The following is a 57,671-nucleotide window of genomic DNA, read 5'->3' as shown; positions in this document are numbered from 1 at the left end:
GAACTTGCAAAACCAGAAAAGGTTCAGGAATTATTGCCTGGTCTGGATGAAGAGGAAATGGTGCTGGAGATTTCTGTAACCGATACAGGAATCGGAATCGCTCAGGAGAAACAGCAGATTATCTTCGACGCGTTTCAGCAGGTTGATGGTACCACCAACCGGCAATATGGCGGAACCGGTTTAGGATTATCGATATGCCGTGAATTTACCCGTTTACTTGGCGGAGCGATTACGGTTGAAAGCGAGCCGGATAAAGGAAGTACGTTTACTCTGTATGTCCCTGGCAGGCAGGAGGCTGCGGAATATCATCTGCTTGAGCAACTGGCATTAAATGAGGCAGCGGTAAGCATCAGCACGGAGGAACAGGAATCGGCTATCGAAGAAACAGAAATAGAAGTTGTAGAAGCAGAAGCTTCAGATAACCAGTTGTTTAGAGGGAAGAAAGTGCTGTTAGTAGAGGATGATCGACGGAATGTATTCGCACTTGTAACAGCCTTGGAGAAAAAAGGCGTTAAGGTTCAAGTGGCGGAGAACGGCAGGCGGGCCATTGAGTTTTTACAGGAACAAGCCGATTTTGACCTGGTTTTCATGGATATTATGATGCCGGTGATGGGCGGTTATGAGGCGATGAAGGCTATCCGCCACGATTTGAAGATGGATAGACTGCCGATTATTGCGCTGACGGCCAAGGCGATGAAGGGTGAACGTGATAAGTGTATGGAGGCGGGGGCTTCTGATTATATTATGAAGCCATTGAATATTAATCAGTTATTCTCGTTAATGCGGGTGTGGCTGACCGAGCAGGTGAATGAAGATTGAACGAGGCAACGAATGAGATGGTAACAGACATCGAACTACAAGAGCCAAACGAGCTTCAAGAGATAGAAATCAAATTGCTGCTTGAGGGCTTGTATCAAATGTATGGATATGACTTCCGGAGCTATGTCCGGGGTTCAATCGGCAGGAGGATTTTAAATCGGATGAAGGCAGAGAGACTTCCGACCATTACTGCTTTATTGGAAAAAGTGTTTCACGAACCAGGAGTTCTGGAGCGTCTGTTGAATGATTTTTCCATCCGGATGACGGAAATGTACCGAGATCCCAGTTTTTTTGCCGCCTTTCGAAATGAAGTGGTGCCATTGCTTCGAGAGCTTCCGGAAATTCGGATTTGGCATGCCGGCTGCGCCACAGGTGAGGAAGTTTATTCCATGGCTATCTTGCTGCAGGAGGAGGGCTTAATGGAAAGGGCGAAAATCTACGCAACCGATATGAATGAAAAAGCCCTGAAGGCTGCGAAAAAGGGGGCATTTCCGTTAAAAAAGATGCAGCAGTATACGAAAAATTACTTGAAAGCGGGTGGAAAAAAGGCATTTTCCGAGTACTATAACACGGACCATCAATTTGCTTATTTTTCTCCCAGCTTGAACGAGAAGCTCACTTTTGCTCAGCACAATTTGGTGAGTGACAGCTCGTTTAATGAGTTTCATGTGATTTTATGCCGCAATGTCATGATCTATTTTGACAACGCCCTGCAGCAGCAGGTTCATAGCCTGTTCTATGACAGCCTGGCGGACGGTGGATTCATCGGACTAGGAAGCAAAGAATCGATGCTAGGGTTGCCGAAGGGCATGAAATACGCAGAATTTAATCCAAGTGAAAAGATTTATAGAAAGAAGTAGATGTCTGACCTGTGTCAGGCATTTTTTATGTTTGATAGGATTGATAAAAGGGTATTTCTTTTTAAAAAGACTGTGAGGGGAACAGGGTGAAAATAAGAATCGAGATATTCTTTGTCATTATGATGTTTTTCTTCTGCTGGGTGGTTCTTTTTACAAGATTCCCTTTTTGGTGGAAAGCAATAGGTATCAGTTTGTATGCAGGTATAATTTTATACAGTGTGGCGGAGTTATGGCTTCAAAACCGCCCTGTACCAAAAACGCTTTTATGGACATGCCTTTTAATTTTAGTACCGGTATTAGGCTATATTTTCTATATATATACAGGTCAATTACTTTTTAAAGGAGCACTTTTTAAAAGCAAGCGGTTAAGCGACCGTCAGCTGCTCGAGGCACTTCGTAAAAGTGAGCGGCCACTGGAGGTGCTGTCAATGCTCAATGACCAGCAGCGCTGTTTTGCCGGCTATCTTGACCGGGTGACCTTAACGGATCAAAACCAGAATACCAGAACGAAAATTCTAAAAAACGGCGAGGCAACCTTTCAGGAGATGAAACAGCGGTTGAAGGAAGCAAAGGACTTTATTCATTTAGAATATTATATATTTCGCTTTGACCGGCTGGGGCAGGAGCTGATGGAGATCCTGAGTGATAAAGTAAAGGAAGGGGTGGAAGTCAGGCTGATCTACGATGCGTTCGGAAGTTTCTCCATTTCCGAGCAGGATAGAAGGAAAATGGCAGAATCCGGGATTCAGCTTCACCCTTTTCTGCCGCTTAAAACGGCATGGTTTACGCAAAAGTTTAATTTCCGCAATCATCGAAAAATCATTGTCATTGATGGGAAAATTGGGTTTGTCGGCGGGATGAATGTGGGAGTGGAATATCTTGGTGAGGATAACAAGATTGGCTTTTGGTGTGATACGCATGTTTTGCTGGAAGGGGAAGCGGTCCAGACACTGCATGCTGTTTTTCTTTTAGATTGGAAATATGTCTGCGGAGAAAAACTGTTTGAAAATCACCGCTATCTACAGTCGGTGCCGGCAGACGGCGATGGTCTTGTCCACGTGGTTGCCACTGGACCCGAAACCCGCGACATGAGCGATCATTATTATGCGATGATTTCGTGTGCAACAGAATCCGTTTGGATTGCGACACCATATTTTATTCCGAATCAAGCCATTATGACAGCACTGCGGGTGGCTGCGAAAAAGGGCATTCAAGTCCGGCTAATGGTGCCTGTCGATGGGGACATGGCCTCGATTGGAACGGCAAATTTGGATCTGCGCAGCTTTCATTTGAATTTTGAGGTCAATTTGTTTTTAACAGCCACAGACAGCATTTACGATCTTGTTACTCATTTTGAGGAAGACCTGAAAGAATGCAGAAGGATTCGGCCGGTCGAATTTTACAAAAGGGGTCTGGATGTTAAATGGAAGGAATCTTTTGCCAGGCTGTTTTCGGGTGTACTATAACATGTTCAAAGGCGTCTGCATATAGCAGATGCCTTGTTTCCGTGCATGGGCTTTTATAGAAAAAGGCAGCAGATTTTTCGAATTCCAGTATGGAGTGACCGAAATGGAAAATGAAAAGGAGTTTGGGTCAATGCAGGTGGTCTGGAGTGACCGAAACGGAAAATGAAAAGGAGTTTGGGTCAATGCAGGGGTGTGGGAGCACGACCGACAATTAGGGAATTGGACAGGACAACCGGTGATTTTGAATGATGTCTGATTTCGTCAGAGCAGAACAAAAAAAGAAGACTGCAGGATTTGCAGTCTTCTCTTCGTTCTATATTATGCATTGCGTCTAATCATTCTTAGTACAAGGCTGAGGATGAGTACAAAAACAATGGCACCGAGAAAAGCTGGTAAAACGTAAAATCCGCCAATTACCGGTCCAAAGCCTCCTAAAAGTGAACCAATCCAAGCCCCGATGAACCCTGCAATGATATTTCCAATCACTCCTCCTGGAACATCACGCCCCAGAACCAATCCGGCCAACCAGCCGATAATTCCTCCTATAATTAATGTCCAAATAAATCCCATGAAAATCTCTCCTTTCAATATTTCACCTGCGTTATGGTTAGTAAATACCCGGTATTCCAGCAGCTAAACCTAATAATGAGAAAACTTATCACGATTTTGTTCCAAACGCTCCTTTACACCCGCCTCCGCGTAATTCATATGTGTTTCCAGGTAACGCTGGCAAACCTTTAATTCGAAAGTATATCGAATAAATGCTTCCTGATCCCGGTCATCTAGACACTGATCGATTTTTCGTTTTAACAAACTAATCTTTGTAATTAACTCTGCCTTTTTCCTCATCTTATACCTCCAAATAATCCTATTTTAAAGAACTAAAGGTTAAGTACCCCAATATTTGATGAGTAAAACCTAATAGAATTTTTAAAAAAGTAGGTTTCATTTATTTGGGAGCGGATATATAACTGTTACAAGCTGTGATTGGCAGCTGAATGATAACTTTTGAGGAGGAATAAAAATGGAAAATATTAAAATTGTAGAAAATGGAGTCGAGGCTAGACAGGAAATCGCTCAGTTCAGAATGCAGGGGTATACAAAGGATGAAATTTATTTATTAGCTCACGATCAAAACCGTTCGGAACATCTTACGGACGTACTGAATATTAACAAAGTTGGCTTAGGGGAGCAGGGAGTTTTTGAAGCTGTAGCAAACGTTTTTCGTTCCAGGGGGGATGAATTGCGGTCGAAATTAGAGTCACTGGGGCTATCAACTGCGGCAACGGAGCGTTGTGAAGAAAAAATGGATCAGGGAAAAGTCATTATCGTCGCTTCTAAATCGGCCTAAATTAAATAAAAAATGAGGTGAATAATCATGAAAAAGTCTAATCAAAGTATGGAGAAATTAAAAGGTATTCGTAAACGAGCAAGGCATAAAAGGAGCGATGGCCATTCACTCATGCATTATTTTAAAAAACCAATTGTTCATAGGGAGATACATGGGGACAGAGTTCATGTCCCGTTAAGAATCAGCAGGATTTGGAATGGTATCTAATTTCATTTTGTACTTATTAACTGCCTAAACACTGTTTATTTGAACAACCAGTGTTTAGGCAGTTAATGCGTTGAAAAATTTTCTATAATATAAACGAAACCTTTGGTCATTTCATCCGTCTGTATGATATGCACCTATTTTATGTATAATGGCAGTTTTTTGCATAAATGGTGACAGGCACCGAAGTGGCACCGAAATATCACCGAAATATGGTATACTGTTCTTTAGTCCTCTAAAGGAGGGGTTTGATGGAAAGTTTTGGACAAATGGCTTTGTTGAGTATTTTCTCGCATCTGGTGTTTATTGCGTTGGCTTGGTGGGCGCTGCAGTCGATTCGCTTAGATAAGCTGCTGAAACCGAACCATGTTTTCCAGGCGCGATTACTATACATATTATTGGCCATCATCATTGGATCTTCAGTTAGTAATTTTTTCCTAGATTACCTTCAATGGTCAAGGCAGCTGCCTTTGATTTTACAATAATAGACAACTGGTAAAAATTTAGGTCTTCGTACATGTATCTTTTTTAGCGAAAATTGAGTACAATTCTCTTTGTGTGAAAAAAAGTGCAATCTGAATGAAAAAGCTCACAGCTTAGAAAATAGATAAATAACGTTTAAGCAAATCAAAATGAATTCAATGAATGAAACTTTCATGCAAAACTGAACCAGTCTTAAAGCGGAAAATTAGGTGATTTTACAAAAATCTCAAAAAGCTTGTCAAAAAGTGACGACATTTCCCAAGTATGCTCTGCCTCTCCTTGGTAACAATGGTAGTAAGGGGGAGAGTAGAGATGAAGAGAAACAAAAAGATACTTTTTAGCATAAGCATGATGATGATAGTTGGTTTGATGGCGTTGCTGGGCAGCCGGTTAACGGAAGCGGGTGGCGATGTTGATTTGATGAAAATCGCCAGTGTTTTTCAAACAGAAGATATTTTGCTCGAAGAATGGTCGTTTTATGCAAGGGAGCATTTGGTTGACCTGAATACAGAGAAAGAAGTGCAGGAATATGTGAAGGAGCTTCAGCAAAAGTTTCCTGATTGGGATTGGTCGACAAGTGAGACCAGCGACAAATGGGAAGTAACAGCAGTATCTCCGACTTCTAAACACCACACAGAAATGCTTCAAGTTATGGCAACCCACACAAAACAACCTGTTAATGCGTATATAGTATATAAGGTCAGCGGTGACGAGTGGAATAAGGAGATGGAGTCCTTTTTCATTGAGGAACCAATTAAAACTAGGCTCTCCGACATATTTCGAGGAAATCCAACAATTTTCTCTAGTATGAAGGGCAGCATCAGTGATAAGATGGATATGGCTATACCTACTGTTGCAAGGGATTTATTGAAAAGTTTTAAGGCAAAAGAAATCGAAGCGTTAAAAGAGGATACGTTCATGTCTGTATCGGCGAACTCGGCAGTGTTTTCAGACTCCATCGCGCAGGACATGAATTTACAAATTGGCATACGCTCCGAAGGATTGGGCGCTAAGACTACCATAGTAGTTGGCACACCAATCATTACGATTGAATATTAATATAGAGAAAATGGACGCGGAGGGGAATACTCTTGGAAAAGATCATCGTCCGCGGCGGACAAAGGCTATACGGATCGGTTAAAGTAGAAGGTGCAAAAAATGCGGTCCTGCCTGTACTCGCTGCCACATTATTAGCAAGTGACGGAAAAAGTGTAATTCGTGAAGTACCTACACTCTCCGATGTATACACAATTAATGAAGTATTGCGCAACTTAAATGCGGAAGTTGCCTTTGACAATAATACAGTTGTCGTTGATGCATCTAGAGTGTTGAAAGAAGAAGCACCTTTCGAATACGTTCGTAAGATGCGCGCATCTGTCCTCGTGATGGGTTCACTACTAGCACGCAATGGTCGTGCACGTGTGGCTTTGCCAGGCGGATGTGCGATTGGTTCTAGACCGATTGATCAGCACCTTAAAGGTTTCGAAGCCATGGGTGCAAAGGTTAAAGTAGGAAATGGCTTTATCGAAGCGGAGGTTGATGGCCGCTTAAAGGGTGCTAAGATTTATTTGGATTTCCCAAGTGTTGGTGCCACTGAAAATATCATGATGGCGGCAACTCTTGCAAAAGGAACGACCATTCTTGAAAACGTAGCAAAGGAACCGGAAATCGTTGACCTTGCTAACTTTTTGAATAAAATGGGCGGAAATGTCCGAGGCGCAGGCACGGGCACTCTTCGTATTGAGGGTGTCGATGTATTGTTTGGCGCTGAACACAATATTATTCCTGACCGAATCGAAGCGGGAACCTTTATGGTTGCTGGTGCGATTACGGGCGGAAATGTATTGGTACAAGGTGCGGTTCCTGAACACCTATCTTCTTTAATTGCAAAAATGGAAGAGATGGGCGTTACGATTATTGAGGAAAGCGATGGCGTTCGTGTCATCGGTCCTGAAAAGCTTAAGGCTGTCGATATTAAAACCATGCCTCATCCAGGATTCCCAACAGATATGCAATCACAAATGATGGCGCTCCTGCTTCGTGCAGAAGGCACATCGATGATTACGGAAACGGTGTTCGAAAACCGCTTCATGCATGTGGAGGAATTCCGCCGGATGAATGCTGATATTAAAATTGAAGGACGTTCCGTGATTTTAAACGGGCCTTCTAACTTACAAGGTGCGGAAGTAACGTCTACAGACCTTCGTGCCGCAGCCGCTCTTATTTTAACAGGGCTGGTTTCTGAAGGAAATACGCGTGTAACAGAGTTAAAGCATTTAGACCGTGGTTATGTGAACTTCCATGGTAAATTAGCTGCTTTAGGTGCGGATATCGAACGTGTGAGTGAAGCAGAAGAAGTTTATACGGAAGTGGAAAGTTACATTACGGATTTGAATGCGTAATTTTTAAAAAATAAGGACCGAAGAGGGCGTCTATAGGATGCATTCTTCGGTTTTTATTTATATGCCATTTTTAGAAAATTCAGTATTGTTTTTTTAGTCATAAATGCTTGTCCTCCTCCATATGATGAATTGAGACTGTAGCCCAAGTATCGGGTGCACAAATTTCATAATTGGAGGCTCCTACATGAAAAAATTCAAACCACTCATCCTACTAACATCTTTCTTATTTGCCCTCACCTTAATTATTCCAGCGATTCTAGTGTTACCGTTCGGGGATGGGAAGGTTAGCGGCAAATTGGGTGAAGAGCTAACCAACAAGGCCCCAAATACCACGACAGCAAACACAGCAGACGCCGCAGTTGAAGTTGCGGTTTACCGCTCCTCTATAGGACAAATCGATAATGTTCCACTAGAAGAATACCTTGTCGGGGTTGTAGCAGCTGAAATGCCGGTTGAATTCAAGGAGGAAGCCTTGAAGGCACAAGCTTTGACAGCTAGAACGTATATCGTCAGAAAATTGCTTAGCAAAGACAATATCGGTGTTCCGGAAGGCGCACAGGTAACGGATACGCAAATTCATCAGGTTTACCTAAGCAAAGAGCAAATGAGAGAAAACTGGGAGATGGAGTTTGAATCGAACTATTCAAAAATTCTTTCTGCGGTTCGAGCTACGAGTGGACAGATTTTGACATATGAGGGGCAGGCTATCGACGCCTCCTTCTTCTCGACTTCTAATGGCTATACGGAAAACTCAGAGGACTACTGGTCCAATGAAATGCCTTACCTGCGAAGTGTATCAAGTCCATGGGATAAAAATTCTCCGAAATTTAATTCGGTTAAAGAGGTTAGTGTTAAACAATTTGAATCGGCGCTCGGTGTGAAGGTGGGCGCGAGCGGGACGATTGGAAAAATTGTTGAGCGAACCGCTGGGAAGCGGGTGGCAAAGGTCGACTTTAATGGGAAAGTTCTGAGCGGTAAGGAAATTCGTGAAAAATTGGATTTAAGGTCGTCGGACTTTGAGTGGGAGCGCAAAGGAAACAGCATTGTGATCACCACCCGCGGCTTCGGACATGGTGTGGGGATGAGTCAATACGGCGCGAATGGCATGGCTGCTGATGGGAAGGACTATCAAGAGATTGTGAAGCACTACTATCAGGGTGTCGAGGTTACGGCAGCGGATAGTATGCTGGCAACGATTACGGCGCAGAAATAAATTTGTGGGCCAAACCAATTGTGGTTTGGCTTTTTACTTCAAATTAAAATATATTACAAAAAAAACCACCGCGCAATATCGCAGTGGCTACATTCCTCTCACAAAACCAAGAACCTTCCCAAGCCTAACAAATTTCCCTTTAAATAGCGCACCCCGAATAAAATAAAAGCAAACGATGATTCCGGTGAAGTCTTTTACGAGGTCAAACCAGGACGCTGAGCGGTAGGGATAGAAGGATTGGTGTATTTCATCGGAGACACCGTAAAGTCCGGCTATGACGGCAGAGATGATGTTCAGAGACGCTGTGAACGGTCCCCTGCGTGTCAAAAATGCTAAAACTAGCAATACGTATAGAATCGCGAACTCTATTAAATGCAGGGATTCCTTAATCGTCCGGTCCAGCCCTGAATCCGGGAGTTCGACGAAGTGATTGGATGGCAGACTCGACATGATCCAAATCGCTGCCATATAGGCAATGGGAAGCAGTCGTAATACGTATTTCAAAAAATTTTCCTCCTTCGTGCATAAAAAAGTAAGGTTAATCAAAAAATAACTACAAAAAATTTTTTTCACTAGTGTATATAATTCTACTTATCTGTTCAGAATGATTGCTGAGGTGATGAAAATGAGAGAGGAAGAAAACAAACGATCTTCTCAAGGTTCCAGCGTTAAACGCTTTTTCAAAAAGCGTTGGGTATTTCCAGCCATTTATATTGCAAGTGCAGCAATCATTCTGACAGCCGTTCTTTGGTTCCAAGGCAGCGACAATGCAACTGACAAGTATGATTACGAGTCTTCGGACCTAACGGGTAAAAAGAACGACACTCCAGCGATTGAAGTTAACTCAGCATTAGAGAACTTAAAAATGCCAGTGAAGAATCCAATGGAGACAACTGTCAAAATGGAATTCTATGATTTCAACGCTAGTGAAGAAAAACAGGAAGCAGCATTAGTATTTTACAACAATACGTATGTTCCGCATACTGGAATTGACTTTACATCTAAAAATGGCGAAACGTTTGACGTAGTATCTGCTCTTAGCGGAGAAGTTACTAGAGTTGATGAAGATGCCACCCTTGGTAATGTCATTGAAATCGAACACGATAAAGGTATTGTAACACAATATCAATCGGTTAAAGATGTGAAGGTTAAGGTTGGCGATAAAGTAAAACAAGGACAAGTTATTGCCATGGCTGGACAAAGCTTGTTTGATGAAGAATCTGGAACGCATGTACATTTTGAAGTCCGTAAAGATGGTGTAGCTGTTAATCCGACTAACTATTTTAACAAACCAGTAAGCGAATTACAGGAAAAAGCATCAGCGGGTGAAAAAGCAGAAGATACAAAAAGTCCAAAACAACAAATGATTGAGGAACCTGCTACTGATGAAGAGAAAGCTCCATCAGAAGAAGAAGGTACTCCATCAGATGACGAATCTTCTGAGTCAACAGATAAAACTAACTCTTAATAGTGAACAAAGGGGAAAGGGGAATTAATCTACCTTCCTCTTTTTTTTGCGTTTTTAACCCGAGTTTTTACTTAGAAAAATATGGTAAACTAAATAGAAAGGGGGGATTTTTTTGAAAAAAATAATCGGCATGCTGGTGCTGCTGGTTCTTCTCGCGATGGTGGCAGCTGGCTGCAGCAAGGAACCTCAGCCACAGGATCAATTCGCTGCGTACATAAAGCTTTGGAATGAGCAAAAGTTCGATAAAATGTATGATTACCTTACAGAAGGTACGAAAGAGGTTATCTCCAAGGAGGATTTCACAACCCGCTATCAAAAAATCTACGACGATCTACAAATTACCGACCTCAAGATAACCTTCGAAAAACCGGGAGCGGATGAAGAACTGCCTAAGGACCGGGACAGTGTCACTTATGATTTTTCCGCGTCAATGAACAGCATCGCGGGACCAATCGAATTTACATATAAAGCTAAGATGAACAAAGAAGAACGTGATAAAAAGAATAACTGGTATGTGGACTGGAACACTACCTATATTTTTCCACAATTAAAGGATGGCGACAAAATCGGAGTCAGCACCACCAAACCGAAACGGGGACAAATCGTTGACCGGGCAGAAAATGGCTTAGCCATGAACGGGCAGGTTTACGAAGTGGGAGTTGTTCCAGGAAAGCTTGAAGGGCAGAAGGAACCGGTTATTCAGCAATTATCCAGCCTGTTAAAAATGACACCGGAGCAGATAGAGAAAGCGATAACGGCCAGCTGGGTGAAGCCGGACCTGTTTGTGCCACTGAAGAAGGTATCGATGGACGATACGGAGCGTATCGCTCAGTTAATCGCCCTAGAGCCAGTGCAAACGAAAAAGGTAGAAGCAAGAATATATCCATATAAGGAAGCAGCGGCACACCTAATCGGTTATGTCGGATCGATTACGGCAGAAGAACTAGAAAAATTGAAGGATAAAGGCTATACAAGCTCAGATGTCATTGGAAAAAGAGGACTCGAGCAAGTTTTTGATGAGCAGCTCAAGGGGAAAAATGGCGTGAAAATCACGATTAAAAAACCGGATGGCAGCACAGAATTGCTGGCTGAAAAAGCAGTTGAAGATGGACCGGATGTTAAGCTTACCATTGATATTAATATGCAGGCGAGCTTGTACGCAGAGCTAGTAGGTGAGGCGGGCGCAGGAGCGGCGATAGACCCAGTAACCGGTCAAACACTGGCACTTGTCAGCTCGCCATCATTTGACCCAAATCAAGCCTCTCTGGGCTTCTCAAGTGACGAGTGGAACCAGCTTCAGGAAAATCCACAAAAGCCCATGACAACCAGGTTCAATAAGTCATATTCACCAGGTTCTGTTTTCAAGCCGCTCACAGCTTCTATAGGACTGAAAAACAATACGATTACAACTGAGCAAACAATGAATGTTAACGGTTTGAAGTGGCAAAAGGGTGCTTCGTGGGGCGGCTATTTCGTGACGCGGGTTCATGAAGCCGATTCAGTGAATCTAGAAAAGGCAATGGTCTATTCTGATAATATTTATTTTGCACAGACGGCTTTGGGACTTGGGAAAGACCCATTCACCGCTGGGTTAAAGGGATTTGGTTTTGAAGAAGAGTCTGATTATCCATTCCCGCTTGAAACATCAACGATTGGAAAATTGGATAATGAGATTGCTTTGGCAGACTCCGGCTACGGTCAGGGACAAATTCAAATGAGTATTGTTCATTTACTGGAAACCTATACTCCTTTTGTGAACAGTGGAAATATGGTTAAACCAAGTCTCTTGCTTGACGTTGAAAAAAGTGAAAAGAGTGTGGTTTCGCCTGAAATTGCTGCCACCGTTTCTGGAATGTTGCGAAAGGTCGTCGGTGATGCGGATGGAACGGCCCATTCTGCTGAAATCGCAGACTATCCACTAGCAGGAAAAACCGGAACTGCTGAAATCAAACAAAAGCAGGGTGAAAAAGGAACGGAGAATGGCTGGTTCATTGCTTATAACACGGACAGTCCATTGATGGTTGCGATGATGGTGGAAGACGTCCTAGGTCGCGGTGGTTCACAAATACCGGTGAAAAAAGTGAAGAATTTCTTTATGCAAGTTAAATAAGGTTCGAAATATACCACCCTTCTAAAAATCAGATGGGTGGTATTGATATTTTTCAAGATCAATGATGCCGTTTAGGCCAATTTCGACGCCTTCGCTTTCAAGCGAGAAAAGCTGCTCCTGATGTGATTCATCGTCCTGGATGGCGATTTGACCTTTTGTATTGACGACACGGTGCCAGGGAAGACGATGCTTCCTGCTCATTGAGTGCAAGACGCGAACCACCTGCCGTGCTGCACGCGGGCTTCCAGCTTCCCGCGCTATTTGTCCATATGTCATAACCTTTCCTTCAGGGATGGCTTTAATAATCGTAACGACACGTTCTGTAAAAGGCTGCATTTTACAAATTCCTTTCTGCTTTCTCCTTCATATTATAAATTAAGATAAATTTTTTTAAAATTTTCATTCGACATTTTCTATCGACACATTTCTCAGGAAATAATCAAAGCTGGTTTTTGATTTCCTTTTAAAAGACATACACCATGCACGCTACAGCCATTTCGCATTGATGTCGAAAAAAGAAGCAGGGGAATTATTTTTTGATTGAAATGTCCGATTTTTCTAAAAATTTACTTGGTACCTTGTCCTGATTAGATAATTCGTGCATATATTCGTATCCAAGCTAATAAGATGGTTACAAACCTTTACAAAGAGAGTGTTTGAGGTGAAGAGTCGTTTGAGGCTTTTGTGGATTCAGTTGGGGACATGATTATTCATTGTAATGCCGCATAATTGCATAAATGGTGACAGGCACCGGGTCATGCGGATTTAGTATTTCGTCTTAGTGATAAGCGGGTCTCATTTCGCACTTCTCACATCCAATTTAGGGAGGGCGAGTGGTGTGCACGATTACATCAAAGAGAGAACTATCAAGATTGGAAAGTATATCGTGGAGACGAGAAAAACGGTTCGTGTCATAGCGAAGGAGTTTGGCGTATCCAAAAGTACTGTCCATAAAGATTTGACAGAGAGACTTCCTGAAATAAATCCTGAGCTGGCAAATGAGGTAAAAGAAATTTTAGATTATCATAAATCGATCAGACATCTCCGGGGTGGAGAAGCGACGAAAATGAAGTATCAGAAGGAAGAAAAGGAAGGTGAGGCCGTTAAATAGGCCAATCTTCAGAAGAATTCTTGCGCAAACAGAAAAAATGTTTTAAATTGGCCATTTTCATGGACTTCTTGGTGCATTCTAAGAAAGTCGAGAAAAGGGCCATTTTTAATGGCTGAAAAAGCGGGCATTCTCTTTCAATAAATTTTTTCCGACAAATTTCTACGTTTTTTAGGTAAAAAGTATGGAAATTTAAAGGAATATGATACAATTAGCAATTAGGAAAGTATGACCGTTTCAAGGAGGAAAGAAAAGAGAATGTTTGCTAGGGATATTGGGATTGATTTGGGAACGGCTAACGTGTTAATCCACGTAAAAGGCCGCGGAATTGTATTGAATGAGCCATCTGTTGTAGCAATAGATAGAAATACGAATCGTGTTCTTGCTGTTGGTGAGGAAGCTCGCCGTATGGTTGGACGTACACCAGGTAACATCGTCGCAATTCGCCCGTTAAAAGATGGGGTAATTGCAGACTTTGACGTAACAGAAGCAATGTTAAAACATTTTATTAATAAGCTAAACGTGAAGGGCTTTTTATCGAAACCGCGCATTTTGATTTGCTGTCCAACGAACATCACAAGCGTTGAGCAAAAAGCAATCAAAGAAGCGGCTGAAAAAAGCGGTGGGAAGAAGATTTACCTAGAAGAGGAGCCGAAAGTGGCAGCCATTGGCGCGGGAATGGATATTTTCCAACCAAGCGGTAACATGGTTGTGGATATCGGCGGCGGAACAACAGATGTTGCGGTCCTTTCAATGGGCGATATCGTAACATCCTCCTCCATTAAAATGGCTGGCGACAAGTTCGATATGGAAATCCTCAATTACATCAAGCGTGAATACAAGCTATTGATCGGTGAACGCACATCTGAGAATATTAAAATCAATATTGGAACCGTCTTTGCAGGATCACGCTCGGAAGAAATGGAAATTCGCGGACGAGACATGGTCAGTGGTTTACCACGTACGATCACAGTTCGTTCAGAAGAAATTGAAGGAGCTTTACGCGAGTCTATTGCTGTTATCGTTCAAGCGGCAAAAAGCGTTCTTGAACGCACACCGCCGGAACTTTCTGCCGACATCATCGACCGTGGTGTCATCCTAACAGGCGGAGGAGCTCTGCTGCATGGTATCGACACATTGCTAGCTGACGAACTTAAAGTACCTGTCTTAGTGGCCGAAAACCCAATGGACTGTGTAGCGATTGGAACAGGCATCATGCTCGACAACATTGACCGTATTGCAAAGAGAAAACTTGGGTGAACAGGTAGGACATCTTACCACTTAAAGAGTCTAATGACACTAGTCGTTGGGCTTTTTATTTTGGAAATAAGTACTCCAAAAAAGCCGATTTTGATTAATAAATTCCGCCACTTTTTGCCATGGAAATACTTTTTCTGCAAAAGACTACTAATTATTTTTAATAATAGAGTATAATATTAGGTAAAATGATGAAACAGCAGAAGAATGGGCAAACGAATGGTTCAATATAATAGATGGATTTCGGTTAAAAGGGGAATAAAGAGATGTCAGTAAATCATCTAAACCAGGTGAAAACGAGGGAAGAGTATAAAAAGATAAAAGAAGATGAGCGGGCTAAGGCTGTAGAAGGTACTACGACCCAAAAAGCTTCTAAAGTCAAAAGTGCTCAAAAAGCCCAAAAGGCGGAATTAGCAAATAAGCGGATTCGGATCCGCCTTATTCCCATTTGGCTTCGAATTGTCCTTTTGGTCGTTTTAACTGGAGTTTTTATGGTCGCAGGGGCAACTGTTGGGTATAGTGTGCTCGGAAATGGGGATCCGGGCGATGTGTTAAAACAATCGACCTGGACGCATATTCTTGATTTAGTGGAAAAAAAATAACCGTGGAGGGGCGACAAGCCCTTCCTTTTTGTATCCTCTTAATAGTAAAATGTAAATAGCTGTTCCTATGAGGAGGTACTAAAATGTTAGATGTGACACAAATAAAAGAAATTATCCCCCATCGTTATCCATTTTTGCTTGTAGATAAAATTTTGGAAGTAGAAGAAGGGGTAAAAGCTGTTGGAATCAAAAATGTGACGGCAAATGAAGAGTTTTTCAATGGTCATTTCCCTGACTATCCAGTAATGCCGGGTGTGCTTATTGTTGAGGCACTTGCACAGGTTGGAGCCGTTGCTGTATTGAAAAAAGAGGAAAATCGCGGTAAATTGGCTTTTTTTGCCGGAATTGATAGCTGTCGTTTCAAGAAACAAGTGAAACCGGGAGACCAGTTAAGGTTGGAAGTAGAAATCGTCCGCCTGAGGGGTCCAATTGGAAAAGGGAAAGCTGTTGCAACAGTGGATGGAGAAATTGCTTGTGAAGCGGAAATAACGTTTGCATTAGGAAAATAACCGGGCATTGCTCCGGTTGTTTTTTTTTTGTAATAGTCCTTTAAATCTTGGGGAAAATAACAACAGACCAGAAAACGGGTCAATATTTTACTATGGAAAGGGGCTTTTACGTTTGAAGAAAAAGCTGTTTTTATTGCTTGCAGGGTCGGTTTTATCAGTGTCAATGTTAGCGGGGTGTTTCAATAGGAATCAAAATCCACCCCCACCGGTTAATGATAATGCACCGATTAATAACACAAACACACGTTATAACGAAAATAACCGTTTAAACAACACAAACACACGTTATAACGAAAATAACCGTTTAAACAACACAAACACACGTTATAACGACGGCATGAATGGAACTAACAATAACGGATTAAACAACACAAACACACGTTACCACAACAACGACCTTAACAATGGTACCGACATCGAAGACAGAATCGAACGCAACATTAATAATAGATAATAAAGAGCAGGGCAGGCTAATCCAGCCTGCCCTTTTTCAATCGTGCTTAATTTTTAATTTCGGTTTGCTTTTCATTTTGTCTTTAAATTCCTCAAGCAGCGCTTGACCGCCGAGACCCTGTTCAAGCAGACTGTCGAGTAACAGTTCAGAGTAATCACTTCTGTTTCGGCGTAATCGCCCTTCAAATAGGACGCTCATATGATTTTCAAATTTATTTAGTGATGAAACCTTGGTCTGAAAAAAGGCAGGGTCGTTTTCACGCTTGGTTATCACCGCTTGTACAATAACCTCGCGATTTTCCTCGTGGATTTTTTTGAAATAGTCATAAAGGGTTAAATCCGTATAAGCTTCAAGCAGCCAGCTAGCTCGTTCGTTTTCTTTATTAATAATTAATCCATCTTCTAATGGAACTTCCACAGAATTTCCATCCTCAACAATTTCTAAAGCGACTAACTTAAAGGATTTCATTTACATTACCTCCCGTTACGTTTCATTCGCGACCATATTTTTCTAAATTATAACATATCCGTTCGGGAAGCAAATGTCGAAAAATATTTGTCGTATTTTGCAATTTTGTTATTTGGGGAAAAATAGACCTTCCAAACTTGTTTTTTGCCCATGACGAAAAATTAAATTTGGGGCCAAAAACGAATCGATTTTTGGAAATTCGCCATTTTACAGCAGTAGTGCTGAGGGTCTATGATTAAGCCATCAAAAGGAGAGGAGAATAGGAATGATCAATCAAGTTACGCTTGTCGGAAGACTGACGCGGGATCCGGAATTACGAAAGACAACGGATGGGCTGCCGGTTACTTCGGTGACCTTGGCGGTAAGTCGACAATTTCGCAACCAGCATGGAGAAATTGAAGCAGACTTTGTCAATTGCACACTTTGGAAAAAAGCTGCTGAAAATACGGTACAATATTGCCGAAAGGGTTCAGTCGTAGGGGTAACAGGGAGGCTGCACACCCGGCATTATGACAACAAGGAGGGGAAACGGGTATATGTAACAGAAGTGGTGGCGGAATCCATTCGCTTCCTAGGTGCCAAACCAACTTATAGCCATGTGGAGCCGCCGCCAGGGACGGTTACCGTTACGAAGGAGGAACTGCCATTTTGAGTAGCCGTGATGATATTGCCAGCAGTTTAGAGCAGCTGCTTGAGAGCTTGATTAAAATGGTGGGTCGAGCCAATCAGAATAACAACGACCTGCAAAAACAGATCAATCAGGCGAATCAAAACATGGAAAGTCTTCAGAAAAGAATTAGTCAGCTAGAATGGATTATGAAAGGGCAGCTTAAGGAAAGTGAACGGAGCCCAATCAGAAATTACCCCACACATCCGTATCCACACATTACATCCGAAATTCATGACCATAACTCAGTTCACTTTTGAAAAATAACTTCCTCATCGCGTAATGATATCTTATCGAATAGGATTATTTTAGACCACATTTTATTTTTCGGTAGCTTTTTGAAAAATTTTCCCCGAAAGTAGAGGTTCCTTTGTTAAAGAAAACGAAAACTCTCCAAAATAATCCCCATTTTCCGGCCGAGCAGCGCCGGAATTTTTTTACTCATAAAGGGGTATAAATAAATTTCAGTTGGGCAAAATAACAGAAAACCCCCCTGTTTTATTTTTCTAGGGCCGCTGATAATCGTTCAGCGGCTCTATTTTTTTAGATTTTTTTATAAAGATAATGGAAAAGTCATAGTTTGGATGTGTACAATGTGTGAAAACTATGGACTATATACCTATATTAGAATGAAAATCAATCGAGGAAAAAAGGAAAGCTAAAATTATTGTCGAATAATAAATGTTGATGTAAATATTTGTCTTTCATTGGAGGTCATATTAACAAATGCCAAACTCATTAATTTTTATCGGGGAACGACCGAGTCACTTGGAAGTGAACATTAAAGGTAAACCAGATTTCTACGATGCGATACAACTCTCTAAAAAGACTCATCCCATATCTCCAAACCTGTCCTACCAATCTATCCCTCTTCACCAATACCATATTTCTATCCATATTCTTGAAAGTAACACCCATTTCAACTGCCGACAACAGTCATTGCAGCTAATACAAGGCGAGAAGCAGCTCTCCGAAGAAGAAGCCTACGATATCTTCACGAACTTTGCGATTATGGACGATAATAAGGTCGCATTTTTAATGCTATCAGGAAGAAAAGGAATTAGAAAAAGAGAAAAAGGGAAGCCAAGGGTTTTGGCGGCCAGTAAGAAGGTGGAGGACTAAGGAAAGGTAGTTTTATGGTAAAATAATAGGAGGGATTGTGTTGAATCGCCTTAATCCATTAAATGATTTTTTGTTTAAAAAGTTGTTCGGAGACCAAAATGATAATGAGCTTTTAATTGGTCTACTTAATGCGATCCTTAAAATAGAAATTGTGAATCTAACTATTGAGAATGAAAAACTCAATCGATTTAAGGAAGAAGAAAAATTAGGTATCTTAGATATAAAGGCAAAAATGGCAACCGGTGAAAAAATAAATATCGAAGTTCAACTGTTAGACCAAAAAAACATGATCCCACGAACCCTTTTTTATTGGTCAAAGCTTTTTGTAGAGGGATTTGAATCAGGGAGTCTTTATAAAGAACTGAAAAAGACTGTCACTATCAATATTTTAGGGTTTAAGTTGGAGGAATTACGAGATGAGTGCTTTCATTCCACATTTAAAATAGGTGAATCTAAAACAAAAAATAACTTAACAGATTTGCTGGAAATCCATTTCATCGAGTTTCCAAAATTCGAGGAAATTACGTATGATTTGAATAATCCACTCCATTGCTGGCTACTTTTTTTAAAAGATGATGTTCCTGATTATTTGCTTAGGGAGGTATTGAGGATGGATGTAATAAGTAAAGCAGAGGAAAAGCTGACAATGTTAAGCGCTGACCCGGAAACTAGAAAAGAGTACGAAAGGCGGGCAAAAGCTCTATCAGACGAGCGGAGCCGGTTAGAAGAAGCAAAGGAAAAAGGCATGGAGAAGGGCATGGAAATAGGGATATTAACTATAATACGTGGTCTTCTGTCCCGAGGAATGCCTCTTAACGAAGCTGCTAAACTTACCCCATATAGTGAAGAGGAGTTAGACAGGAAGTTAAAAGAAACCCAAGAATAGCCAAATGGGTTTTTGAAATGTACCATTCTAGACGAATATTACAAATGCATAACAAATTTAATCAAAAAAAGGGTTTCGAAGTTACTTCGGAGCCCTTTTACTGTTATTCACAAAAGCGTAATTTCCCCAAGAATTTCACAATATAGACAAAACCACTACGAATTTAACAATATATATCCTCTTTCCCCTTGCTTTGCGCGTGCACCACCCACATAAAAAACACCATCAGATTACGTAAAGGTTACACAAACAAACCCATTGTCCACCCCACACGGACAAAACGAGCAAAATGTCCACGAGCGGTGACAGGCACCGGGTGGGTTACCCATATTTTTCATCTGTTCCTAGTGTTTTCCACTGTTATATGACAATTTGTGATAGAGTTTTAATATTTTTGTAATATAACTGGTACATAGTTCTGGTATAAATAGAGTAATAGAGAAGGGGGAAGCGTATGCAAAGTTTAAGGCGTATGATTTTCATGTTTCTAACATGCGTATTATTGGTGTCAGGTACGGTTGTGGCACATGCACAAACAAGTAAGGACGCTTTACATACTGTTCAGCAAGAGCTTGAACAAAAGGCGAATGAAAAGAACTCTATTAACAATGAAATCGAACAGATTAAAAAAGATATGGAAGATTTACAATCTTTTATTACACAAAATAGAGTAGCGTTGGAAGATACTCAAAAGAGAATCGTTGCAACCCAACAACTAATCGAACAGAAAAAAGAGGAAATCGTCGTCCTTCAGGATAAAATACATAACCGAAAAAATGTTATGAAAAATCGGTTAGTGGCCATGCAAAAGGATGACAATTTAAATGTAGTCATCAATGTAATCTTAGAATCTAAAAATGTAGCAGATCTTATTAACCGCGCGAGTGCGGTAACAACCCTGTTAAACGCTGATAAAGATATAATGACTGACCAAGAAAACGACCTAAAGCAAATTGAAATGGATAAAGAAGAAATTGCTAAGCATGAAGAACAGCTGGCAGTAGAACAAGAAAATCTCACCAAACAGCAAGCAGAACTGAATCTAAATTTGCAAAAAAGACAAGAATCCTTAACTGTAATGCAACAAAAATATAGCCAAGTCGATCAAGAAATGGCCGGAATTCAAGCACAGTTGGCAGAGGCACAAGCGAAGGTTCGCCAAGAACAAGAAGCAGCAAGATCCATGGCCGCTGCTAACACACCAGCGCCAGCACCGGCTGCAACACCAGCACCAACAGGACAAACAGGCAATGAAATGTATGTCACTTCAACTGCGTACAGCCATGAATCATCAGGAAGTATCACGCGCATGGGCCACAATATTAAGGAAAATCCAAATATGAAGTTAATTGCAGTTGATCCATCTGTTATCCCATTAGGATCAAGAGTATGGGTAGAGGGATATGGCGTTGCGATTGCTGGGGACACTGGCGGGGCGATAAAGGGACATAAAATCGATGTACTTATGCCAAACAATGTCCAAGCATACGCATGGGGCAGAAAAACCGTAAAAATCGTCGTATTACAATAGCTGTAGCAAAAAGAGATCTGACATCAAATGGATGTTAGATCTCTTTTTGCTTAGAAAGGTTAACTTCTGCAATAAAAAACCAGTCCGAAGACTGGTTTATCGTAGTAGTGTCCGCCTGAGATGGAAAGTGTCCACGAGCGGTGCCTGTCACCCTAAATAAACTAAATTCTTGAGCTCATCGGTGGAGAGTTCGGTGATCCAGTTTTCGCTTTGGATGATTTGGTCGTTTAGGTGTTGCTTTTTCTCGAGCATGGCGTCAATTTTTTCTTCGAGTGTGCCGGTGCAGATGAGTTTGTGCACGTGTACGAAGCGGGATTGACCGATTCGATACGCTCTGTCGGTGGCTTGGTTTTCAACTGCAGGATTCCACCAGCGGTCGTAGTGGATGACGTGATTGGCTGCCGTTAGGTTCAGTCCGGTTCCTCCGGCCTTCAATGAAAGCAAGAACACAGGGAACTCATGGTTTTGAAATTTCTCTATCATGCTATCACGCTGTGTCTTTGGTACACTTCCGTTCAGGAATGGTACCTCAACCCCAAACTTCTTCTTTATGGTCGCACGGATCATTTCACCCATTTCAATATATTGAGTAAAAATGAGACAACTTTCGCCTGCGTCCAAAACGGCGTCTACAAGGTCGACAAGTTTTTCTAACTTATTGGAGCGTTCAAGAAGCTGTCGCTCAGCTGACCGTTCTTTTAAATAGAGCGCAGGGTGATTACAAAGCTGCTTCAACCTGCTAAGCATTTGTAAAATTAACCCTTTTCGTTCAAAACCTGACAGCTTTTCAATCTCTGCAAAAGTATCCCGGACGAGCTGCTCATACAACGATGCTTGCTCGGTTGTGAGTGGACAGTACTCTTTTTGCTCCTGTTTGTCAGGAAGATTGAGGGCAACCTCTTCGTCTTTTTTCGTCCTCCTCATCAGGAACGGGCGAATTAACGACTGAAGCTCATTAACCTTTTCTTTTTTCTCATCCTTTTCAATCGGAATCACGAACTTTTTCTGGAATTGGCCCAAGCTGCCAAGATAACCATGATTGGTAAAATCAAAGATCGACCACAGCTCGGATAATCGGTTTTCCATTGGAGTACCGGTCAAGGCAATTTGATGGCCGCTGCGCAGCCTTCGAACCGCCTTTGACTGCTTCGTTCCCGCATTTTTTATATTCTGTGCTTCATCGATGGCAATCGAGCTCCAAAGAATGGACTCAAACTCCTCTGTATCCATATGGCTCAACCCGTATGAAGTCAGGACAATATCGACATCCTTAACCTTTTCCGAAAAAGCCTCCGCCTTCAACCGGTTCGATCCATAATGCAAATATACATTCATTTCAGGCGCAAACCGTTCAAGCTCTTTCTGCCAGTTACCAAGTACAGATGTTGGGCAAATAATCAAAGCAGCCTTCACGGGCATTTTTTCACTTGAACCCTTTTCTTCGTTGCCTGTGGCTTGCTTTTTAGAATCGTTATCAATTTGGGTGCCTGTCACCATTTCAGAGAGTGCTCCGATTTCTTCCTTTACCTTCAATAAATAAGCGATTAGCTGCACTGTTTTTCCGAGCCCCATGTCATCCGCGAGAATGGCACCAAAACCGTATTGGCGGAGGAACCAGAGCCAGCTCATTCCTAACTGCTGATAAGGGCGGAGTTCGCCATGAAGCCCATCAGGAACTGTTTCCAAGGGAATCTCATTGGCTTCGGAAAGCTGCTTGATCATTTTTTTCCAAGAGCTGTTCAGCTCAATTTGAATCCGTGCGAAGGCTTTTGGGTTTTCTAGCTCATCTTCAGTGGGAGGGGTCTCCACTAGCTCTTGTTCAAGTAGATCCCTTACATGCAAGCCTTCCTTTTCGGCACGTTTCATCAAATCCTGAATTTGTCGAATAAAGCCTGGATCGAGCTTAACCCAGCGCCCGCGAATAAAGACAAGTCGACGTTTTTCTTCGACAAGTTGACTGAACTCATCCTCAGATAAGTCGACGCCGTTCATGGAAAAACGCCAATTGAAATCGAGCATTGCCTGCAGTCCGACAAACGAAGGACGGTGGCTGGATGACCCTTTTAGAGATGCCTTCACCTTTAAATTCGCATTTTTCATCGCTTGCCACCAGGAAGGAAGCAGAATCTCTACGTCCAAAGCTACAAGTGTTTCACTTGCTTCCGTCAGAAACATCCATGCTTCTTCCTCTGTGAACCCAGGCTTTAAGGTTGCTCCGTCCTCACTCAACCATGGAATCAACTTAACCCAGCGACCTTGCTCACGGTCAACCCTGTCTAAAAATGGCTTCCATCTCGCTGGAAGTTTTCCGTTTAGGGCATATACATCATCCACATTCTTCTTGCCACGTAAAAAGACATCCAGGTTCCACAGACCTTCGCCGTCTAGGGGTTCTTCTAACCTCAGACCAATCGTGAAGGGAGTGTCACTTTCTTTGATTCCAACCCACTCAAGCCAGCTTTCTTCATCAAAATAACGGGCAAGATCTGAACCAGCTATATTTTGTTTCCTAAGTAAAGCAAGCTTTGGACCGAAAAGATCCTTCATAGCCGAATTCCGCGTTAAGTAAGCATCTAAAGCATGATCGTATAGATCAGAGATAAATTCCTGCACCTTTTCAGATTCTTCGTCATGGGAATCTACAGGCTGGTCCCAGAATGATGGATCGAATTCATCCATTACCCGGACAGGGAGCTGCCAGCGGAAGTCGCCATGTTCCCACACGGAAAAGTCCGGCAGCCAATCCTTCTCGAGGATTCCTTCGTGAAGGGCGTGAGCAGCGGCCAGGCAAATTTCCGATTGATCGCTCCAGTCCCAGTCAATAAACCGATTAAAGGATTCCTTCGCAAAAAGAGAGACAAGGTGCCAGCCAGTAACCACAACACCCTCGATGCCATCCACTGACTCCGTCTCTAGAAGCGTGCCAAAAAAGCTCTCTTCATGCCTGCCGAACAGCACATTCTTCCACTCAGAAGGAGGTAACCCATATCCGTGCTCATCCTCAGCAGCCAAAAGATAGCGACCATCTTCCAATTTAATTGTCAGTAGCTTAATAAATCTAGTTTTCAGCATCGTATTATTACTCCTTTATTAGGGCGGGTGGAGGCCAATTTAGCTTGATTCATTTCCAAATAATGTCTAAAAGTCCAAAACCCTTTGAAAAAAGTCCAAAAGTATCCCGAAATAGTCCAAAGCACAAGGGAAAAAGTCCAAAACCCACTAGAAAAAGTCCAAAACCAAAATTAACCCCAAAAATCACAAATATATGCAATAAAACTGTCCGCCTGAGGTGGAAAGTGTCCACGAGCGGTGCCTGTCACCGCAGAATGTCACCACATTACTGAAACCACCTCAACCAGACTATTCTTCAATAAGTTTGCTCCTTCTGCATTCTTCGTGGAAGGCGCGGAGGCGTTTGGTTTTTTCCATTAGGTTGTCGAGGAAGTATTGCCAGTCGTCGACTCGTTTGATTTTTTTGTACAGGGTCCGCAGTTTTTTTAGATGGCGGACGGCTGCTTTGTAGCTGGAACGGTTTTTTTGGTTGATTTCGTTCAGCGCCGATTGATGCAGCATTCCTAGCAGTACCTCTGGTTTCTCTTTTTCGATTACCTTGACGCGTTCTCGCGGCAGGTCATAAAAGCTCCAGCCCATGAATGCCTGGAGGTCACCCCATTTTTCGAATTGCTTTCGTTCAAACAGCGAAAATTCATATTCCGTATAACTATAAGGTAAAGTCGCCAGCAGCGCGCGTTCGTACAATTCAGCTTTTCCATTTTCCGAAATGTATGGTGCGATGGCCTTAAGCGCCGACCGGGTAAAAGCAGCACATGAATGATAGGTCCGCAAAAAGTCTAAATAAGTTTTTAGTTTGGAGGAAAACAGCTCGATTAAAGGTCCAACCCGTTTCCACGCCTTTGTCTGTGACAATAGATCAATCCAGTGGAGCATATAAGGGGTAATGACTTCATCGTCAAATTTCCCAATCAACTCTAAGGCCAGTTCATCCTTTTGCTGTAAAAAGCTGATATGAATCCCTGCCACCATCAGCGGAGTGGGGTTTTCCCAATCCTTCAAGGTCTTCATTCGCTCATTAATATGTAAGATTTCTTGCTCACGCCACTCCTTCTTTTTAAAAAGATTCGTCCAGAGGAGGCGGTACAGATAGACACGTTCCTGCTCGAGCCCAGTAGAGGCAGTCAAGAGCTCAAAAACATCATCCTTTAATTTCAAAATAAACTCGTCGAAGTCAAAAGGCAGCGATTGCACGCCAATTTTTAATACAAGATCATCCGCATCCTCAATTAAGTTATGGAACACAGAGAGATAGGCACGTCTAACAGCGTCCTCCGCAAAACCCGAATCCTCTGTCAGAACGGCGAGCTTTTTAAACGATACAATAATTCCGACCATTTCATATAACAAGCGCCATTCTTGTTCCACCGGAGCGCTCGCTCGAATTCGCCGTTCGTAAATATTGAACAGCTCAGCAATAATGAAAGGGCTCGAATACTTTTTTGAATTAAGAATGGTATCAAAGCTGATCTCGAAGGATTCTACCCAGCGGCGATAATCAGGCTTCATTACACCGTTTGCCTTGATTAAATCCTTTGCCGTCTGCAGTCCCCAGTTCGTGACATCATTTTTCTCTTTCATCGGTTCCCGCCACTCTGCAACCCATTCGGCAACACTGCCTACTCTTGCATATGCAGCAAAAAATACAGCCATCTGATGGCGGCACAGTCCCTGGTTAGGGCAGGTACACTCACTCGAAGCCAAAAAGGCAAAATTGAGCTTAACATAACAAGGCGTAACGTCCTGCACCATCGCGGTAATCTGGGCATTCCATATTTGTAATTGCTTCACCAACCCTTGTCGGTACAGCATTAAGCCCTTTTGAACGAGCTTAACATCATCGACAACATGCGGGTGCAGCAACTCTTTCATCTGTAACGCAAGAAGTTCAATCCGTTCATTAATAGTGGTCGACTCCAAAGCCGCGACCCCCTTTTCCGAAAATCCATATTCCTATATTATACCCAAAAATTGACCATTCGAGGAGAGAAAAGAGGATTTCTATACAGGACGGGCCTTTTTTGTTTAAAATATTCTTTGATTTGCAAATGAGAACTAGCTAAAAAGCCTGATTTTCTCGTATTTAGAAGGAACAAAAAAAGTCCAGGCATTGTGCGACGCCTCGACTTAGCTATTTTCCATTTCAGTAGTTGTGTTTATTGCAGGAGTCTGCCCCAGTTGCTGAGACACATATTCAAACAGGTGAGTAAGGTAATTAGTGAGCTCGAAGCCTTCTTCGTTAGCAAACTGTGATAATAGGAATTTCGTTTCATTCATATTATTTTCCCCCTTAGATTCATTTCTATCATCATTCTTACCAATCTATCATTCTCTTATACATCCAATCGAAGGATGATTCAAAATACATGTCAAGTCATTGAGTTACAATCTCGTGCGCCTGCAGTAACTGACTCATTTCCTGTTGTTGACGCTGTCTCTCGCGTTCGAGCTGAGTCAAGTGGCAATCAATCTGCTGGTAGCTACACTTCTATCAAGGTATGTCCAAATACGAAAATTGGTCACGGCACAGAACGCAAAAACAGTCCCAGCAGCGCTAGGACTGAAAATCTATAATGATATCTTGGCAGCTTAATCTATATCTTGGGAAACCTCTGGTTCCTGTTTCTCCATATCTGAAGCGAATCTTTCCAAACCCCCAGTAGCACAAAACAAAACAAGCGCAAAAAACAACGCAATTAAAACTCTTTTCATCGAAATGATCCCCCAGTTATTCCTTTTTGTCTCTACTCAATAAGACGCAAATAAGTGGGAATTAGTTCCATAAAAGTGTTTGACAAAATCTGCACTTTTAAAAAAGATAAGCCGACATTTGCTATTTTAAAATCAATGTGATATATTTCTTTTTGTAAAATTGACTGATTTAGTATTTCGGTCAGTTTACTAAAAGTGAGGTGAGTGGTTGTGGCGATTGTTGATCGAAAGAAGCTGATTATTGAGGCAGCGGCTAAGTCTTTTTCTTTGTATGGTTATAAGGCAACGACGATGGATCAGGTTGCCAAGTTAGCCAATGTGGGAAAAGGGACCATCTATACCTTTTTCAAAACAAAGGAAGAATTATTTGATGAAATTATTACTTCGCTTATTGTTGATATTCGATTAGAAGTGGAAGCCGCCATGGACGATTCTGCCTCAATTCTTGAAAATGTCCACACAGTTTTAGTTCGTGTTCATGAGTTTCGTGAAACCCATCAGTTGACCATCAAATTGATTCAGGAAGAACGGGATATGGGGACGCAAATCGTTGTCGAAGCCATGCAGAGGGTGGAGGAATCCATCGTTCAGTACATGAAAGTGATCATCCAGAAGGCGATTGACAAAGGTGAAATCAAAGCGTGTGATCCCGAGGTAACAGCCTTTGTCATGTTAAAAATGTACTTTTCATTAGTGGTCGACTGGCAAAGAAACCATCCACCATTGGATAAAGAAGAAATCTCAAAGCTCTTTGAACTCTATTTACTAAAAGGCTTGTTAACCTAAAAGTCTTTTATTTTTATAAAAAAAATGACTACTTGAACAAAATGGTCAATATTTTATATCTAATAATGACTAAATGGATAAAATAGTCAATCAGGAGGAATGTAATCATGTATGGAATAATAGCAGAACTGAAAACTATCCTTTCCAATCGCAAGGTTCTCGTTCCCATCATTGCCATCCTCTTTATACCAGTTCTTTACGCGGGTATGTTTCTATGGGCATTTTGGGATCCTTATAAATATTTAGGCGACCTGCCGGTGGCGATTGTGAACCAGGATGAAGGGGCAGAGCTTAATGGTGAGCAGCTAGAGATTGGGGACGACCTGGTCAAAAATCTTAAAAAAAGTAACACGTTTGATTTTGATATCGTGGATAAAAAGCAGGGTTATCAAGGGTTGGAGGAACAAAAGCATTATATCCTGGTAGAAATTCCAAATGATTTTTCAAAAAATGCAACGACACTTCTTGAGGATGAGCCACAAAAGTTAGAAATCAAGTATGTGCCGAATGAAGGGGCGAACTTCCTATCGGCGCAAATTGGAGAAACCGCGATGAAGGAAATCAAAGCGGAGATTTCAAAAGAGATTGTCGCAACCTACTCTGAAAGTATTTTTGAAAAAGTAACCGATATGGCTGGCGGGTTAAGCCAAGCAAGTGAGGGAGCCAATCAACTCTCAGAAGGCAGTGCAAAACTTACCGAGGGAGTAGGACAGGTTAAGGAGAACCTAGAATTATTAGCAAGTAAATCGATACAATTCGAGGAAGGGGTGCACACGGCTGCCTCAGGAACTGTTGAACTGGCAAAAGGGTCAACAGCCATCAATCAAGGGTTAGCAGAAGTGGATGAAAAGCTTCCGCAGCTGGTGACAGGCACCGCAAAAGCACAAGCCGGGGCAGAGCAAATGAAAAAAGAATTACCGGCTGGAATTGCAGCAGGTATTAGCAGTCAATTAACTGGAAGTACGGAAAAATTAAATGCCGGTATTAATCATTTTGAAACTCAATTGGGTGACGGATTGTCTGCGCAGATAGCCGACCAAATAATCGCACAGCAAAAGGCAAAAATGCAAGAGCTTGCAGGGGCTTTGATTGCAAACGGTGTTCCAGCTGAAACCGTCCAGGCCATCATGGAACAACAAGCTGCGCCAACTAAGGCTGAGGTCGAGCAGCAGGTTGCACAAGCTATCACTCCGGGACTACATCAGGGCTTCACGCAGTTTAGATCCCAGGTAAATGGTCAATTACTTGGAGCGGCTTCAGGTTTAGAAGAGCAATTGAAAAAGCAAACTGATCCCGCTTTTGATCAATTAATCGGTGGTCTGGGAGAAATTAATGCCAACCAGGCAAAATTACAATCAGGTATCCACCACCTTTATGAAGGATCCACCGCATTAAATGCGGGTGCAAACCAGCTGACAGCGGGTATGGGCCAATTATCAGAAGGTGCCGATAAAATTGCCGATGGAACTGGAAGGCTTGCGGAGGGTTCGTCTGAATTACAAACGGGCTCTGAGAAATTGGAAGCTGGAACCTCGGAATTAAATGAGAAGCTGGCAGATGGAGCCGATGCGGCAGCCAGTTTTAAAGCGGACGAAGATACCTATGAAATGATGGGCGAACCAGTTAAGGTTGATGAAAATGAAATAAACACAGTGCCAAACTACGGTACCGGATTTGCACCATATTTTATCTCACTCGGGCTTTTTGTCGGGGCATTGATTATCTCTATCGTTTTCGGATTAAGAGAACCTGCCGTTCAACCAGCTTCAGCAAGACAATGGTTTCTCGGTAAATTAGGTGTTATTACGATTATCGGTATCATTCAAGCGCTATTGGTCGATTTTGTGTTGGTAGTCGGTTTAGGTATCGAGGTACAAAGTTTGCCGTTATTTATGGTGACATCGATTATCACAAGTATGGTGTTCGTGACATTGATTCAAATGTTGGTCACGACGATGGCAGATGTCGGTCGCTTCATCGCGATTCTCATTCTGATTATGCAATTAACCACAAGCGCGGGAACCTTCCCACTTGTGTTAATACCTGAGGCGCTGCAGCCTTTTAACGCGTTCTTTCCAATGACATACACCGTCCAAGCGTTTAAGGCAGTCATCTCAAGCGGCGATTTTGCATATATGTGGCATAACAACGCAATTTTGCTTGGCTACATGATAGGGTTCATGCTTGTGACATTCACTTACATGGCCATTTGTTTCAAACGCAATCAGGCTCGTGAAACGATGATTGAGCAAGCAGCATAACAATTGGAAAAACACCGGGTTCGCTGAGGCAGTGAATTCGGTGTTTTTTTATAGGCGTGGGGCTTATATGCCAAATTCTAGATTTATGTGCCAAACCGATTCCACCGCCACCAAGAGAGCTAAAAAGCCCAGGCGAACGCCGGGCTTAGGTCTCTTTGTGATAAAGTTTGAAGTGCTCAACCTTAATCTAGGATCAAACAAAATGACCTTTTTTAAGGAAACCCCAACATATGTGCCAAATCACTGTTTTATGTGCGAAATTTTTATTTTGTGTGCCAATTCTAAGATTTACGTGCCAATTCATCAATTTATGTGCCAAACCGATTTTGCCACCAAAAAATCCACCTTCTACTTAAACCAAACCTCAAATTTTTTAAACAAAAATACGACTAGCCAAAGTACCCCGCCTGTCAGTAGGGATGCCCACCAAGAAAAGTGGAAGGAAGGACCGAATTCTGGCATAAACATGGTTACAGCTATGACGAGTCCCATGGCGACTGCTCCGAAAACTCCAGCCTTTACCATATCTTTCTTCTCACTAGCCTTTTCATTAAACAGGGATTGTTTGATAATCCTAAAAATATACCATACGCCGAATGCAACGGATCCTATGATAACTGCAAATGTCAAAAGAGTTGGGTACAGATAAACGCTAGAACTCACATCCTCCTTATTAAGTTGTGAAGCAATGGGAATAACCACTCCCCGAATCATTAGCATCCAACTTAACAGATTAAGAACAATCCCCATAATAAACGGAATGACTGAACGTTTCTGTTCCTTCGGTAAGTTCTGAATGATTTCATCCGCATACCCTTTAGGATCATCACCGAAAATGTCCCGGGCCGACTTGCCTTCGTTTTGTCCATCTAGGAGATGATCAAGCATTTCCATCAACACTTCTTCGGACTGTTGTTCGGACAGAGTTAATTGCAGACGAATGTAAATGAGCATATCACTATAGTATTTTTCGTTCTCTGGTGTGAGTTGTTCACGTTTTTTGTTATTTTCCTCAATTAATTGTTTAGCCTTCATTGTAAATTTCTCCCTTTAAATAAAGTATGAACTGGTTCAACAATCTGTTGCCACTCTGATGCAATCATGTCTAGAGACGCTTTGCCTTCTTCAGTTAAATGATAATACTTGCGGTTTGGACCAGACTCGGATGGCTGCATTTCTCCCCTGATAAGGCCGTTTTTCTGTAAACGAAGCAATACGGGATAAATCGTCCCCTCGCTAACATCACTTAATCCGAATTCCTGAAGCTTCTTAGATAATTCGTAGCCATAAACAGGTTCTTTTTCAATAACAGCTAAGACACATCCATCCAAAATTCCCTTTAATAATTGGCTTCTTAAGGACATGGTAGTGCTCCTTTTCTTTACTTTGTTAGCCTTTAATAAGGTACAACAGCAACTATATTGTTAAACAAGATAGTTAATAAAAAAACAACTACTTTGCTAAACAAGATAGCTGGTAAAAAAACAACTACTTTGTTATACATAGTAGTTATATTTATAGTATTCCATTGTTCTTTTATTGTCAATGTTAATTCCAAAATCTTTCCAGAAAAGAAAAATGAAAAGAAGTGTATAAGATGGAATGCCTTCATTTATTGCCCTTAGCCCGTTACATACACTTTTTCAAATCGAGAATGGCCAGCGGGTGCATGCGCAATCCTGCTGGCGATCCTGCCGGGAAAAGTTATTTGTGCCAATCAAAAAAGATTATATGGTTTTGCAATCACATCACCATTATTGGTAGGAATTGGTTGGTATAATTCATAAACTGCATAGAATATACCAATATGTACAAGCACTTAGTATAACGAAACATATATTTATTGCATAACGCTAAAAGGATGTGATAAATATGTCGAAAAAACTAGGAAGTATTTTAGGTGTATTTGTAAAAGGAGAACCTACCACAGCTACTTCGATTCCACCAATTGATGAAAATAAAAATTTTGAAATAACTCTTAGTTTCGAAGTTCCCATTGATGCAGGAAAAAACCAAGTGGTAAAGTTAGAAGCTTCATCAGGAATAGAAGTTTTTAGTAAGGGCATTTCACTTTATTCCATCAACCTTAATATGGGATTTCGAAGAGATGGAGAAGGAATCTTTACAAATACTGCTACACTTAACAATAGTGAACCTGGCAATCAACGAATACCACTTTCCATTACGTGGGCAGATTTCCCTCCTCCTGGACAACACACGTATATATTGGAGATTATCGCGAGCGCCAATGGATTGACAATTGAAGATTTACCCATGATCAGCCCAATTGGGTTTGTTGTTACACATATCCAATTACCAGAACAGAAAAAGTAAAACTCCAAAACTGAGTCTTGAACTGAATGTAGTGCCCTTACTAAATAGTTAGATGATTTGGTTTCTCTTAATTTCATCTTAATTAGAAAACTATCTAGTAAAATCTCCTAAACGGATTTTTCCTAATAAGTGCTAAAAGCAGTGTGATTCTTAATTGAAATCTACTGCTTTTTAGTTGTATATCATTTGATTAAAACAACCCAAACCCTTTTGAAAAACGAACTCATGGCAGCTTACTATTAAAATAATTGTCGAGAACAAGGTTATCTATGTACTGCAATGTTTTCTAGCATAAAAAAAGGCTGACTTCAAAAAAGTCAGTCCAGGTGACGTCAGGTGCTTCCTTACGTCTTATATATTGTATGCAATGGAAGGACCAGTTGTTACACAATTATTTTACAAAAATAAGAGGATTATCCTATTAACCTCTTAGGGAAAAAAGGGATTCAAGGGACAAATAGGGTGTGGAGTTGAAGTGACATACTAATAATTGTATAGTGTAAATATACATAGATATTCTATATATATAGATATACATAGGAGTGGCATGATGAAACAGGTTACCTTGTTGTTAGTAATCTTTCATTCAATTATTTTAGTTTTTTGGGTGGCAAATTCTAGCCTTTTATTTTCCACATGGGGAACAGGAGTGTGGCTGGCGTTGACCATTACGGGCTTTGTCTTGTTAAGAGTAATAAAAGAGGTAAGCATCATGAGTAAGCTATTATTAGTATCTAGTTGGTTAATGGTGTTTTTGTTGCTTGTAACCATTGCTATCGAATTCATAACAACTTCAATGCCTTAAACAGATAATACGACACTTCAAGCTAAGAAGGTCTTTTTTCCAGATAAACAGCAGTGGAAATGGGTTTAAAGGGTTACGTTTGCGGGTGCTTTCTTAAATAAAAAAGAGGGTCAAAGCTTCTGTCATTTGCAGGGCCGTTTTGAGTACACATTTGGTTGATCTTTATAAGCTGGTCGATAAAAAGCTGCTGATTCCCGCATTTAGAATCAAGAGGGTCCGCACTTATCGGTTGGGAGTTAGGTTAAGCGCCCGAGCTGATAAATAGACGGAGAAATTCCGTTAAATTAGTAATTATTGTTAAAAAAGGCTTAAATAGACGGAGAGATTCCGCCTATTGACTCGAAAAACGTGAAAATGGGGGATTTTGCTTTGAATAACCGGAAAACCTCCGCTTATATACCCCGAAACGATCTTCATTCTGTAAATAACCGGAAAATCTCCGCTTATTTTACTTTTGCTGGTTACTCAATTAAGGACAAAACATCTTATTTAAAGGGATTGAGTTTTATCTCAAAAATCCAAGAGAACCTCACTTACTTGTATTACGGTGAACCGTATCACAAGTAAGTGAGGTTATATAAATAAGGTTTTTGTATTCTTAATAAAGAAACGCGCCAATTATGTACTGCCGGAAGGTTTTTATAAAAAAATAGCTCAGTTAACAAAATGAATTGAGCTATTCATGATTCTACGGACAAGATGAAAAAGGTATAAAAAGAGATTTGTATTATGTTTGCCACATTTCCTCTTCATCTATACTTAAAGGTGAAGCATATACATTAATAAATAAAATATAAACCGGGAACAGAATGCCAGACCCAAAAATCAAAAGACTGAATCTCGGAAAAAGGGTTACTTCTGAACTAAAAGGAACGTAAGTATAGAAAAAAGAGAATAAAAGGATAAAATAGGGTACCCACAGAATGAGTGACCAATAGCTGTATTTACTACCTATCATCCATTTTTTAGTTAAACTAATAAAAATAAGTGTTGAAAGTAGAAGTCCAATAACATTTATAACAGCAATTAAAATGTAAACATGATCCCATTCCCATCCAGTTAAAGTACTAATACGGGATACATTGATTATGAGTTCAATTGCGATAAACAACGCTAAAGCGTATAAGGCACTAATCGTATTTAACTTTATAAAAAACTTCATCCTATACCTCCGAAATTAAGAAAACAGCATTGAACAACTCTGTGTTAAGTTCATTATTCAATTATACCCTTTCTTAAGTAACATGCGCACAATAAAAAGGTTAAATACCAGAAGGAACTTTGGTTGATGAAATAGAAGAATAGGTGAGCGTGGGGGTGCAAAACATGATTAAAGCCGTTCTATTCGATTTAGATGGGACATTATTAGATAGAGACTCGTCTGTAAAAAGCTTCATTTATAGCCAATATGACAGGTTGAACAACTCTATAGGTCATATTCGGCGAGAGATCTATGTGGAGCGATTTATAGAGTTAGATCAGCGCGGGTATGTATGGAAGGATAAAGTGTACCAGCAGATGGTAGAGGAATTTGGGATTACGGAGCTTACCTGGGAGGAACTGCTTCAAGATTATATCGACGAATTTAAAAATCACTGCATTCCGTTTCCGAACCTCTTCAGTATGCTAGAAGAGTTGAAGGATAGGAATATTCTTTTAGGAATGATTACAAATGGCAGAGGGCAGTTTCAGTTGGATAATATAAGAGCATTGGGAATCGAAAAGTATTTTACAAGTATTTTAATATCGGAATGGGAAGGATTAAAAAAGCCAGATCCTGAAATTTTTAAGAGGGCATTAGAGCAACTTAATGTTGCAGCAAGAGAAAGTATATTTGTCGGAGACCATCCTGAAAATGATATAAAAGCAGCACAGAACTTAGGGATGAAAGGAATCTGGAAGGCCGACCCTCATTGGGACCAGGCAGAAGCGGATTTTATCGTGAGTAATCTTAGTGAGATACCTTTATTAATAACTGGAGGCATGTAGCATGAGGAAGTTAGTATTTTATGGAGCGATAAGTTTGGATGGATATCTTGCGAGAGAGAATCATTCATTGGATTGGTTATTTGGGACGGAAGGCGAAGAGGAGACGGGGTACGAGGATTTCTATAATAGTGTGGATACGATTTTAATGGGCAGAAGTACGTATGATCAGATCGCAATCCTCTCGCCAGATAAATTCCCGTATGAGGGTAAGGACTGTTATGTCTTTTCTCGAACTTCGACGGGCTCTACTGAATATGTAAATTTTATTAATGATGATATTGCAGGGTTCACCCAATCGTTGAAGGAGCAAGAGGGCAATCGGATTTGGATGGTTGGCGGAGGTGAGGTGCTGCAGCCGCTTCTGCAAGCAAAACTAGTAGACGAGTTTATTATTCAAATTGCTCCTACTATCATTGGCAGGGGGATTCAGTTGTTTGTGCCAGGAGACCAGGAGAACAAGCTGACACTGGTTGACGTAAGACGTTACAAGCAATTTGCTGAATTGCATTATATCAAATGATGTGAGGACAAGGACCTTATCAGTCTTTGTCCTTCTCTATTAGATTTTTAGTGAAAAAATCTTATCTGCCAAAATAATCTCTTCACCTGCTGATTTCAAGCTAACCTGCCAAAAATTTTAATTTACCTGCCAATTTCATTAGTTTATCTGCCTAATCAATTCCCAAGCTCAAAAAGGCATGGCCCAGGTAACTATTTCTCCAATATATGGGGTGTCTTTGGAGGATTACGTGCCAAACCATTATTTAGCCTTGGCTCTCTCGATATGCCTCTCGAACCCGTTGGTTCTGAGCCCAGATGTCCACGGGCATGCTCTACGCGAAACTCCAGTAAATCAATTTCTCATATTCTTCCTTACCTATTGTATAAATTAGCCAATTCTACTAGTTACCATATAAAATAAGTTTAAAAAGGTGGCTGACTATTATTTTTCAAAAAGTAATTTCTTATGTTGAAGATATAAAGGAACGCAATCATAGCAGTGGAACTGCACTCGTAATCCTCAAAGACAACAAAATCGTATTAGAGCACTATAGCGGTTATCATTCGAATGAAACTAACTCCATGCCTATTCACAAAAGCTCTCAATTTAATATCGCCTCTGCGCGAAAAAGTTATCTAGGTTTAGCAGTTGCATATGCATTATATGATCGAAAAATAAAAAGTCTCGATGACTTGGCAATAAAATACTTTGATATGGAATTATTAGAGGAAACGACAATCAGGCATTTGGTCACCCACTCTCACGGTTTACATCAGAAGGAGGACGGAACGATTTTTCGAGAGTTCGCTCCTGGCGAAGGGTGGGCATACAGAGGGATAAATATTTTAATGATGACGGAGCTAATAAACAGAGTTTATGGTAAAAGTTTTCCCGACCTGCTGGAAGAAAGAGTGTTCCAGCCATTAGGATTTAAGGAAACGCATTGGCAAACAGAGCCAAATGAACAATTGGTGCAGGTCATCGATCAGCCCAACGAGCCTGCTACCTATACATTAGGCCACAAAAAGGATGGGACGGAATCAAATCTGCATACATCTGCCCGGGAGCTTGCCTTGTGGGGGAATCTTCATTTGAACAATGGATGCATAAATGGGAAGCAAATCGTTCCAAAAGAAGTGATTCAATCAGTGACACAAGTTCAAAATTCTCCTTATAAAAATAAAGATTTGCCCCAAAACGGATTGTTTTGGTATGTCCAAGATACACCGAGGTTAAGAAGCGAGATAGGAGAAAGAGTACCAAAAGGGTCCTATCAAATCCTAGGCATAACAGGACCAACGTTATTAGTCATTCCAAAATATAACCTCGTCGTCGCAAAAATGTACAATAAAAGATACAACTATGGAGGCAGCAATTACCTCGATTATTTAAGAGAGTTTAGCAACGTAGTAGCAGATACATTTACCTCATAGAAAAACGAGATCAATTAGAAATGAGGGAATAGGGAATGAGAACAAGAAATAAGCTGGTTCGTATGTCAAAGGTGCTGTCTATGGCTTTTGTCATCTTCCTGCAAATCTATTGGTATAAGATTAGAAGAAAGCCGAAAACAGAGTGGGACATACTTTGGGGGGGAATTGGAGAACGGTATCGAAAAACACTGTTTGAATTAGAGGGCTTATTAATAAAAGTAGGACAGATATTAAGCACACGAGCAGATTTGCTTCCAAAAGCTTTCATCAGTCAAATCGAGGATCTGACCGATAAAGTTCCGCCATCAGAATGGAGTGAAATTGAGACAATTCTTGTTGCTGAGTCGCTGCATCAACAGTTTCTTTCTATTGAAAAAACAGCCGTTGCTTCTGCTTCCATTGGAGAGGTGTATAAAGGTGTGCTTCTAGATGGAACAGAGGTCGCGATTAAAGTAAAACGCCCTCATATCGACACCATTGTACAAACGGATTTCCGGGTTTTAGCAATCATCATTTGGTTTGCGGATCACCTTGTTCCGATTCCAAAAGGATTTATCAATTTTAAAGTCCTGTTTAAGGAATTAAAAGAAGTGATTGAACGGGAGCTTGATTACTCAAAGGAACTCGACAACATACTCTTTTTTCAAGAAAGGTTTAAGGATATGGATAGTGTTCAGATTCCTGATGTTTATTCCGAGCTTAGCACCTCAAATGTTCTGGTAATGGAATGGGTCGATGGCGTACGGATTACAGATTTTGGGTCGTTAGAGAATAGCAGTCGAAAAGAGCTTGCGAAAAAGCTAATTCAAGTATTCCTGCCCCAATGGCTTGAGCCTGGCAGGTTTCATGCGGACCCCCACCCTGGAAACGTTCTGGTTTCGAAGGAGGGGAAAATCATCTTACTTGATTTTGGGATGATTGGAGAAATCACCAAAAAGGATGCCGTGCATTTTCAAAAATTAATTGAAAGCTTTCTTTCTAAAAATTATGCGAAAGCGGTGGAGAGCTTATCTCAATTAGGATTTCTACTTCCTGATGCGGAGACAAGGACGATGGAAAAGCTGTTGGCTGAATTCGCTGCGTTCCAGCCCGAACAATTAAAGGAGATGGATCTGCTTGCATTAAAAATAGAAATGAACGATATGATTAAAGCCCTGCCGATTCAAGTTCCAACAAGATTTGTTTTTTTAGGACGGTCGATTGTCACCATTGAGGGAATCATCCGCAATTTGGCTCCAGAGGAAGAATTGATGGAGTTAGGAAATCCTGTATTCATGGAGTGGCTAAACAAACAAGGGAATAATAAATGGTCTTTGGTATGGCAATGGATTCAATCGCAGCCTGTTTTTAAGCTGATCCATTCAGTAACCGAATTCCTTGAAGCTCCACAAAAACTAGTAGACTATAAGGAAATTGAACAAAGAAGACATTTTCAATTTACGATCTATGAAAGTAATAAAAAGCATTTATTTCAAATAACATTGCTTGGCTTCATTGGGATCGTAGCAGGTATCTATACCGAGCACGATTTCATTCGGAATCTGTCCATTGGAGTGTCCGCTGTTACTATGATCGGTTATTTTATTAGTAGTCATAAACAGAAAAAATGGATGAAGTACATGCATGAAAAACGGTAAGTATAGAGGAGTGAGGATGTTGAAGAAAAAAGTCGGCTGCCTGCATGCGCATTATTCGAATATTGACTATATCGAGAGCGCACTTTCATCCTATGATATCGAATTAAGTCATTTCGTTGACCCGGGATTAATGCAGCGGGTGACCAACGATTCAAGTTTCACGGCCGGTGCAGCGGAAAAGAAAGTCAAGGATCAAGTAGAATGGATTGCACAAAGTGGTGTGGACGCCATCCTCATCACGTGTACAAACTATATTGCACTATTAAAAGAGGAACAGCCCAGCGTTCCGATCATTAAGATGGATGAACCTTATTTTGAAGCCATTTGCGAGATTCAGGAGCCACAAACCATCGTGTTTACCAACCCTGATACGGTAGCAGGTACGATGAATCGGCTGCAGCAATTGGCAAATCTCCATCAGAAAACGCTTGATATCGAGGTGATCGTCCTCGAGAATACATTTGATTTAATCATGCGCGGGCAGAAAGAGGAGTACGTACATGAAGTGTCCAATGCGTTGGAAAAACTTGTACGCAATCAGCAGAGGGTTGTTTCTGTCGCACAGCTCTCGATGGTGGCAGCAGCACAGCAAGTTGAGCAGGAGACTTCTATGACCATCATCAATCCATTAGATACGCTAGTCTCGTCTATCGTGAAACAATTTGCGGAACAGATTTAGTCTCTGCTTCCGCATTTCATCCCTTTGCCACCTCTAGGAATAAGAGTCGATATCCTTTCCATTCCCGCAAGTATAGGCTTCGCACGCTGAATGAGGGTTTTTGTGGATTCCAGGGACAATGAACCTTGATGAGCACTCTCACTGCTCCAAACCTCGTAAACATAGACAGAATTTGGGTCATCAGATGCCACACTCACCAGATATAATTCGCAATTATCAAGATTTTGCATTGATTCAGCAGCTTCTAACAAAATCGTCGCCAGCTGTTCCCGTTCGCCTTCTTTTGCAATCAACTTACCGTATATTCCAAACTTCTCCACGTTTCATTCCTCCTCGTTTTAGGTACCATTCTACTTTCATAACCATAAATCCTGTTTGATAACCTTTTTCTGGCTTTCAAAAGAAAATATGTTCTCATTCCAATTTTCCAAAAAAATATTGGGTAAATTAAGATGGAAAATATAATCAAGGCAGGGATCCCTCATGAGTAGTGCTCATCGCGAAGCTTTAGATAAGTTGATAAAAGAACAACAAGCAGCCGCAAGCAAATGGCTCCACTATGCATTTACTTGCCAAATGCAGGTGCAGCAGTCGAAACCACTCGAACGAAATCCATCATTCTACATGAACCTTCATATGAACTGTATATTTGTTGTAAAAGGGCGATATTATCGGAGAATAAGCGCGCTTTTTGTATATCGAAAGTCCCATTTAATGGATTCTATTTTAGGTGATAACTACTATATAATAAGGGTACTGTTATGTAAGGGGTTCGTTTAAGTTCAACTGATACATACTTCATCCATCATGAAGCAATACCTCGTTATACAACCTCATAGAATGAAAGAAACCCATTAATAGGTTTATCAGCGTATAAAACGGTATAAATGGAGTGAAATGAATGAAAAAGTATTGGATTATATCTGCCGTTGCCGTGGTTGGGATTGGAACCACCATGTTACTAGTGTTCAATAAGGAAAATAAAGAACATAGTGCTGTAGAATCTTCTGGAGAGAACATAGTAGTCAATCAGGTAGTTAATAAAACGAATCTTTCAGGTCCAGAGGTTAAAAAGCAAGAAGAAGTTATTGATGAGATTAAGAGAATGTATAAACCGGAATGGGAAAAAGTAAATGAAGTGGCGGATAAAAGACTTGCGGAATTAATTAAGCAGGCTGAAAAGGAGTTTAATGCGAAGAAGGAAAGAAATCAGGATGTTTCGAGATTAGAAGGGAAGTATCTTGCCATCTATAACGATTATGAGCAAAGCACAAAGACACAGGTTGATAGTATCATTTCCAGCATGCAAAAAGAGGTTATCTCAAAGGATCTGAATAATCATATAGGGGATGAGTATTTCGAATTGTATCGAATTCAAAAAGAAAAACGGATTGAAAAAGTGATTAGTGAATTGAAGAAACTTTCTTAGAGCTTAGTAGGTTTTCGCTCTCTATACGCGGTGAGAGGCAATCCCTTTTTACTGCTGTTGATAATGAAATCTTTATCACTGCTGTCGATAACAAAGAATAAATGTCGTAATATTCAATATATTAGGATTATATGGAATATTTAGTAAACTATATAGTATAGCGTTCTAAAATAGTATATAATCCCTATACATAGTAGTAAAGGAGGATACTAGTTAAGTAGAGGCTAGAGAATAAGGAGGGTTAAGTTTGAGGAAAAGAACCATCATTATTAGTGTTTTGTGCTTATCAATGGCTCTCCCGGGCGGTGTATTGGCAGAGACCAATGGAGCAGTAGTTCCGCAATCAATAAAAGTGGTGAGTCAAGTAAAAGCAGCAGTAGAATCTACTTCTACTGTAGCATTGGCAGAAGATTTCTTCGGACCTGTCCTGGATCGTGCAACCGTCAGTCCAACAACAGCCGCGGTAGGCGAAACCATTACGATAACGGCTCAAGTTTCTGATGATGTAAGTGGTGTGGCAACGGTAAAGGCTTATTTGAATCTACCAAATGGAAATGGGTACAAAATCCTTCCCTTAGAACGTGATCCCGCGACAGGGGAATGGAAAGGTACATATACTATCACAGATTTGGACTTAGAAGGTACCTGGACAATAGATTTTGATTTGTATGACGCTTCAGGAAATTATACCTATGGTGACGACAATGATACCGTTCAAGTGGTTAATCCAAATGGCGGTGATGTAGAAGCGCCAACACTAGTATCAAGATCCATCACTCCTCTAGCTGTAGGTGCTAATCAAGAAGTCACCATTCGTGCCAAAGTGACAGATAATAATGAGGTTGATTCCGTGTTTGCAGCTGTATACACGGCAGATAGTACGGGTTATTATTATGTACCTCTAACCTTAGATAAAACGACGGGTGAGTGGGTAGGCAGCCATACTTTTAGCAATAGCGATCAATCGGGTAAATGGTATTTCGATATTGATATGTTTGATACAGCAGGTAACTTTGATTGGGTTACACTAGAGGAAGAATTAGTATTAACCAATCCTCTTGGTGACTATCTAGACCCTGTGATTGGAGAACCAGTCATTACACCAAAATCTGCCTCTCCAGGTGAGAGTGTTACGCTATCGGTTCCAGTGAGTGATGGGCAATCGGGTGTAAGCTCCGTCTATGCTGAATTTTCACATATAGACAACCCGAATGAAATCTATCTTCGTCACATGAATCTTGATCCAAACACAAAAGAATGGGTCGTTAATTTAGACATTGAATCCGGTTTCCAATCTGGAGTGTGGAATGTCGTCATTCATTCCACAGATAAAGCAGGAAACAGCGGGTTCAAAGAAATTTTTGGAGCCTTTGATGTTAGTAACAATAATGGTGATTTTGACGCTCCAGTTATTTCAAATGTACAGGTGACACAAGGAGAAGTCCAGATTGGTCAAAGTGTCACGGTTACAGCCAATGTCACTGATATTGTTGGGGTGGATTCTGTCAGAGCTACTTTTTACAGTCAAGAAGGTTCTCAATTTGTTAATATGAGTTACGATGAAGGAACAGGACAGTGGACGGGAAGCCTCTTGGTAAAAGAAACAACCGTACCAGGATTCTATTCAGTAAGTATTGCCGCCTATGATACATCGTTTAATTTAGCCTTTGAAAATGCAGCGGGCGGCTTTACAGTAGTGAATCCTGAAGGTGATTATACAGCACCTGTCATTTCAGCGGTTGAGCTCGATATAACAGAGGTGAATGCAGGAGAGACGGTCACTATTTCAGCAATGGTTAATGATACAGAGTCGGGTGTTGCTTCTGTTACAGCTTACTACTATGAATATCAAAGTGTTGCTTTAACCTATGACAGTACCCTTTCTAAATGGATAGGAACAATCACTGTTCCAAAGAATGTTCCTGACGGAGAAGTCATTAAGATTAATTATGTAGAAGCGGTAGACTTGAAGGGAAATCAATCCGTAGAATTCACTGATGCTGTTTTCACAGTTCATAACCCTAATGGAGATTTTACAGCACCGGTTGTAGAAAGATTAGTGATGACTCCAGGGACTGCTAAGGCAGGAGAGACCGTGCACTTTGAAGCAACGATCGTGGATGACAAATCAGCTATTAAATCTGCTACTGTCTATTTGTTTAATGATTCTGATTCAAGTAAAACGGTAATTGACTTAACGGCTAGCGGGGCAAACAATGTATGGACAGCAGATTATGTCATTCCAGCACACGCTGGATTGGGTACGTATTCCTTAAGTTTAGATGTTGAGGACGATGCAGGGAACTGGGTCACTGCAACCATCGATGAAAAGTTGACCATTATAGAGCCGGTGGTGGAATCGGCACAATATGATGTAGCTCTATGGTACTATCAAAATAACAACCTCTATAATGCAGTATACTTCGCAGGTGCTGCAATTAGTGAGGGAGATCAACGCCCAGAAGTCATTGAATTCATGAACGATACAGCCCAAGCATTGTTTGACGGTGCTGCTAGTATGAGCACTGCAGATGCTGAAAATGTCTATCATCTACTCGCAGCAACAACAGGTGTGCCAACCGCAATTAAAGAGGCAGCCCAAGCAAAATTAACACCTGAAGTGAACTCTCCAGATTATGCAGACGCGCTTTGGTACAATGGAAATGGTAATTTCTATAATGCGGTCCATTATGCTGGAGCTGCTGTTGCACAAGGCGATACACGTCCAGAAGTCCAAGAATTGTTAAACAGCGCTGCACAGGCATTATTTGACGCAGCGGCGACGATGAGCGCAACGGATGCAGAAAATGCGTATAACCTACTTGCAGCAACAACAGGTGTGCCAATCGCCATTAAGGCTGCAGCAGAAGCGAAATTAACACCGGTGAACTCACCAAATTATGTCGAAGCGGTTTTCTATTATGACAATAGCAACTACTATAATGCGGTGCATTACGCTAGCGCAGCCATTGCCGAAGGCGCTACACAACCAAAAGTACAGGATTTCATGAATAGAGCAGCACAAGCATTATTGGAGGCAGCTCCAAACATGAGCGCAGCGCAGGCACAAAACGCGTATCTGCTACTGGTCTCAACGACAGGTGCCCCAACTGCCATTAAAGAAGCGGCACAAGCGAAATTAACTGCAGAAGTGAGCTATTTGGAAGGTGCTTGGTACTTTGAGAATGGCAACTATTACAATGCGGTGCACTTTGCTGGCGCAGCCATTAGCAATGGCAATACCCGTTCAGAGGTGCAAGCTCTCATGAACAGAGCAGCCCAAGCGTTATTGGATGCAGCTGGTGCCAAGAGCGCAGTGGAGGCAGAAAATGACTATAACCTACTCCTCACTACAACAGGTGTGCCAACGGCAATCAAAGAAGCTGCTGGAGCGAAATTAGCATCTGAAGTGAGCTATTTAGAAGGTGCTTGGTACTTTGAGAATGGCAGCAATTACAATGCGGTGCACTACACAGGCCTAGCCATTGCGGCAGGCAATACTCGTCCAGAGGTGCAAGCTCTCATGAACACAGCAGCCCAAGCATTATTGGATGCAGCGGCGACCATGAACGAAGAAGAGGCCTTACATGCCTATACCTTACTCGTCAATACAACAGGCGTACCAGCGGACATTAAAGCAGCAGCACAGGCAAAATTATCATTGTAAAAGTAAAAAAAGCCGAATCCACACAAATGGATTCGGCTTTTCTCTTTTAAATGGATGAAAAATAGAATGTGTTGATGAGAGCCTGTACAATGTAAAAATAAGCGGGAACAGTCGGAGTGACAGAAAGTTGGTTGAAATAGTGGGTTGGGTCAATGCAGAGATGCTGGCGAGATCGAAAGCTGGTTGAAATAGGGGTTTGGGTCAATGCAGAAGTGCTGGATGAGAGCCCGAACAACACTGGTAAAACAAAAAAAGGTAGAAACCACAAGAAGAGTTTCCGCCTTTTATAGATACTGCCATTACCCCTTTTTCTGCACAACCTTCCGTTTAGCCACCACACTATTCATAGCAGCCAACTCCTTCACTACCTCAACTACATACAAGATTAATGTAGGTATCAAAAGGATTCTACGAGGTTTTTTTACGATTCGGTAGAGCCATTCGATATTCATGTCAATCCATTGCTGGGGAGCGCGCTTGTCCTCTCCGGCCATTACATCGAAGCTTCCGCCCACTCCTATAAAAACGCCCTTCTCAAATTTGCCTAAATGGTCATGAATCCATTTTTCCTGCCTTGGACAGCCCATGGCGACAAAAATTAAATCAGGCTGGCTTTCCTGGATTTCATCGATAATTTGATCATCATTTGAAAAATAACCATGATGATAGCCCGCCATCACGAGGTCAGGATATTGATCGATAATAGTCTCACTCGTTTTAGAAACAATACTAGAATCGGAACCTAGTAAATAAACCTTCCACCCATGTTGATTCCCCAAATGAAGCAGTTCGTTCATGAGGTCAAACCCGGTAATTCTCTCCTTTACTGGCATGCGGAGCAGCTGGCAGGCCTTAACAATTCCAATTCCATCAGGGGTAATATAATCAGCATGATGAACAATTTCATTATAATGGGGATCCTTCTTTCCTTGCATATAGATGACAGGATTTATGGTTACAAGGAAGGTCTTTTGTTCACGAGTGATTCTGTCGTGTAATTCAGTCAGTAAATGGCGGAAAGAATGGTTGTACAGATCACTAAACATTACCATCACTCCAAACTATTGCTATGAAATATTCTCGTAGCTCTTTTTCAGATGCATGTCTTCTAAAGAAACATTTTTAGAATGATCGGTGCGCACCCATGTTTTATTCTGAGAGGTGATAAATGCCCAAATAAAGAGCGGGACATAGCTGTAATTGAAAATAAGCAGGCTGAGAATGGCTTTGACTTTGTTGATTCTTTTTGCTGAATCATAGGCGGTTGCAATGGCAACATAGAGGAAGTTATAAACTAAGAAAACGAGCCATAACCAGACGGGCATACTTACATGATGAATTCCAAGCGAATCTGAAAAGTAAGAAACAATCAGCATAACACTTGTTAGGGAGGCTAAGATGATTTTCCCAGGGTTTAATAGATACATCACACCGTCTAACGCACGAATATCTAACTTCCGAATCGAGCGCCATAATAAGGGGAGTGAATATTTAAAACAAACGTCCCAATGACCGCGTGCCCATCGTAACCTTTGGATACAGGAAGATATGAAGCCCTCCGGTTTTTCATCATACACTCGAGCATGATGACACCATTTCGCAGGAATTCCTCTAAGCAGGCACTGCATCGTAAACTCTAAATCCTCTGTTAAGGAGCGGGCCGTCCAGCCAACACTTTCCAAAAGATGGGTGTCAACACAGAAACCAGTTCCGCCAATCGCATTACCGAGGCCCAGTCTCGACTTAGCTAACTGCCAAGAACGATTCATATAATAGTAACTAGTAGCGTAGGATAAGGTGACCCAATTATCATTTGGATTCTTTGAATCTAAATAACATTGGATTAAGCGATCACCCTTTAGTAAATGGTTATTCATTTCTTTTAAATAGTTCGTGGTCACTAAATTATCGGCGTCAAAAATGGCGACTCCATCATATTTCTTCGTTAAATCATCGCCAATAACATCTAAGGCATATTTAATCCCATACGGTTTTCCTCTTAATTCACCTGGCAGACTAAAATGCTCGATGACCCCGGCACCAAGCTCTCTACTAATTTTCGCGGTATTATCCGTACAATTATCAGCAATGACATAGACATCATAAAGCTTTTTTGGATAATCTAAATGTAAGAGATTTTCTACCAAATTACCTACAACCTTTTCCTCGTTATGGGCAGGTATAAGCAGCACAAATCGCTTCTGGGGCTTTTTGTCTCGTATCTTTTTCGCCTTACCAAATCCAAAAAGACTAATAATCATCCAATAGGCCCAAAAGAATAATAGAATAAATTGAATAAATAGGAATGTATTCTCTAAAATCATAATCATTGCTGCCTCCTTTTTTAAAAAGAAAAGTATAAGTTTTTGAACTTAGATTACTGTCCAGCTCCAGCGCCCTAGCGGCTAGTGTCCTTCGCACTCCGCCCTACGATAAGTCAACATCGAATCGCCTCCGGCTCTCCGTGTTTCCTTTATCTCAGTTGGAGCGCTCCAGGCCATACGCCGCTGACCAGGGCGCTTCCTCTTTTCTTGGTAAAAACTTGAAATATTTGGTTGATTTAAGGTATTATAGCATGAAAAAAGACCTATAAATCAGAAAATTCCAAATTGTCGAATTGTTACTGCGGTTATAGTAGTAATATGTAGATAAAGGGTGAAAAAGTCCGGTAATTGAGGCTTTTTATAAAAAGAGAATCTCAATTTGGTATGGTAAGATAAAATGATAGTGGGAAGGTTTGCGAGTGGGGGATAGAGTGGATGAAGAGAAAAGTATTACTAGGAAGTCTACTTGCTTTCATGCTGACGGGGGCTGTCATTACATATGTGCTGTTCGACAAGGATCCATTAGTAGAGGACACTGCGGAAATAAGTAAACCTGAAGAGAACAAAAGTATCACGGTAGATAAAAAAGAAACCATTGAAAATACATACGAACCGATTCCAACGAGTGGACCGGCACTTTGGAAAAATGAAGCAGAAAGTTTATCGAGTTATCCTGACGGTTTAGACCAAATAACTCCACACGATGATTCTTTCAACCATTACCTCAATAACGTTTATGGCTATACTTTTGAATACCCGGCTGATTGGAAGGTAGATCATCATCAAGTTCCTTATTATACTCGTTTCTTCTCAGATAATTTTCGCTTAGATATCACCGTTCAAAATGTTGATAAAAGTTGGACGACGCCACAGGGGTATATCAGTGAAACAATAGAGTCAGTTTCACCCTTTATTATTGCAGACAACAAATGGAGGCTGGGGAATCTAACCATTCAGAATGTAGATTATACCCGAGAGATGATTACCGGTATTGAAAACGACATGAACTATTATAGTTATTATTTCATTACGAAAAATAATTTTGTGTACACCTTCCAATTAAAATCAAATGAAGCAGAATTTCAAAACAAAAAAACCGAGTTGAACACCTTACTAAACAGTTTTTCAACAAAGCCGATTGGTGATTTTGATTTGAACGCCAAAATAAAAACCAATATCCAGATGAACGATCTAACGCTAAGACATGAGAAGAAGACTTTATACATTCCTAAGAACACCTTTATGATGGGAATCTATACACCAAACTCTTATGATATCGATAAATTGGAAGCTTCCATCAAACAAAACATTGGATTGCAAATGTTTTATAAGGCAATTAATTCAGATTATGATCCGTATACACAGGAATTGGTGGATAAAAACAGGGTGCCAATGATTACATTTCTATATCAAGAAGAGAATCGGAAAGACAACCAGGAAGTCGTAAAAAACATTCTAAACGGCAGCTATGATACAAAATTAGAAAAGTGGGCAAAACAAATAAAGTCAGCAGGTTCGCCAGTGCTCATAAGACCAGGGAATGAAATGAATGGGAAATGGTCGGAATGGTCTTCGCTTCATTATTTTAATGACCCTGACTTATACAAGTTGGCCTTTACCCACATTGTGAATGTCTTTAAGGCGGCGGGTGCGTCAAATGCTTATATTGTTTGGAACCCCAACCATGTATCGTCCCCCTACTATCAATGGAATGAAGCAGCCATGTTTTATCCAGGGGATAAGGTGGTTGACTTTGTAGCTATGACTTCCTACAATTTTGGGAAATCCAAATGGAAGGAATATTTAAGTTTTGAACAGCTGTATGAGGGTCTTTATTGGGATTATTCACGTTCCTATTACAATAAGCCTCTAATCATCGGTGAAGTGGGTGCTGTTGAGGAAGGTGGTAATAAAGCTGAATGGATAACGCAAATGTTCAATGACCTTTCAACAAAGTATCCAACTATCAAAATGGTGGTATGGTTTGATGAGACCCATCCTCCGTTTGATTTACGAATTAATACGTCGCCGGCAAGCTTAGCAGCCTTTCAAAACGGAATGAATCGTTCTTCTGTTATAAAAAAAATTCAAGAGACAAACTAAAAAGCCAGGCAAGAATTAGCCTGGCTTTTTAGTATGAGAAGATTAGTAGAATCGTTTAAATCCATCAAAATGCGCCGTGTAGTAAGGGTTCGATAGATTTGCAACCGAAATGCCCTTTTTCTCATCAGCATGGATAAATTGGTTGTCGCCAAGATAGATACCGACATGGGAAATGCCTTTTTTATATGTATTTTCAAAAAACACAAGGTCGCCTGGCTGTGGCTGGTCGACATAGAAGGTACGGCTGTAGTAGCCTTCTGCTGAATAGCGCCCGATTTTCTTGCCTGCTTGATTTGCCGCGTAGTGAATGAAGCCGCTGCAATCAAAGCCATTTAATGAGGACCCACCCCATGCATAAGGAACGCCCATGACACTGTTTGCCGCATTGACAAGTGACGCTGCAAAGTCACCTGTTGGTGCTGGTGGTGTCTGTGGCACTGAAGGAGTACTTGACACCTGTGCCGTAAGCTTTAATTTCTGACCTACATAAATCCTATCCGAATTTAAACCGTTAAGACTCTTTAATGCTTGAACGGTCATATTATAATTTAAGCCAATTCTACTTAACGTATCACCGCTTACTACTGTGTATTCAGAAGTAACTGAAGAATCAGCTGGTGGTGTACTCGGAGCCACTGCAGGTGGTGGTGTGACCGGAGTTGCGTTGCCTGAAACCTTCAGCGTTTGTCCAGCATAGATCATGTCTGTTGTTAACCCATTAAGAGATTTCAACTCCGAAACAGTAGTGTTAAATTGCTTGGCGATTTTGCCAAGGTAATCACCGCTTACAACTACGTAATCACTAGTTGAAGTAGGTGCAGGTACTGGTGCGGGCGTCGTTACTTCAGGTTGGATGGGTTCGTCAGCTGTAACCGTAAGGGTTTGATTGGCGTAAATCCTATCCGATGTTAACCCGTTTAATTCCTTAATTTTGGGTACGGTTGTTTGATATTTTGAGGCAATTTTTGTTAATGTGTCTCCCTTTTGCACTGTATAGTTGCTGGCATACGCGGAACCTGCAAAAACAGTCGAAAGCAGTGCCGCAGTCGAAACACTGCGAACAATCGTCTTTTTCATCCTCAGATCACCTCTAATATTCTGGTATTTTAAACATATTCTACCACAAATCACCATCTAATCGGGTATAAAAGTTATAATAAACGATTTAATTATACATATAGTTAAAATACACAAATTATCCAAAACTCAAATTCTGACAATTTATTTACAAATAGGAAGAAGTTTAGTAGAATTAGCAAAAAGACTCGAAGAGGGGTGAAAGTTGACTAATGGAAAAAAAGAAACACGAGGAAGAGTTTTCTTCTATCGAATTCTCTGTCATTGTTAAAAAGGCCTATGATCGTGGGAAAAGTGAACATGGTATGACAGTTCAGCAGCTACTTGAAGATTTGAAAGTCGACCTTTTAAAGCTAAAGGTTCAATAATATATAGAAAAAAAGGCAACCTAGGAATAAACCTAGTTTGCCTTTTTGTTTACAAAATAATCAACAAGGAACTGTGCCCAAACTTGGTAGCCTTTTTCGTTTGGACCACTATTTTCTACGTAATAGTCCTTGATTTCAGGGTTATCTGTGGCTGGCCACGCAGTCCAGTGGTCAAGATAGTGTAGGTTGTTTTCTCCAGCAAATTCCTTTAAAGCTTCCACTTGGACAGAATAATAATTAGGAAGATAAATAGGATAAGATGGCTGCAAAATAAAGGTGGTTTCTGGGTTAGCAGCTTTCATGTCTTCTATTATTTTGGTTACATTGGCTAATGTGACATCAATTTTCACTTTACCATTGTCGTTAAATAGAAACGGCTCAATGACGACAAGTTGTGCTTTTTCGGCGGCAAACTCAAGCTGCTTATTTTCAGCGACAATATCTTTTGTAGTTTGATCGTATGTATAGTGTGCAGTACTTATCTTATCACGGCCAAAGCTATCCTCAAGACTTTGTGTGACAGTTTTCTCCCATTCCATATCGGTAGAACCGACAAAGAGAATCTTAAAGGGCTTTTCGGCCTCCAATGCTAGCTTTAGTTGTTGTTTTGCTGTGTCCGGCCAATTCGCAGCCAGCTCCAAATAAAGTTCACCCTCTATTTGATTAGACTCTTGAGTTAAAACAGGTTGAACAGCTTTTACAGCTGTTTGCTGATTCCAATGGATATGTCCATATGCAAGCACACTTACACATACAATGCCCCAAACGGCTGTGAGAAAATACTTCATTCTGTTACCCCCAACTATTTTTCTTCTATATATTATATCAATAATTTAACAATGAAATTACTTCCATTTATAGAAAATCTACATTATCTTACAAAAAACATGTTATTATTGTTTAGGTAATTTACAAATTCCTACAAAGTTTTTTTTGCAAAAAGCAGGTAATTTGATTTAGAAATAGTATAATACTAAATACCTAAGTAATCTAGCAAGTTATGCACTCTAGTCAAAAAATCATTTATATTACAGTAGTTACAACAATTTTCCACAAAAATCGAGCAAAACTAAAAAAGGCAAAAAAATATATGCGTCATTCGTCAAAATACGACAAATCATGACATTCATTCGTGTTATAATACTCTTATTTTGATTCGACATATACAGGAGGACAATATGGAAGAAACTATTAGTTTAAAAGAGTTATTAGCGACATTAAAAAAACGACTCGTTATGATTATACTCATTACTATGACGGCTGGTTTAGTCAGCGGCGTCATTAGTTACTTTTTTCTTACCCCAATCTATCAGGCTTCGACACAAATACTCGTTAACCAGGAAAAGAGTGAATTATCATTCTACAGTCCTAGTGAAGTTCAAACTAACCTGCAATTAATTAGCACCTATAATGAAATCATAAAAAGTTCACGCATCCTTGATAAGGTAATTGTCCAACTGGGTCTTGATATGACGGCAGATCAACTAGGTGGGAAAATTACGGTTGGCAGTCAAAAGGACTCGCAGCTTGTCAATGTGTCAGTCCAAGATCCAGATCCTAATATGGCCGCGGATATTGCAAATAAAACAGTAGAAGTGTTCCAAAAAGAAATTGTATCTATCATGAACGTTGATAATGTTAGTATTCTTGCACCAGCTACGGTTACCGATAATCAGGCTCCGATTAAACCACAACCAGTTATGAATGTGGCAATTGCGATTGTAGTTGGGTTGATGGCAGCAGTTGGACTAGCGTTCTTACTTGAGTACTTTGACAATACGATTAAAAACGAACAGGATATTGAAAAAATCTTAGAACTTCCAATCTTGGGTGTCATTGCCCAGATAGATGATCAAAAGATGGAAGAGTTGAAACTACGGAAGGCAGCAGGCACTAGAGCAGCAGGAAGAGGTGAGAATTTTGGTGCTTAAGAGAAATAAGAAATTTAAAACAACTGATCCAAGCCGTAAGTTAATTGCAGCGCTTGACCCAAAGTCACCGATTTCAGAGCAATATAAATCGATTCGGACTAATATTCAGTATTCCTCAGTAGATGAGGAACTTAAAACCATCATGGTAACTTCTTCTGGTCCAGCTGAAGGGAAATCAACTACAGTAGCAAACCTTGCCGTGGTGTTTTCTCAGCTAGGGAAGAAAGTATTGCTAGTCGATGCCGATCTTCGTAAGCCAACCGTTCACCGTACGTTTGGTGTCAATAACCTTTTTGGATTCACCACTGTATTGACAAAGCAAGCTACACTTGCTAATACAGTTCTTGAAACAGAAGAGAAGGATCTATTTATTTTAACGAGTGGTCCGATTCCACCGAACCCTGCTGAGTTATTAAGCTCGAAATCAATGGAACAATTCATTGAAGAAGCAAAGGAACAATTTGATTATGTCTTATTTGATACACCGCCATTATTAGCAGTAGCAGACCCGCAAATTCTCGCCAATAAGGTTGATGGTTCGATTCTGGTTGTCTTTAGCGGCAGGACTGAAATTGACCAAGTAAAAAAGGCAAAGGAATTGCTTGTGAATGCTCAAAGCAAATTGGTTGGAGTCATATTAAACCATAAGGAAATGAAAGATAACGATTATTACTATTATTATGGGGCAAAATAACTAATTTTCGACAAATTCCACCCCTTTACCAGGGCGTTCGACGGTGTTAACATGAATATTGTCGGAGAAAAATAACAATTTACTGGAAAGAGGTGTGCGTCCATGATTGATTTGCATTGTCATATATTGCCTGGTGTCGATGATGGCGCACAATCTCTTTCTGATTCCCTCAACATGGCGAGGAAAGCTGTCGAGCAGGGGATACATACAATTGTGGCAACGCCGCATCATTTGAATAACTCCTATGATAATCCTAAGCGTCAAATACTTGATAGAGTCGAAGAATTGAACCAACTTCTTCGCGAAGAAGATATAGATGTGAAGATCCTGCCAGGTCAGGAAGTACGGGTGTATGGGGAAATACTAGAAGGATATGTGGCAGGAGAAATTCTTCCTGTTAATCATACTCCTTATGTATTAGTAGAATTCCCTTCCAACCATGTACCAAGGTATACGGAGAAATTGTTTTATGAGCTGCAGATGAAAGGACTGATACCAGTTATTGTTCATCCAGAACGGAATCGGGAAATCATTGAACGTTCAGATATACTCTATCAATTAGTGAAAAAGGGTGCGTTGACGCAAATTACGGCAGCGAGTGTTTGCGGGGACTTTGGGAAAAAAATAAAGAACTTTTCCCTCCAATTAATTGAAGCAAACTTAACGCACTTCATTGCGTCAGATGCTCATAATATCGTAAACCGTACCTTTAAAATGAGAGAGGCATTCGATCTTATTGAGAAAAAGTATGGAAACGAAATGGTCTACTATATTAGTGAAAATGCTGCCCTCGTTATTGAAGGTAAGCATGTCTACAAAGAAGACCCAGAGCGAATAAAAAGGAAAAAGCTATTCAAGCTATTTTAAAACCTACTAAGCCGATAAGAATGAACAGTAAAAAACAATAAATCGTTTCAGGTTTAAAAACCTGAACGGCGAGGCTTCCCTGTCCGATATCCATGGAGCACTCGGTCATACTGTGGGAGGGAAGGGGAATCTTACCATCCTTAGACGCTTGTCGTCAAAAGCATGATGTGAGGCAGGGTTAAATGCCTGATTTTGTATAAACACAAAAAATATTAAATATCTAATGAAAGTCCAGGTGCATGACAACTGAGTTTCCATTAGATATTTATTTTTTTGTAAAAAATGTTTAGTTTACCGAAATAAAAGAGAAAAGGGGGAATGTTCAGGTGACATATAAGAAAAGATTAACCACACTCGCAATTCTGGATTCTATTATTGTGTTAACGGCTATTTACATAAGCTATTGGACGGTAAATCCGACGATTCACATTTTTAAGGTTCCAATGCTGCCTGTTACGGCGATTACCTTATTAGTCTGCCATCATTTATTTGCTTCCGTTTACCATCTTTATAATAAGGCCTGGCAATATGCGAGTGTCGGTGAGCTCGTTGCCATTGTTAAAGCAGTTACGTTTTCGATTGCAGCGACATCAGCAATGCAGATGATTGTTTTTCATAATACGTATGTAAGAGCGTTAATGATTACTTGGATGATACATGTGCTGTTAATTGGTGGTTCAAGGTTTTCGTGGAGAATGTTTCGAGACAACATTATGAACAAACAAAAGAATATCAAAAAAACATTGATCATTGGTGCGGGTTCAGGCGGGACGATGGTGGCACGACAGTTACTGAGCAACCATGAAATCGACCTAAAGCCTGTTGCATTTATCGATGATGATCCAAATAAATTTAAATTAGATATCCTTGGAATACCGGTGGTTGGTAATTCTGAATGTATTGCACAAACAGTTGAGAAATACCAAATTGAAAACATTGTGATTGCGATTCCTTCTTTAACGCAAAAAGAGTTACATCGCATTTTTGAGGAATGTGCAAAAACAAAGGCAAAAACACAAATCATTCCGAAGCTTGAGGATTTGATGACAGGGAAAATTTCCGTCAATCAATTCCGTGAGATTCAGGTTGAGGATTTGTTGGGAAGAGATCCTGTAGAGTTAGATATTGGTAGTATCTCTGAATATGTATCAGGAAAGACAGTGTTAGTAACCGGTGCAGGCGGTTCGATTGGATCGGAAATTTGCAGGCAAATATGCAAGTTCAATCCTAGAAAAATTGTTTTGGTGGGACATGGTGAAAACAGTATTTATCTCATTGATATGGAACTCAAAAAACTCTATCAAGAGCAAATTGAGATTGTTCCAGTGATTGGTGATATTCAGGATCGGGATCGAATGTTTGAAGTAATGGAACAACATCGACCGTTTGTTGTTTATCATGCTGCCGCACATAAGCATGTACCATTGATGGAATATAATCCTCGAGAAGCCGTTAAGAATAATGTGTTTGGTACTAAGAATGTAGCGGAAGCAGCGGATACCTTCGGTGTTAGTAAATTTGTGTTAATTTCTTCAGATAAAGCCGTGAATCCTCCTAACGTAATGGGAGCAACGAAACGTTTTGCAGAGATGATTATTCAGAATCTAGCAAAACACAGCACCACGAAATTCGTTGCTGTTCGGTTTGGAAATGTACTTGGCAGTCGTGGTAGTGTTATTCCTTTATTTAAAAAGCAAATTCAAGCCGGCGGACCGGTTACGGTTACACATCAGGATATGACACGATATTTCATGACGATACCTGAAGCCTCACGTCTAGTGATTCAGGCAGGATCATTAGCACGCGGTGGAGAGGTGTTTGTCCTTGATATGGGTGAGCCGGTTAAGATTGTTGATCTTGCGAAAAACGTGATTAAGCTTTCTGGTTATACAATAGAAGAAATCGGAATACATTTTACAGGACTCCGCCCTGGGGAGAAGATGTATGAAGAGCTACTGAATGAGAATGAAATGCACCCTGAGAGTATTTTTCCTAAGATTCATATTGGGAAGGCGAATGTGCTTGAGGCTGAGGCTCTAAGTAAGTTGATTAATGGATTATTAGAGATGTCTGAAGTGGACATGCATGATACTTTGATTGCGGTGGCTAATAATAAGTTTGATTTTTCTCCTGTTTTGGCTACAGCGAAATAAGATAGTGGATTAAAAGTTTAACAGATACAAACCTTTCGGTTTGATAATAAAATGGAATTTGAAGGGGAATGAATATGAAAAAGGTACGAAAAGCGATAATTCCAGCTGCAGGGCTGGGAACTAGATTTTTACCGGTTACAAAGGCAATGCCAAAAGAAATGCTGCCAATAGTTGATAAACCAACGATTCAATATATTGTCGAAGAAGCGATTGCATCAGGAATTGAAGATATCATCATCGTTACTGGAAAAGGTAAACGGGCAATTGAAGATCATTTTGACTTTGCACCAGAGTTAGAGCAAAACCTCCTTGAAAAAGGGAAGTTAGATTTACTAGATAAAGTTCGATACTCAACCAATTTGGCTGACATCCATTATATACGTCAAAAAGAACCGAAAGGTTTGGGGCATGCTGTTTGGTGTGCGCGTAATTTTATTGGGGATGAGCCATTTGCAGTTCTACTAGGTGATGATATTGTTCAAAGTGAGACTCCTTGTTTACGACAATTAATGGATATATATGAAGAAACTCATTCATCAGTGATTGGGGTCCAGACTGTTCCGGATAATGAGACACATCGGTATGGGATTGTTGAACCTTCGGTTCAAGAGGGGCGTCGATATCAGGTTGATAACTTTGTTGAGAAGCCTGCACCAGGAACAGCACCTTCTAATCTGGCGATTATGGGGCGTTATATTCTAACACCGGAGATTTTTATGTTATTGGATAAACAGCAAGCAGGGGCTGGTGGCGAGATTCAATTGACGGATGCAATCCAGAAGCTGAATCAGATTCAACGAGTGTTTGCTTATGATTTTGAGGGTAAAAGGTATGATGTTGGTGAGAAGATTGGGTTTGTGAAGACGACTATTGATTTTGCGCTACAAAATCAGGAATTGAGATCGGAGTTACTTATTTATCTTGATGAAGTCATGAATGAATTAAAAGTGAAATAAATATTTAAAATTATATAGACCCTGTTCATAGATTTGTTTTCTTATGGACAGGGGCTGTTATTAAGGTGATTTTTAGTGGGTTAGTAGTTAGTTGGAAAAAGATTAACATTCCAATTAAGTCCTAATCAACTAAGAAATAAAGGAGTGTAATTGAAATGTATATGAAAATAAAGAGACTGATAGATATCATTCTATCTTTAATAGGACTGATTGTTTTATCAACTATTTTCTTAATTCTTATTATAGCTATTAAACTCGATTCAAGAGGTCCAGTGCTGTTTAAACAAAAACGTGTCGGAATCAACAAGACACATTTCAATATATTAAAATTTCGTACAATGAGAATTGATACTCCTAAGGACACTCCAACTCATTTGTTAGAAAATCCTGAGCAATATATTACGAAAATGGGTAAATTTTTAAGGAAAACTTCTCTTGATGAACTACCGCAAATTTGGAATATCTTCGTTGGGCAGATGAGTATTATTGGACCCAGGCCAGCGCTTTGGAATCAGTATGATCTAATTAAAGAGAGAGACAAATATGGGGCTAATGATGTGCCACCTGGACTTACTGGTTGGGCGCAGATTAACGGTAGGGATGAGTTACCTATTGATTTTAAAGCAAAGCTTGATGGTGTGTATGTTGAGAAAATGAGCTTTGTTTTTGATGTTAAATGCTTTTTCGGTACGATTATCAGCATCCTTAAGCATGATGGTGTTGTTGAAGGTGGTACTGGTGAGTTAGACAGAGGAAAGACATCTATGACTAAGGCAACCACCAATGAGGGCAAAGATACTAAGGGGATTATTTGATGAAAAGAATTCTTATCACAGCTAAAAATAGCTATATAGGTCGAGCATTCGTAGAGTGGACTGGTAATAGTTATATTATTGATACCATCTCCTGTCG

General features: G+C 40.7%; 59 protein-coding genes (2 of these 59 cut by a window edge). 42 read left to right on the top strand and 17 right to left on the bottom strand.

From position 1 onward, the window contains the following. From J2Y03_RS23310 to cls, 3 genes are all read left to right on the top strand, one after another. Positions 1 to 819, top strand: partial view of an ATP-binding protein gene (locus J2Y03_RS23310; RefSeq protein ID WP_310198949.1) — the final stretch only. The gene continues 1,950 nt to the left of window position 1, outside the view; the window shows 819 of its 2,769 coding nt (coding positions 1,951-2,769); the start codon falls outside the window, past its left edge; the stop codon is at positions 817 to 819. A 17-nt stretch (positions 820 to 836) separates the two neighbouring features. Continuing rightward, on the top strand, positions 837 to 1,679 hold the full coding sequence (locus J2Y03_RS23305; RefSeq protein WP_310199014.1) for a CheR family methyltransferase: 843 nt from the start codon (positions 837 to 839) through the stop codon (positions 1,677 to 1,679). A gap of 122 nt (positions 1,680 to 1,801) precedes the next feature. After that, positions 1,802 to 3,145 carry a cardiolipin synthase gene (gene cls, locus J2Y03_RS23300; RefSeq protein ID WP_396954256.1) on the top strand — a complete coding sequence of 448 codons (1,344 nt, stop codon included), beginning with the start codon at positions 1,802 to 1,804 and terminating at the stop codon, positions 3,143 to 3,145. 318 nt (positions 3,146 to 3,463) lie between these two features. On the opposite strand, the gene J2Y03_RS23295 is transcribed toward cls, so the two are convergent. Together J2Y03_RS23295 and J2Y03_RS23290 are read right to left on the bottom strand one after the other, a co-directional pair. After that, positions 3,464 to 3,715: a GlsB/YeaQ/YmgE family stress response membrane protein gene (locus J2Y03_RS23295; RefSeq protein ID WP_310198946.1), complete on the bottom strand. Its 252-nt coding sequence runs from the start codon at positions 3,713 to 3,715 to the stop codon at positions 3,464 to 3,466. A gap of 69 nt (positions 3,716 to 3,784) precedes the next feature. Beyond that, complete coding sequence (locus tag J2Y03_RS23290; protein ID WP_310198943.1) at positions 3,785 to 3,994, bottom strand: IDEAL domain-containing protein; 210 nt, start codon at positions 3,992 to 3,994, stop codon at positions 3,785 to 3,787. A 175-nt stretch (positions 3,995 to 4,169) separates the two neighbouring features. Here J2Y03_RS23290 and J2Y03_RS23285 point away from each other — a divergent pair, with 175 nt between their 5' ends. The 6 genes from J2Y03_RS23285 (at position 4,170) to spoIID (ending at position 8,798) form a co-directional block, all read left to right on the top strand. After that, on the top strand, positions 4,170 to 4,496 hold the full coding sequence (locus J2Y03_RS23285) for a YflT domain-containing protein (protein ID WP_310198941.1): 327 nt from the start codon (positions 4,170 to 4,172) through the stop codon (positions 4,494 to 4,496). Positions 4,497 to 4,523: 27 nt separating this feature from the next. Continuing rightward, the gene (locus J2Y03_RS23280; RefSeq protein WP_310198939.1) at positions 4,524 to 4,703 is read left to right on the top strand and encodes a hypothetical protein; all 180 of its coding nucleotides are present in this window, start codon (positions 4,524 to 4,526) and stop codon (positions 4,701 to 4,703) included. Between the two features lie 245 nt (positions 4,704 to 4,948). Continuing rightward, positions 4,949 to 5,185: a DUF1146 family protein gene (locus J2Y03_RS23275; RefSeq protein ID WP_132087891.1), complete on the top strand. Its 237-nt coding sequence runs from the start codon at positions 4,949 to 4,951 to the stop codon at positions 5,183 to 5,185. Positions 5,186 to 5,471: 286 nt separating this feature from the next. Next, positions 5,472 to 6,242, top strand: a complete 771-nt coding sequence (locus J2Y03_RS23270; RefSeq protein WP_310199009.1) for a YwmB family TATA-box binding protein — start codon at positions 5,472 to 5,474, stop codon at positions 6,240 to 6,242. 32 nt (positions 6,243 to 6,274) lie between these two features. Beyond that, positions 6,275 to 7,585 carry a UDP-N-acetylglucosamine 1-carboxyvinyltransferase gene (murA, locus tag J2Y03_RS23265; protein ID WP_310198936.1) on the top strand — a complete coding sequence of 437 codons (1,311 nt, stop codon included), beginning with the start codon at positions 6,275 to 6,277 and terminating at the stop codon, positions 7,583 to 7,585. Between the two features lie 184 nt (positions 7,586 to 7,769). Further along, the gene (spoIID, locus tag J2Y03_RS23260) at positions 7,770 to 8,798 is read left to right on the top strand and encodes a stage II sporulation protein D (protein WP_310198933.1); all 1,029 of its coding nucleotides are present in this window, start codon (positions 7,770 to 7,772) and stop codon (positions 8,796 to 8,798) included. Positions 8,799 to 8,885: 87 nt separating this feature from the next. Here the strand turns inward: spoIID and J2Y03_RS23255 are convergent, their stop codons facing one another. Beyond that, a complete protein-coding gene (locus J2Y03_RS23255; protein WP_310198930.1) occupies positions 8,886 to 9,302 on the bottom strand; it encodes a VanZ family protein in 417 nt (138 codons plus the stop codon). 121 nt (positions 9,303 to 9,423) lie between these two features. Here J2Y03_RS23255 and J2Y03_RS23250 point away from each other — a divergent pair, with 121 nt between their 5' ends. Continuing rightward, positions 9,424 to 10,266 (top strand): M23 family metallopeptidase, encoded by an 843-nt coding sequence (locus J2Y03_RS23250; protein ID WP_310198928.1) that lies wholly within the window; start codon positions 9,424 to 9,426, stop codon positions 10,264 to 10,266. 112 nt (positions 10,267 to 10,378) lie between these two features. Next, positions 10,379 to 12,376, top strand: a complete 1,998-nt coding sequence (locus J2Y03_RS23245; protein WP_310198925.1) for a penicillin-binding transpeptidase domain-containing protein — start codon at positions 10,379 to 10,381, stop codon at positions 12,374 to 12,376. Between the two features lie 21 nt (positions 12,377 to 12,397). Here the strand turns inward: J2Y03_RS23245 and J2Y03_RS23240 are convergent, their stop codons facing one another. Beyond that, positions 12,398 to 12,712: an MGMT family protein gene (locus J2Y03_RS23240; protein WP_310198922.1), complete on the bottom strand. Its 315-nt coding sequence runs from the start codon at positions 12,710 to 12,712 to the stop codon at positions 12,398 to 12,400. 502 nt (positions 12,713 to 13,214) lie between these two features. On the opposite strand from J2Y03_RS23240, the gene spoIIID reads away from it, so the two are divergent. The 4 genes from spoIIID to fabZ all read left to right on the top strand — a co-directional run bounded on the left by spoIIID (position 13,215) and on the right by fabZ (position 15,852). Further along, positions 13,215 to 13,487 carry a sporulation transcriptional regulator SpoIIID gene (gene spoIIID, locus J2Y03_RS23235; protein ID WP_007086083.1) on the top strand — a complete coding sequence of 91 codons (273 nt, stop codon included), beginning with the start codon at positions 13,215 to 13,217 and terminating at the stop codon, positions 13,485 to 13,487. 255 nt (positions 13,488 to 13,742) lie between these two features. After that, positions 13,743 to 14,744, top strand: coding sequence for a rod shape-determining protein (gene mreB, locus J2Y03_RS23230; protein WP_132087914.1), 1,002 nt, complete (start codon positions 13,743 to 13,745; stop codon positions 14,742 to 14,744). 263 nt (positions 14,745 to 15,007) lie between these two features. Beyond that, positions 15,008 to 15,343, top strand: coding sequence for a DNA-directed RNA polymerase subunit beta (locus J2Y03_RS23225; RefSeq protein WP_310198918.1), 336 nt, complete (start codon positions 15,008 to 15,010; stop codon positions 15,341 to 15,343). 83 nt (positions 15,344 to 15,426) lie between these two features. Next, positions 15,427 to 15,852 carry a 3-hydroxyacyl-ACP dehydratase FabZ gene (gene fabZ, locus J2Y03_RS23220; protein WP_310198916.1) on the top strand — a complete coding sequence of 142 codons (426 nt, stop codon included), beginning with the start codon at positions 15,427 to 15,429 and terminating at the stop codon, positions 15,850 to 15,852. 490 nt (positions 15,853 to 16,342) lie between these two features. Here fabZ and J2Y03_RS23215 read toward each other — a convergent pair whose 3' ends face one another. Further along, the gene (locus J2Y03_RS23215; RefSeq protein WP_132087925.1) at positions 16,343 to 16,774 is read right to left on the bottom strand and encodes a YwpF family protein; all 432 of its coding nucleotides are present in this window, start codon (positions 16,772 to 16,774) and stop codon (positions 16,343 to 16,345) included. 265 nt (positions 16,775 to 17,039) lie between these two features. Between J2Y03_RS23215 and J2Y03_RS23210 the strand changes: the two genes are divergently transcribed. The 5 genes from J2Y03_RS23210 to J2Y03_RS23190 all read left to right on the top strand — a co-directional run bounded on the left by J2Y03_RS23210 (position 17,040) and on the right by J2Y03_RS23190 (position 20,980). Then, on the top strand, positions 17,040 to 17,426 hold the full coding sequence (locus J2Y03_RS23210) for a single-stranded DNA-binding protein (RefSeq protein WP_310198912.1): 387 nt from the start codon (positions 17,040 to 17,042) through the stop codon (positions 17,424 to 17,426). Then, positions 17,423 to 17,701, top strand: coding sequence for a hypothetical protein (locus J2Y03_RS23205; protein ID WP_132087931.1), 279 nt, complete (start codon positions 17,423 to 17,425; stop codon positions 17,699 to 17,701). Before J2Y03_RS23210 ends, J2Y03_RS23205 begins: the two co-directional genes overlap by 4 nt. A 466-nt stretch (positions 17,702 to 18,167) precedes the next feature. Continuing rightward, a complete protein-coding gene (locus J2Y03_RS23200) occupies positions 18,168 to 18,563 on the top strand; it encodes a hypothetical protein (protein ID WP_310198907.1) in 396 nt (131 codons plus the stop codon). Positions 18,564 to 18,603: 40 nt separating this feature from the next. After that, on the top strand, positions 18,604 to 19,449 hold the full coding sequence (locus J2Y03_RS23195; RefSeq protein WP_310198905.1) for an Rpn family recombination-promoting nuclease/putative transposase: 846 nt from the start codon (positions 18,604 to 18,606) through the stop codon (positions 19,447 to 19,449). A 454-nt stretch (positions 19,450 to 19,903) separates the two neighbouring features. Then, a complete protein-coding gene (locus J2Y03_RS23190) occupies positions 19,904 to 20,980 on the top strand; it encodes a 3D domain-containing protein (protein WP_310198902.1) in 1,077 nt (358 codons plus the stop codon). 147 nt (positions 20,981 to 21,127) lie between these two features. Here the strand turns inward: J2Y03_RS23190 and J2Y03_RS23185 are convergent, their stop codons facing one another. Beyond that, on the bottom strand, positions 21,128 to 23,659 hold the full coding sequence (locus tag J2Y03_RS23185) for a DEAD/DEAH box helicase (RefSeq protein WP_310198899.1): 2,532 nt from the start codon (positions 23,657 to 23,659) through the stop codon (positions 21,128 to 21,130). On the opposite strand from J2Y03_RS23185, the gene J2Y03_RS23180 reads away from it, so the two are divergent. Next, positions 23,638 to 23,805, top strand: coding sequence for a hypothetical protein (locus tag J2Y03_RS23180; protein ID WP_310198896.1), 168 nt, complete (start codon positions 23,638 to 23,640; stop codon positions 23,803 to 23,805). The genes J2Y03_RS23185 and J2Y03_RS23180 overlap by 22 nt on opposite strands. A gap of 535 nt (positions 23,806 to 24,340) precedes the next feature. Here the strand turns inward: J2Y03_RS23180 and J2Y03_RS23175 are convergent. From J2Y03_RS23175 to J2Y03_RS23165, 3 genes are all read right to left on the bottom strand, one after another. After that, a complete protein-coding gene (locus J2Y03_RS23175; RefSeq protein WP_310198893.1) occupies positions 24,341 to 25,972 on the bottom strand; it encodes an SWIM zinc finger family protein in 1,632 nt (543 codons plus the stop codon). 207 nt (positions 25,973 to 26,179) lie between these two features. Beyond that, positions 26,180 to 26,329 carry a hypothetical protein gene (locus J2Y03_RS23170; protein ID WP_310198890.1) on the bottom strand — a complete coding sequence of 50 codons (150 nt, stop codon included), beginning with the start codon at positions 26,327 to 26,329 and terminating at the stop codon, positions 26,180 to 26,182. A 312-nt stretch (positions 26,330 to 26,641) separates the two neighbouring features. Next, positions 26,642 to 26,764, bottom strand: coding sequence for a hypothetical protein (locus J2Y03_RS23165; protein ID WP_310198888.1), 123 nt, complete (start codon positions 26,762 to 26,764; stop codon positions 26,642 to 26,644). A gap of 216 nt (positions 26,765 to 26,980) precedes the next feature. Between J2Y03_RS23165 and J2Y03_RS23160 the strand changes: the two genes are divergently transcribed. Together J2Y03_RS23160 and J2Y03_RS23155 are read left to right on the top strand one after the other, a co-directional pair. Continuing rightward, entirely contained in the window at positions 26,981 to 27,550 is a 570-nt protein-coding gene (locus J2Y03_RS23160) for a TetR/AcrR family transcriptional regulator (protein ID WP_310199007.1), read from the top strand. A 107-nt stretch (positions 27,551 to 27,657) separates the two neighbouring features. After that, complete coding sequence (locus J2Y03_RS23155) at positions 27,658 to 29,811, top strand: YhgE/Pip domain-containing protein (RefSeq protein WP_310198885.1); 2,154 nt, start codon at positions 27,658 to 27,660, stop codon at positions 29,809 to 29,811. Positions 29,812 to 30,159: 348 nt separating this feature from the next. On the opposite strand, the gene J2Y03_RS23150 is transcribed toward J2Y03_RS23155, so the two are convergent. Continuing rightward, positions 30,160 to 30,846 carry a DUF1129 family protein gene (locus tag J2Y03_RS23150; protein ID WP_310198882.1) on the bottom strand — a complete coding sequence of 229 codons (687 nt, stop codon included), beginning with the start codon at positions 30,844 to 30,846 and terminating at the stop codon, positions 30,160 to 30,162. Then, positions 30,843 to 31,175: a PadR family transcriptional regulator gene (locus J2Y03_RS23145; protein ID WP_310198879.1), complete on the bottom strand. Its 333-nt coding sequence runs from the start codon at positions 31,173 to 31,175 to the stop codon at positions 30,843 to 30,845. The genes J2Y03_RS23150 and J2Y03_RS23145 overlap by 4 nt, the downstream gene beginning before the upstream one ends. Positions 31,176 to 31,683: 508 nt before the next feature. Between J2Y03_RS23145 and J2Y03_RS23140 the strand changes: the two genes are divergently transcribed. Then, positions 31,684 to 32,145: a hypothetical protein gene (locus J2Y03_RS23140; protein ID WP_310198875.1), complete on the top strand. Its 462-nt coding sequence runs from the start codon at positions 31,684 to 31,686 to the stop codon at positions 32,143 to 32,145. A gap of 550 nt (positions 32,146 to 32,695) precedes the next feature. Further along, positions 32,696 to 32,950, top strand: a complete 255-nt coding sequence (locus J2Y03_RS23135; protein WP_310198869.1) for a hypothetical protein — start codon at positions 32,696 to 32,698, stop codon at positions 32,948 to 32,950. A 727-nt stretch (positions 32,951 to 33,677) separates the two neighbouring features. On the opposite strand, the gene J2Y03_RS23130 is transcribed toward J2Y03_RS23135, so the two are convergent. Further along, on the bottom strand, positions 33,678 to 34,112 hold the full coding sequence (locus J2Y03_RS23130) for a hypothetical protein (RefSeq protein ID WP_310198867.1): 435 nt from the start codon (positions 34,110 to 34,112) through the stop codon (positions 33,678 to 33,680). Between the two features lie 164 nt (positions 34,113 to 34,276). Between J2Y03_RS23130 and J2Y03_RS23125 the strand changes: the two genes are divergently transcribed. From J2Y03_RS23125 to J2Y03_RS23105, 5 genes are all read left to right on the top strand, one after another. Beyond that, positions 34,277 to 34,939, top strand: coding sequence for an HAD family hydrolase (locus J2Y03_RS23125; protein WP_310198864.1), 663 nt, complete (start codon positions 34,277 to 34,279; stop codon positions 34,937 to 34,939). A gap of 1 nt (position 34,940) precedes the next feature. Further along, positions 34,941 to 35,459: a dihydrofolate reductase family protein gene (locus tag J2Y03_RS23120; RefSeq protein WP_310198862.1), complete on the top strand. Its 519-nt coding sequence runs from the start codon at positions 34,941 to 34,943 to the stop codon at positions 35,457 to 35,459. Positions 35,460 to 35,881: 422 nt separating this feature from the next. After that, positions 35,882 to 36,874, top strand: coding sequence for a serine hydrolase domain-containing protein (locus J2Y03_RS23115; protein WP_310199005.1), 993 nt, complete (start codon positions 35,882 to 35,884; stop codon positions 36,872 to 36,874). Between the two features lie 35 nt (positions 36,875 to 36,909). Continuing rightward, positions 36,910 to 38,511, top strand: a complete 1,602-nt coding sequence (locus tag J2Y03_RS23110; RefSeq protein ID WP_310198860.1) for an ABC1 kinase family protein — start codon at positions 36,910 to 36,912, stop codon at positions 38,509 to 38,511. A 16-nt stretch (positions 38,512 to 38,527) separates the two neighbouring features. Beyond that, positions 38,528 to 39,190 carry an aspartate/glutamate racemase family protein gene (locus J2Y03_RS23105; protein ID WP_310198858.1) on the top strand — a complete coding sequence of 221 codons (663 nt, stop codon included), beginning with the start codon at positions 38,528 to 38,530 and terminating at the stop codon, positions 39,188 to 39,190. Here the strand turns inward: J2Y03_RS23105 and J2Y03_RS23100 are convergent. Beyond that, positions 39,187 to 39,510 carry a putative quinol monooxygenase gene (locus tag J2Y03_RS23100; RefSeq protein ID WP_310198854.1) on the bottom strand — a complete coding sequence of 108 codons (324 nt, stop codon included), beginning with the start codon at positions 39,508 to 39,510 and terminating at the stop codon, positions 39,187 to 39,189. The genes J2Y03_RS23105 and J2Y03_RS23100 overlap by 4 nt on opposite strands. A 163-nt stretch (positions 39,511 to 39,673) precedes the next feature. Here J2Y03_RS23100 and J2Y03_RS23095 point away from each other — a divergent pair, with 163 nt between their 5' ends. From J2Y03_RS23095 to J2Y03_RS23085, 3 genes are all read left to right on the top strand, one after another. Then, positions 39,674 to 39,970 (top strand): hypothetical protein, encoded by a 297-nt coding sequence (locus tag J2Y03_RS23095; protein WP_310198852.1) that lies wholly within the window; start codon positions 39,674 to 39,676, stop codon positions 39,968 to 39,970. Between the two features lie 121 nt (positions 39,971 to 40,091). Further along, complete coding sequence (locus J2Y03_RS23090) at positions 40,092 to 40,619, top strand: hypothetical protein (protein WP_310198849.1); 528 nt, start codon at positions 40,092 to 40,094, stop codon at positions 40,617 to 40,619. 247 nt (positions 40,620 to 40,866) lie between these two features. Continuing rightward, positions 40,867 to 44,286: an Ig-like domain repeat protein gene (locus J2Y03_RS23085; protein WP_310198847.1), complete on the top strand. Its 3,420-nt coding sequence runs from the start codon at positions 40,867 to 40,869 to the stop codon at positions 44,284 to 44,286. Positions 44,287 to 44,585: 299 nt separating this feature from the next. Here J2Y03_RS23085 and J2Y03_RS23080 read toward each other — a convergent pair whose 3' ends face one another. Both J2Y03_RS23080 and J2Y03_RS23075 read right to left on the bottom strand, forming a co-directional pair. Beyond that, positions 44,586 to 45,332, bottom strand: coding sequence for a WecB/TagA/CpsF family glycosyltransferase (locus J2Y03_RS23080; RefSeq protein ID WP_310198845.1), 747 nt, complete (start codon positions 45,330 to 45,332; stop codon positions 44,586 to 44,588). 21 nt (positions 45,333 to 45,353) lie between these two features. Beyond that, entirely contained in the window at positions 45,354 to 46,616 is a 1,263-nt protein-coding gene (locus tag J2Y03_RS23075) for a glycosyltransferase family 2 protein (RefSeq protein WP_310198842.1), read from the bottom strand. A 429-nt stretch (positions 46,617 to 47,045) separates the two neighbouring features. Here J2Y03_RS23075 and J2Y03_RS23070 point away from each other — a divergent pair, with 429 nt between their 5' ends. Continuing rightward, positions 47,046 to 48,713 (top strand): glycosyl hydrolase, encoded by a 1,668-nt coding sequence (locus tag J2Y03_RS23070; RefSeq protein WP_310198839.1) that lies wholly within the window; start codon positions 47,046 to 47,048, stop codon positions 48,711 to 48,713. A gap of 42 nt (positions 48,714 to 48,755) precedes the next feature. Here J2Y03_RS23070 and J2Y03_RS23065 read toward each other — a convergent pair whose 3' ends face one another. Then, positions 48,756 to 49,790, bottom strand: coding sequence for a C40 family peptidase (locus J2Y03_RS23065; protein WP_310198837.1), 1,035 nt, complete (start codon positions 49,788 to 49,790; stop codon positions 48,756 to 48,758). Between the two features lie 212 nt (positions 49,791 to 50,002). Here J2Y03_RS23065 and J2Y03_RS23060 point away from each other — a divergent pair, with 212 nt between their 5' ends. Further along, positions 50,003 to 50,158: a hypothetical protein gene (locus J2Y03_RS23060; RefSeq protein WP_165903044.1), complete on the top strand. Its 156-nt coding sequence runs from the start codon at positions 50,003 to 50,005 to the stop codon at positions 50,156 to 50,158. 32 nt (positions 50,159 to 50,190) lie between these two features. Here J2Y03_RS23060 and J2Y03_RS23055 read toward each other — a convergent pair whose 3' ends face one another. After that, the gene (locus J2Y03_RS23055) at positions 50,191 to 50,946 is read right to left on the bottom strand and encodes an SGNH/GDSL hydrolase family protein (RefSeq protein WP_310198833.1); all 756 of its coding nucleotides are present in this window, start codon (positions 50,944 to 50,946) and stop codon (positions 50,191 to 50,193) included. Positions 50,947 to 51,336: 390 nt separating this feature from the next. On the opposite strand from J2Y03_RS23055, the gene J2Y03_RS23050 reads away from it, so the two are divergent. The 7 genes from J2Y03_RS23050 to J2Y03_RS23020 all read left to right on the top strand — a co-directional run. Then, entirely contained in the window at positions 51,337 to 52,089 is a 753-nt protein-coding gene (locus tag J2Y03_RS23050) for a YveK family protein (protein ID WP_310198830.1), read from the top strand. Then, positions 52,079 to 52,783, top strand: coding sequence for a CpsD/CapB family tyrosine-protein kinase (locus J2Y03_RS23045; RefSeq protein ID WP_310198827.1), 705 nt, complete (start codon positions 52,079 to 52,081; stop codon positions 52,781 to 52,783). Before J2Y03_RS23050 ends, J2Y03_RS23045 begins: the two co-directional genes overlap by 11 nt. 102 nt (positions 52,784 to 52,885) lie before the next feature. Continuing rightward, positions 52,886 to 53,650, top strand: a complete 765-nt coding sequence (locus J2Y03_RS23040) for a tyrosine-protein phosphatase (protein ID WP_310198825.1) — start codon at positions 52,886 to 52,888, stop codon at positions 53,648 to 53,650. 326 nt (positions 53,651 to 53,976) lie between these two features. Further along, positions 53,977 to 55,803: a polysaccharide biosynthesis protein gene (locus J2Y03_RS23035; RefSeq protein WP_310198822.1), complete on the top strand. Its 1,827-nt coding sequence runs from the start codon at positions 53,977 to 53,979 to the stop codon at positions 55,801 to 55,803. A gap of 74 nt (positions 55,804 to 55,877) precedes the next feature. Next, positions 55,878 to 56,759, top strand: a complete 882-nt coding sequence (gene galU / locus J2Y03_RS23030; protein WP_310198820.1) for a UTP--glucose-1-phosphate uridylyltransferase GalU — start codon at positions 55,878 to 55,880, stop codon at positions 56,757 to 56,759. 155 nt (positions 56,760 to 56,914) lie between these two features. Beyond that, complete coding sequence (locus tag J2Y03_RS23025) at positions 56,915 to 57,574, top strand: sugar transferase (RefSeq protein WP_310198817.1); 660 nt, start codon at positions 56,915 to 56,917, stop codon at positions 57,572 to 57,574. After that, a protein-coding gene (locus J2Y03_RS23020) for an NAD-dependent epimerase/dehydratase family protein (protein WP_310198815.1) crosses the window boundary here: on the top strand, positions 57,574 to 57,671 show its 5' portion. It continues 751 nt past the right edge of the window; the window shows 98 of its 849 coding nt (coding positions 1-98); its start codon is at positions 57,574 to 57,576; the stop codon falls past the right edge of the window. The genes J2Y03_RS23025 and J2Y03_RS23020 overlap by 1 nt, the downstream gene beginning before the upstream one ends.

The organism is Neobacillus niacini (genome assembly GCF_031457145.1).
GTDB classification, from domain to species: domain Bacteria; phylum Bacillota; class Bacilli; order Bacillales; family Cytobacillaceae; genus Neobacillus; species Neobacillus niacini_J.
This window is presented reverse-complemented; position numbering and strand designations above follow the sequence as displayed.

Bases quoted from the DNA above. Each gene is read 5' to 3' on its own strand.
- J2Y03_RS23060 (WP_165903044.1), top strand. From the start codon at position 50,003: ATGGAAAAAAAGAAACACGAGGAAGAGTTTTCTTCTATCGAATTCTCT.
- J2Y03_RS23200 (WP_310198907.1), top strand. From the start codon at position 18,168: ATGCCAAACTCATTAATTTTTATCGGGGAACGACCGAGTCACTTGGAA.
- J2Y03_RS23105 (WP_310198858.1), top strand. From the start codon at position 38,528: ATGTTGAAGAAAAAAGTCGGCTGCCTGCATGCGCATTATTCGAATATT.
- spoIID (WP_310198933.1), top strand. From the start codon at position 7,770: ATGAAAAAATTCAAACCACTCATCCTACTAACATCTTTCTTATTTGCC.
- J2Y03_RS23170 (WP_310198890.1), bottom strand. From the start codon at position 26,329: ATGAATGAAACGAAATTCCTATTATCACAGTTTGCTAACGAAGAAGGC.
- galU (WP_310198820.1), top strand. From the start codon at position 55,878: ATGAAAAAGGTACGAAAAGCGATAATTCCAGCTGCAGGGCTGGGAACT.
- J2Y03_RS23285 (WP_310198941.1), top strand. From the start codon at position 4,170: ATGGAAAATATTAAAATTGTAGAAAATGGAGTCGAGGCTAGACAGGAA.
- J2Y03_RS23295 (WP_310198946.1), bottom strand. From the start codon at position 3,715: ATGGGATTTATTTGGACATTAATTATAGGAGGAATTATCGGCTGGTTG.
- J2Y03_RS23215 (WP_132087925.1), bottom strand. From the start codon at position 16,774: ATGAAATCCTTTAAGTTAGTCGCTTTAGAAATTGTTGAGGATGGAAAT.
- J2Y03_RS23190 (WP_310198902.1), top strand. From the start codon at position 19,904: ATGCAAAGTTTAAGGCGTATGATTTTCATGTTTCTAACATGCGTATTA.
- J2Y03_RS23065 (WP_310198837.1), bottom strand. From the start codon at position 49,790: ATGAAAAAGACGATTGTTCGCAGTGTTTCGACTGCGGCACTGCTTTCG.
- J2Y03_RS23155 (WP_310198885.1), top strand. From the start codon at position 27,658: ATGTATGGAATAATAGCAGAACTGAAAACTATCCTTTCCAATCGCAAG.
- fabZ (WP_310198916.1), top strand. From the start codon at position 15,427: ATGTTAGATGTGACACAAATAAAAGAAATTATCCCCCATCGTTATCCA.
- J2Y03_RS23130 (WP_310198867.1), bottom strand. From the start codon at position 34,112: ATGAAGTTTTTTATAAAGTTAAATACGATTAGTGCCTTATACGCTTTA.
- J2Y03_RS23270 (WP_310199009.1), top strand. From the start codon at position 5,472: ATGGTAGTAAGGGGGAGAGTAGAGATGAAGAGAAACAAAAAGATACTT.
- J2Y03_RS23290 (WP_310198943.1), bottom strand. From the start codon at position 3,994: ATGAGGAAAAAGGCAGAGTTAATTACAAAGATTAGTTTGTTAAAACGA.
- J2Y03_RS23185 (WP_310198899.1), bottom strand. From the start codon at position 23,659: ATGGATGAATTCGATCCATCATTCTGGGACCAGCCTGTAGATTCCCAT.
- J2Y03_RS23120 (WP_310198862.1), top strand. From the start codon at position 34,941: ATGAGGAAGTTAGTATTTTATGGAGCGATAAGTTTGGATGGATATCTT.
- J2Y03_RS23140 (WP_310198875.1), top strand. From the start codon at position 31,684: ATGTCGAAAAAACTAGGAAGTATTTTAGGTGTATTTGTAAAAGGAGAA.
- mreB (WP_132087914.1), top strand. From the start codon at position 13,743: ATGTTTGCTAGGGATATTGGGATTGATTTGGGAACGGCTAACGTGTTA.
- J2Y03_RS23180 (WP_310198896.1), top strand. From the start codon at position 23,638: ATGATGGATCGAATTCATCCATTACCCGGACAGGGAGCTGCCAGCGGA.
- J2Y03_RS23135 (WP_310198869.1), top strand. From the start codon at position 32,696: ATGAAACAGGTTACCTTGTTGTTAGTAATCTTTCATTCAATTATTTTA.
- J2Y03_RS23110 (WP_310198860.1), top strand. From the start codon at position 36,910: ATGAGAACAAGAAATAAGCTGGTTCGTATGTCAAAGGTGCTGTCTATG.
- J2Y03_RS23040 (WP_310198825.1), top strand. From the start codon at position 52,886: ATGATTGATTTGCATTGTCATATATTGCCTGGTGTCGATGATGGCGCA.
- J2Y03_RS23050 (WP_310198830.1), top strand. From the start codon at position 51,337: ATGGAAGAAACTATTAGTTTAAAAGAGTTATTAGCGACATTAAAAAAA.
- J2Y03_RS23080 (WP_310198845.1), bottom strand. From the start codon at position 45,332: ATGTTTAGTGATCTGTACAACCATTCTTTCCGCCATTTACTGACTGAA.
- J2Y03_RS23095 (WP_310198852.1), top strand. From the start codon at position 39,674: ATGAGTAGTGCTCATCGCGAAGCTTTAGATAAGTTGATAAAAGAACAA.
- J2Y03_RS23250 (WP_310198928.1), top strand. From the start codon at position 9,424: ATGAGAGAGGAAGAAAACAAACGATCTTCTCAAGGTTCCAGCGTTAAA.
- J2Y03_RS23210 (WP_310198912.1), top strand. From the start codon at position 17,040: ATGATCAATCAAGTTACGCTTGTCGGAAGACTGACGCGGGATCCGGAA.
- J2Y03_RS23025 (WP_310198817.1), top strand. From the start codon at position 56,915: ATGTATATGAAAATAAAGAGACTGATAGATATCATTCTATCTTTAATA.
- J2Y03_RS23090 (WP_310198849.1), top strand. From the start codon at position 40,092: ATGAAAAAGTATTGGATTATATCTGCCGTTGCCGTGGTTGGGATTGGA.
- J2Y03_RS23075 (WP_310198842.1), bottom strand. From the start codon at position 46,616: ATGATTATGATTTTAGAGAATACATTCCTATTTATTCAATTTATTCTA.
- J2Y03_RS23225 (WP_310198918.1), top strand. From the start codon at position 15,008: ATGTCAGTAAATCATCTAAACCAGGTGAAAACGAGGGAAGAGTATAAA.
- J2Y03_RS23280 (WP_310198939.1), top strand. From the start codon at position 4,524: ATGAAAAAGTCTAATCAAAGTATGGAGAAATTAAAAGGTATTCGTAAA.
- cls (WP_396954256.1), top strand. From the start codon at position 1,802: ATGTTTTTCTTCTGCTGGGTGGTTCTTTTTACAAGATTCCCTTTTTGG.
- J2Y03_RS23240 (WP_310198922.1), bottom strand. From the start codon at position 12,712: ATGCAGCCTTTTACAGAACGTGTCGTTACGATTATTAAAGCCATCCCT.
- J2Y03_RS23055 (WP_310198833.1), bottom strand. From the start codon at position 50,946: ATGAAGTATTTTCTCACAGCCGTTTGGGGCATTGTATGTGTAAGTGTG.
- J2Y03_RS23165 (WP_310198888.1), bottom strand. From the start codon at position 26,764: ATGAAAAGAGTTTTAATTGCGTTGTTTTTTGCGCTTGTTTTGTTTTGT.
- J2Y03_RS23305 (WP_310199014.1), top strand. From the start codon at position 837: ATGGTAACAGACATCGAACTACAAGAGCCAAACGAGCTTCAAGAGATA.
- J2Y03_RS23150 (WP_310198882.1), bottom strand. From the start codon at position 30,846: ATGAAGGCTAAACAATTAATTGAGGAAAATAACAAAAAACGTGAACAA.
- J2Y03_RS23145 (WP_310198879.1), bottom strand. From the start codon at position 31,175: ATGTCCTTAAGAAGCCAATTATTAAAGGGAATTTTGGATGGATGTGTC.
- J2Y03_RS23125 (WP_310198864.1), top strand. From the start codon at position 34,277: ATGATTAAAGCCGTTCTATTCGATTTAGATGGGACATTATTAGATAGA.
- J2Y03_RS23070 (WP_310198839.1), top strand. From the start codon at position 47,046: ATGAAGAGAAAAGTATTACTAGGAAGTCTACTTGCTTTCATGCTGACG.